Source organism: Eupransor demetentiae, from assembly GCF_963930865.1.
GTDB classification, from domain to species: domain Bacteria; phylum Bacillota; class Bacilli; order Lactobacillales; family Lactobacillaceae; genus Eupransor; species Eupransor demetentiae.
Map to the genome: position 1 here is coordinate 741,236 of NZ_CAWVOH010000001.1, position 55,989 is coordinate 797,224.

Sequence of the window (55,989 nt, forward strand, 5' to 3'; positions counted from 1 at the left end):
GTCGCTTCGCCAACGTCAAAAAGCCAGACAGCGTTACGCTCATCCAACAGTTTTAAAGCCAAAGAGGCGACATTACGAAACTTCGAGGGTTGCCCCGAACCAGTTCCTAAAAATTCAAGTTGCATTTCTTATCCTCAAATCAGAGCAGTCTTAAAATTACTGCTCTTCTTCAGTCTTAATATCATCCAGGAGATCACGTTCCTGCAGCGTTAACTGACGTCCCTGCAAGAGATCAGGACGACGCAGGTAGGTACGGCGCAAAGACTCCTTTAAGCGCCACTCAGCGATTTTAGCGTGGTTACCAGACATCAGTACTTCGGGTACCTTCATCCCGCGAAAATCAGCCGGACGCGTGTACTGGGGGTATTCCAGTAAGCCATCCTCAAAGGAATCCGTATGGGCGCTGGCTTGGTTACCCAGTACATCGGGCAAGAAGCGCACCGTGGCATCAATCATGACCATGGCGCCCAATTCACCACCCGTTAAAACATAATCCCCAAGGGATAGTTCTTCATCGACCAAGTCGCGAATTCGTTCATCGTAGCCTTCGTAGTGGCCGGCGATGAAAGTTAAATGGTCATAATCGGCCAGTTCCTGAGCGACCTCGTGGTTAAATTGACGACCGGCCGGATCCAAAAGCACGACGTGCCCGCGGTCCCCCGCTGTCTGTTCAATGTGATCCATGGCATCAAAAACCGGTTGGGCCATTAAAAGCATGCCCGCCCCGCCACCGAAGGGATAGTCATCGACGTTATTATGCTTGTTATTCGTGTACTGGCGAAAATCCGTTACCGAAAAATCCAAAGCCCCCTTTTCGATTGCCTTGCCGACAATCGATTGGTGCATGGGCGCAAACATATCGGGAAATAAACTCAAAACATCAATTCGCATTAGTCAAATAACCCTTCTAGGACCTCGATGGTAATTTTTTTATTGGCCACATCGACATTCTTAACCACGTCATCAATGACAGGAATCAAGCCCTCTTTGCCATTCGGCTGACGCATCACCCAAACGTCGTTGGCACCAGTCGGCATAACGGAGGTAATTTCGCCTAAGACCTGTTGATTTTCATCAAGGACTTCACAGCCAATAATTTCATCGTAGTAGTATTCGCCATCGGCTAAATCACTACGTTCCTGGCCATCGACATAGAGGTCATCCCCCTTAAAATGTTCAACATCATTGATGTTGTCCAATCCTTCAAACTTAACCAACCACATGCCCTTATGCTGGCGGCTGCTGGCCACCACTTCTTCCTGGTAGCCCGTTTCAGTCTTGATTTGTAGTTGGGCACCGGGGGCAAAACGTTCGGCAGCAAAATCCGTAATGGCCGCAACCTTCACTTCCCCACGAATCCCATGGGTGTTGACGATTTGACCAACTTTGTACAATGTCTCTTTATTCATAACTTTTATTATAGCAGAGGGGCGCTTTCATCGCAGATTTTAGGCAAGAAAAAAACCACCATTAGCGGTGGTTTTTAATTGCTTAGACAAGGTCGAGCAATTCAGCCTTCTTAGCTGATGAGGCGTACTTGATACCTTGGGCATCCAAGTATTCCTTGATTTCTGCAACCGTGTTCTTAGTGGTTGGCTTTGCTGATGATGCTGGCTTAGCAGCAGCCTTCTTTGGGGCTGCCTTCTTAGCTGCAGGCTTGGCTGAAGCCTTACCAGACTTTGAATCATTGTACTTAGCCATGATTCCAGCGCGGCTCAACAAGTTGCGAACCGTATCTGATGGTTGTGCACCGTTGCCCAACCATGCCAAAATCTTGTCTTCATCCAACTTAACTTCTGCAGGAACAGAGATTGGGTTGTAAGTACCAACGATTTCGATGAAACGACCATCACGTGGTGAACGTGAATCAGCAATAACAACGCGGTAGAAAGGACGCTTCTTAGCACCCATGCGCTTCAAACGAATTTTAACTGCCATGAATAATTTCCTCCGTAAATTCTTTACTTAATTATTATCACAAATTCAAAAAGGTATGTCAAGGCTAAATACTTGACATACCAATTTAAAATTCGATTTACTTTTCCAAACCTTCTTCGAGGGCTTGTGGATAGTATTCGCGAATGATTTCAGCTTCATGCTTTGATAGTTCTGGGAAGGCTGAATCAGCACCCAAGTCTTCGTGATACATACGATCACGCGGTGAAACGCCACCACGGGCGTGTTCAACGACCATCTTAACGCCATCAAATTCTTCGGCGTCAGCTGGGGCCTTTTCGGCAGCTTCAATATCCAGCTGGGAAACCATCAAGAGCAAGCGAGCATCCAAACCAAGGTCATCGATGACTTGCTTTTGGTCAGCCGTCAAGTAAAGGGTCATGGCAGCTTGCGAGTTCTTACCAATCAAGTCCTTTGAACGAGCTTCTTCCAAGCCCTTGTTGGCAGCGGAACGCAAGTTCATGAAGGCCGACCACTTGGCCATCATTTCCTTAGTGTCACCCAAGTCTTGTACTTCAGGCATTTCAGACAAGTAGGCGAAATCAACGTCTTGCTTTGGCAAGTATTCCCAAACTTCTTCAGCCGTGTGTGGCAATACTGGCAAAAGCAATTTGGTCAAAGCCAAAAGCGTTTGGTAAAAGACCGTTTGCATGGAACGACGAGCCAATGAATCCGGTGCTTCAACGTAGACAACATCCTTGGCAATATCCAAGTAGAAGGCTGACAAATCAACGTTAACGAAGTTAATCAAGCGCTTAAAGATTTCGTTGAACTGGTAGTTGTCGTAATCAGCACGAATGTCACGAACAAAGTCGTTCAAACGAAGCATGAAGTACTGATCGTGGGCCGTCAAATCCTTGAAGTCCAAAGCATTCGTCTTCGGATCAAAGTCAGACGTGTTGGCCAACAAGAAACGCAAAGTGTTACGAACCTTACGGTAACTTTCCGAAACCTGCTTCAAGATTTCTTGTGAAACCGGCATATCCTGAGAAGTATCCACCGTGATGGTCCACAAACGTAGGATTTCGATTCCCATTTGTTCAGCAACTTCATCGGGTGAAATCGTGTTACCAAGTGACTTGGACATCTTGTTGCCCTTACCGTCCAAAGTGAAGCCTTGAGATAGCAAGTTCTTGTAAGGTGCCTTGCCCATGGTAGCCACGGAAGTGATCAAGGATGAGTTGAACCAACCACGGTACTGGTCAGAACCTTCCAAGTACAAATCAGCCGGGTAGTCCAACTGCTTTCGACCACGCAAAACGCCGTTCCAAGAAGAACCGGAATCGAACCAGACATCCATGATGTCTTCTTCCTTGGTAAATTCACCGTTTGGTGAATGTTCGTTCGTGTAGCCTTCAGGCAAGATTTCCTTAGCCGTATGTTCAAACCAGTAGTTTGATCCATACTTTTCAAAGAGGCTGGCCACGTGGTCAATCAAACCTTCGTCCAAGATAGCCGTTCCATCTTCGGCATAGAAGATTGGCAATGGAACCCCCCAAACACGCTGACGGGAGATGACCCAGTCACCACGGTCACGAATCATGTTGTACAAACGCTTCTTACCCCAACCAGGATAGAAGTTAACTTCTTCCAGTTGGTCCAAGATTTGCTGACGGAACTTTTCTACTGAAGCAAACCACTGTGGTACAGCACGCCAGATGATTGGCTTCTTAGTACGCCAGTCAAATGGGTAGGAGTGGGTAATCTTTTCCTTGGCCAAGAAGAGATTGGCGGCCTGCAACTTCTTGATGACGATACCAGTCACGTCATCGTAGAACTTTCCTTCAAAATCAGGACCAGCTTCAGCCGTCATGTAACCCTTGGCATCAACGGTCACATCCGCCTTCAAGCCATACTTGACTCCCACGTTGTAATCGTCTTCACCAAAACCAGGAGCCGTGTGGACCAAACCAGTTCCAGAATCTAGGGTAACGTGATCCCCGTTCATCACTAATTCTTCTGCATTTTCATCCCATGGATGATAAGCCGTCATCTTGTCGAGCTCAGAACCCTTGTAGGTTGCAATCGTTGACCATGATTCCCAACCAAACTTAGGAGCAACCGTCTCCAACAAATCCGTGGCTACCACAAACTTGCGGTCGTCACCAGCTGGTTGAACAACGGAGTATTCAAAGTCCGGTCCGACCGTGATTCCACGCGATGCCGTAACCGTAAATGGTGTCGTCGTCCAAACAACAAAGTAAGTGTCGCCGTCCAAAAGACCGTGACCATCTTTTACGCGGTTAGCGTAGAAGAGTGAAGTTGAGTCGATGTCGTGATATTCGATTTCGGCTTCGGCCAAGGCTGATTCAGATGACCATGACCAGTAAACTGGCTTAGCACCACGATAGATGTAGCCCTTTCCGGCCATTTTTCCAAAGACACGAACCTGTGCGGCTTCGAATTCCGGCTGAAGGGTCAAGTAAGGATGATCCCAATCACCCAAGACACCTAAGCGCTTGAAATCAGCCTTTTGCTTAGCAACTTGTTCCAAAGCAAAATCCTTGGCCAAGTCACGCCACTGTGCCTTGGGCATTGACTTACGGTCGTGGCCCGCCTTAGTTAATTGTTGTTCGATTGGCAAACCGTGCGTATCCCAACCAGGAACGTAAGGGGCGTAATAACCGGTCATGTTCTTGTAGCGAACGATGATATCCTTGGTGATCTTATTCAAGGCGTGGCCCAGGTGAATGTTTCCATTGGCGTAGGGAGGGCCATCATGCAAGTTAAAGTGTGGCTTGGTTTCGTTTTGGGCCAGGCGGCGGTTATAAAGGCCCGCTTCATACCACTTGGCTTGACGTTCTGGTTCGGTTTTAGGCAAAGAACCACGCATTGGGAACGCGGTCTTACCGATGTTCAATGTTTCTTTATACTTCATGGGGAACTCCTTTTCTATACAAAAAAGCCCTAAGTAGTCTAGGACTACTTAGGACGTTTACACGTGGTACCACCTAATTTTAGTTGATTAATCAACCCTCGGCAGTGTTAACGGTCTGCACCGGTTAAGCTTACTTGGTTCAGCTTAGCAGATAAGTAATTGATCCAGCTAAAAGTAGAGAAGACCATCTCACACCAACATGGCTCGCTGCACTCGTGCTTTTAACCCTTCTGGATTACCTCTTTTAATTATTCGTTATCTGGGAAAACGACAACCGTTGGGTCGCTTTCGGAATGAAGCTTAGGCGCTTGTGATTCAGACTTGCTTTCGGCTTCAGGCAAGTCCGCATCCGCTTCGCTTTCAGGCAAATCAGCTTGATCAGCTTGTACGGCTTCCGGTGCCTTTTCAGCTGGCGCTGGGTTGGCTTGAACGGGCGCTTGTGAGTCAGCTTGATGGGCGGCATTTGCATGTTGCAAGGCAGCAGTACCATCAAGAACTGACTGGGACAATTCGCTCGTTGGCAAAAGGGAAACGGCGGCTGACAATTCTTGGTTGGCCAAGAGTTCCTTTTGCTGATCCAAAAGCTTGGTAAAGGTTGCGCGGAACTTGTCGACTTCACCGCGCAAACGGTTTTGTTCGGCAATCAAATCTTCGTTTTCCTTAGCCAAACGATTTGATTCGGCATCGGCCTTGTCACGGGCATCTGAAATAATCTTCGTCGCTGCTTCTTGAGCATGAGTCAATTGCTTCTTAACTTCCATGTCCGTTTCAGAACGCAAACGGTTGGCGGCGTCTTGAGCAATAATAATGGATTGGTTCACCTCATCACGTTGACCTTCAAGCTGCTTAATGCGGGCTTCCAAGTGCGTATGGCTGGCACTCAACTGGTCATACTTTGCAATCAAGGCGCGGTAGTCGTTGTTAACTTGATCCAAAAAGGTATCAACGTCTTTAGCAACGTAGGCACGCGCCCCCTTACGTGTGAATTCGTGATTTAAAATTTCATCAGGTGTTAATGCCATAATTAATTCCCTCTCATCTCATTAGTAAATGCTTAGCGTCGAATTATATTAAATACAACTTTTTGCTTGTCCTTCTTAGAACGACCATCAAGTGACAAAAAGCGCATACGGCCAAACCTTCTTACAGAAATAATATCATTAATTGATACGATCCGGTTATTTTTTTGACAAATTGTCCAATTTACTTGAACTAAACCGGCTGTAATCAGTTCCTGAGCCTTGCTACGCTGAATGTTAAAGCCAGCCGCAATAACCACATCTAACCGCAGGGAAGCCAGTAATAAGAAGCTTTCCTCACCCTCGTCTTGGCGAACCAAAATCCGTTGAGCGGGAATCAAATCCCATGAAACAGGATTTTTACCAATCTGAACAACTTCGCGTTCGATAAAGGGCGCCATGTTCTTTTCGGTCATGACTTGCCAAAGGCGGTGATTTTCATCCGTAACAATGTCACCGAGCACTTCACGATTAATGCCAGCATTTAAGATGGCACCAAGTAAGTCGGCCTGGCGAAAATCAACAAACTTCGCTGGGTAGTTTAGCTGCAAGGTAGCCAGTTCAAAGTCATCAGCTTGAATTTCATAATATGTAGGTGCCAGTAGCCCCCGCTTTTTCTCACTATTGAAGGATCCACCAGCGTAATCATCCTGCAACTCCGGCTCGTCATTAACCAAGCTATGCAGGATGTACTGCTGGCGGGGATTCAAAAAGTGGGTTAAAACCGGACGGTACTCGCCCTTTGCTTGTCCAATCCAATCCTGAGCCTGGGCGACAAAATCGGCCTCGTCAGGATTGAAATGTTGCATAATACCTGCTTGATTCGTCATGGTTTACAAAACTAGTGTCAAGCCAGCTAGAAAACGAATAATCAATCGAAGCACGAAGAAAGCAACAATCGGTGAAAAGTCTAGCATGCCCAGTGGCGGAATAAAAGAAAAGAGTCGCAAATAAGGAATACAAATCTTTCCCAATTCACGGCCCAACCAGGACTGATAGGCGCCTGGCAACCAGGACATCAAAACATAAACGATTAAGGCCAAGCTATACAACTGCAGCGCGTAAATTAGAATTGTAATCAGCCCGCTAATCATAATTAGTACCGACCGTTATTTTCCAAGTTATCACTCAAGCTTCCTGAAATTTCAAAGCTATCAGGCGTCACCAAGAAAATTGACTGACCAATTCGCTCGATTTCGCCGTTAACAGCGTAAGCTGCACCGCCCAAGAAATCCAAAATACGCTTAGCTTGGCTTTCGTCAATTTGCGTAAAGTTCACGATGACGGCTTCGCCACCCAAAATTTGGGAAACGATGGCACGTGAATCGGAGTAAACCTTTGGTTCAAAGAGCGCAATTTTCTTGCTCATTGAAGCCAAATCGCGGCTCGTCACGTTACGAACACTACGTGAAGGCATTGCTTGCTTAGGCTTTGGGGCCGGAGCAGCGGCAGGTGCTACTTCTTCTTCGTATTCGTCATCATAGTAATCGTCATCACTTGAGAAAAGCTTTTTAATTGAGTCAAATGCCATGGGTCTTCTCCTTAGCGCTTCTTAAAGAACGGAGGCTTGTCATCATCTTGACTGCTCAAGTCTAAGTTAGCGTTCTTGTTGTCGCCTTCAACAGGTTCAAAATCTTGCTTTTGAACACCATCAAAGCGGCTATCTTGCTTCTTGCTACTTGGCGTGTTAGTTGCCAAATCCCAATCTGCGAATGGATCACGTTCATCACCAGTCGTAGCAGCCGAGGCACTATCGGCACTCGTTGCTGGACGGTCGAAGATTGAACCTTGGTGGTTAGCCGTGCTTTCAGACTGATCACCCTTGTTAGCAAAGAGCTGGCTAGCCTTCTTCAAAGTATCCTTAGGATTTGATGACTTCTGCAAACCAGTGGCGATAACCGTAACACGAATTGAATCACCCAAGTCATCATCAATTGAAGTACCGAAGATAACGTTAACTTCGCGACCGGCTTCTTGGTTAATTACGTCCGCAGCAGATTGTGCTTCGAACAAGGACATGTCAGGACCACCCGTGATGTTCAACAAGACATCCTCGGCACCCGCCATATCAACTTCAAGCAAAGGTGATGAAATGGCAGCCTTGGTAGCGTCTGCGGCACGGGATTCCCCGTTGGCAACACCAACACCCATCAAGGCAGGACCAGCATCCTTCATAACCGTCTTAACATCGGCAAAATCAAGGTTGATAAAGCCAGGGTTAGTAATCAAGTCAGAGATACCGCGGACACCTTGCGTCACAACGTCATCAACAATCTTGAAGGCTTCTGACAAGGGCGTACGCAAATCAATACGATCCTTCAAACGTTCGTTGGTAATGACAATCAATGAGTCAACGGATGCTGAAAGTTCTTGCAAACCTTCGACAGCGTAACGACTACGCTTTGGTCCTTCCCAAGAGAATGGACGCGTTACAACGGCAACCGTCAAAGCACCTTGATCCTTAGCAATTTGAGCAACTACGGGAGCGGCACCGTTTCCAGTTCCACCACCCATACCGGCCGTGATAACGACCATGTCGGCACCCTTAAGCGCTTCAGCGATTTCTTCAGAAGATTCTTCCGCTGCCTTGGCACCACGTTCTGGGTTCGAACCAGCACCTAAACCGCCAGTTAACTTAGGTCCGATTTGAACCTTAACGTCAGCTTGGGACTTATCCAAAGCTTGGACATCAGTATTGGCTACAATAAATTCGACACCCTTGATGCCTTCGTCGATCATGTGGTTGACAGCGTTAGAGCCACCACCACCAACACCGATCACCTTAATAACTGCTCCGGTGTTGCCTTGTGTCTCGCCTGAGAAATCCATGAATTCACTCCTTAAAAAATAATGTTATTCGTCTTCGTCGTCAGAAAAAAGATTGCTAAATCGATTACGGATTCGACCAAAGAATCCTGTCGAAGCATCATCAGCATCTTCGTAGTACTGGTCACCATTTTGACTAGCCTGGCCTTCGATTACCTGACTATCATCACGAACCTGATGATATGGGGTTACCTTGTTGGCAGCGTGCTCATCAAACTGTTCCATAACGACCTGCTTAATGACCTTATCGAGTTCGCTTTGACGACTATCGAAAAGGGTGTAGGCCAATGCACGAGCATAGGCCGGGTGACGCAAACCAATTTGATCAGGAACGGTCAAATGGACGTTGTCACCAAGGGTAGCCCGAGCAAATTCTAAGGAACCTGGCAAGGCAGTGTTACCACCGGTAATGATGAAACCACCAGGCAGTTCCATGGCGCCGACGAATTCGAGGCGCTCTTTGATACGGTCATAAATCTGTGCTAAACGAGCTGCAATGATTTGTGATAGATAAGCTTCGGAAATGGACTGAGCTTCTTTTTGACCAATCACATTGACCATGAAGGTTTCATCAGCTGAAGCCATGTCTGGATCAGCATAACCATGTTCCTTTTTAATCTTATCGGCATCCGCATAAGAAATACCAAGCACGGTGGAAATATCCTTGGTAATGTTGTCGCCCCCTTCGGGGTCAACAAAAGTAAACTTCAATTTGTGATCGTGAACGACCGAGGCCGTACTCTGGCCACCCGCCAAATCAATCAAGACGGAACCAAAGTCCTGTTCGCCATCATCAAGAATTGATTCACCCATGGCAAGGGGCGCCAAAGTGAATTCGCGAATACTCAAACCTGCCTTTTGAACGGCTGTCCGAATATTTTCAATCATTTTGTTGGGTCCGAGGTAGGCCAAAGCGTGCATTTCAAGGCGAACGCCAATCATGTCGCTTGGATCCTGAATTCCATCAAAGCCATCGACAATAAATTCTTGTGGAATTAAGTCAATGACGGCCTTATCGGGCGACGAAACCCCTGAGAGAGCCTGTTCCGTAACGTTGGCAACGTCTTGGTAAGTAATTCGTTTATTTTGGTTGGCAATTGATACCAGACCATCTGCATTCAAAATTTCAATATTGTTAGCGGGCAAGCCCAAGACCACTTCATCAATTTCGAGGTTAGCCTTGTCTTCAGCCTGCTTAATAGCAGCTTTAACTGCTGCAGCAGTGGCATTAATGTCAATCACAACCCCGTGCTTAATCCCTTGTGAAGGTGCACTACCGGTTGCAATGACGTTAAAACGGTGGTTTTCAACTGAGGAAACGACAACTTTAATCATAGTTGTGCCGATGTCTAATCCAACTGTTACGCCTGATTGGTGCATGCGTATTCCCCTTTTTATATAAGAAATTTAGATACTAAACCTGTAAAATATCTTAACACAAACTTAACATTTTATATAGCGCTAGTTCTGCTTTTTTTCACTAATTGCCGATGAAGAAGAGACTTGGCTAGAAGGGCTATTGGACTGGCTCATTGCACTGCTTTCCATCGAAGAAGAATGACTACTTGATGACGCTGAGGAATCATCCAAATTAATCTTGGATTTCAAGGCCGTATCGTAAGGATACGAGAAGGAACCAAACTGCAAATCCACCACACCCGCCTTCTTCATTTGGGCTGCAATTCCAGGATAGTACTGCATGCGCTGGGCAAAGGTGCTGACCGAAACATATGCGGTGTTGCCATCGTTCATCACCATCACGAGGCGATTACGGTTATTCTTGTCGGGTGAAAAAATAATTTGACTGACATTGTGGCGAACAACGTAGGACAGTGAAGCAAAAGCCACCGCCACTTGCTTTTCAACTTTCTCGTCTTTAAAACCAGAATATACCGGTGCCGTGCCGTCTGGCTGACGGCGATGGGTCCGATTTCCTTGGGTATCCAACTCGTACCAATTTCCGTGATATAGGACAAAACCGGTGTCGATTTTTTCAGTTATACCAATGTGGACGATGTCGTCTTGCAAACTAACTTTGGCAGTCGCTACTTTCGGATTGGCCTGCTTTAATTTTTGCGCCAAAAAGTATTCTTGACCGACGACTTGATAGCGATAAATCTTTTGGTCAAAGGACAACTGCTTTTTGAGATTCTCGGCCGTCACATTGACCGATTGGACCTGCACGTCACTAATGGTTTCCCAAGGACGCCAAACGGCAATAATCACTGCAATTAGGGTAAGAAAAATAAAGACTGAGCTTTTCAGTGGTGTCCAAAAAGCGCCGATCAAAGATTGGTCGGCTGCATTCGTTTCTTCCTGATTGTAGCGATGATTAAACATTTACTTACGCTCCGCAATCGCGTCCAAAAGTAGTTGGTATAGTTGATCGCCAGCATCCGGCGTCGCAATGGCTTCTGCTTTTTGAGCCATTGTTTCGCGAAGCTGTTGATCTTGCATAATTTCATCGGCCGCTTCCAAAAGATGCTGACCGTTAAACTCAGTTTCAAGAATCATTTTGGCTGCACCAGCTTGCACTAAACTTTGTGCATTTTTACGTTGGTGATCCCCGGTGACATAAGGACTAGGCACCAAAATCGACGGAATACCCAAGGTCGTAATTTCGGCAATTGATGTTGCCCCGGCGCGCGCCACGATGGCCGCTGTCTTTGCCAAGACTGCCGGCATGTTGTCGATATAAGGCAAGATCTTAACGTTTTTGGCCGGTGTCAAATGACGTTCCTGCATAACGGTTTCAAAGGAGGCCAAACGCTTGGGACCGGCCACGACCACGATCTGATAATCCCGTTGGTTAAACTCAGGCAGGGCCTCAATGACCGCCATATTAATGGCCGGTGCGCCTTGAGAACCACCGAAAATTAACAGAGTCGGTACTTGATCACTCAAGTCGTATTGCTGCCAGGAAAAGTCGCTCTTCAAGCCGGCCACTTCCTGAGCACGTGGGTTCCCAACTAAGCGAGTCTTCCCTGCTGGAAATTGATCAGCAGCCATTTGGAAGGCCACCCCAATTTTGGTAACCTTACGGGCCAAAAAGCGATTCGTAATCCCGGGCACGGAGTTCTGTTCATGAACCACCGTTGGAATCTTCATTTTTTCAGCAGCGTAAAGAACGGCTCCGGAAACGTAACCCCCGGTTCCGACCACAACATCCGGCTTAAAATCCTTGATGATTTTCTTAGACTGACTAACGGCGCGTTCAAAAAGCCAAACCGTCTTAAAGTTATCCAAGGAAAGTGAGCGCTTAAAGCCCTGCACATTCAATTGTTTGAAAGGCAAACCGGTTTTTGGAACAATGTTACTTTCCACGCCACGATAAGAACCGACGTAAAGGAATTCGGCCTCCGGATCGTGTTGCTTAATAACTTTCGCTAAAGCGAGCGCCGGATAGATATGACCACCGGTTCCCCCACCTGATAAAATAACACGCATTAACTTACCCCTTTTGTGCTAATTCAGCTTCCAACGTATCGATGAACTCCTGTCCACGCACTTCGAAGTTATCGTATTGATCCCAACTAGCTGCGGCTGGTGAAAGCAAAACCACGTCGCCGGGTTCAGCTAATTTCAGAGCAATTGGCACAGCGCGCTTAACATCGATGGCTGTGATGACCGGCTTGTGGCAGGCACGGGCCAAGGCCACAATCTTCTGTTGGGTTTGACCAAAGGCCACAACGGCCTTAACGTGCTTCAAGTTTGGAATCAAGCGCATAACGTCATCGCCGCGGTCCAAACCACCGGCTAACCAAATGGTTGGCTGGTCAAAAGAATTCAAAGCGGCTTGCGTAGCTTCAATGTCAGTCGCCTTGGAGTCGTTGTAGTACTTTACGCCGTCCTTTTCAAAGAGGTATTGCAAACGGTGCTTAACGCCGCCAAAGGTCTTCAAAACTTCCACCATAGCCTTGGTTGAAACGCCAGCGAGCATGGCTGCTGAAGTGGCCGCCATAATGTTTTCCAAGTTTTGTGGGCCGACTAGCTTAATGGCCGACAAAGGCATGATAGCTTCATCAGAAACCCAGAGGCTCTGTTGACGGACTTGCGCGTAATTCCCCTCTTGGGTGCGGGAGAATTCACGAACCTGTGCCTTCGTTTTAGCCGCAAAGGATGGCGTATCGGCTCCATCGGCGTTCAAAACCAAGTACTGATCAGCAGTCTGGTTCTTAGTAATGCGGAACTTCGCCGCCACGTAGTTTTCACGAGTCTTGTGATAATCCAAGTGATTGGAGAAGATGTTCGTCACAACAGCGATGTCGGGTTGAATAAAGGGAATGCCAAGTAGCTGGAAAGAAGACAGCTCGAGCAAAAGGGTGTCCTCACTCGTCAAATTGCCGACAACCTCGCAAACGGGGGTTCCAATGTTACCGGCCGTCGTCACCTTAACGCCGTCAGCCTTTAACATTTCTGAAAGCAAGGAAACCGTTGTCGTTTTACCATTGGAACCCGTAACCGTAATCAAACGGCCCGTGAAGGTTGAAAGGGCAACAGCAACTTCCGTCAAAATCGGAATGTTCAAGCTTTCGGCTTTCTTAATCAAGGCGTGATCGTAGTTGATGCCAGGATTTTTTACCAAGTAATCAAAGGAATCGTCCAAGTTATCGGCAGCATCGTTTTCAATAAAAGTAACGCCGGCAGCTTGCAACTTGTCGTATTCTGCATCCTTAGGAAAAGCAGACTGGTTTACGACCGTTACCGTAGCACCTAAATCAAGAAGGCGCTGTGCGGCCGCTTTACCTGAACGGGCCCAACCAAAGACCATGACTTTTTTTGCTTGAAATTCTAACTTAGACATATGATTCCCCTTTTTAGATATGTACAGATGGCCTCCGCCACCTTTATTTTAATAGATAAAGTGAACACCAGTTAAGGCCAAGACAAGGCAAATTCCCCAGAAGAGAAAATCAATTTGCCATTCTGACCAGCCCCACTTTTCAAAGGAGTGGTGAATGGGTGCCATGGGAAAGACCCGCTTTTTAAAGAAGTGATAAGACAGGGTCTGGATGATTACGGATAAGGTTTCGATAACGAAAATCAAACCGAACCAGAGCAAGGAAATCGAAGCGTGCAAGAGAATTGATTCGATGGCCAAGCCTGCACCAAGTGCAAGTGAACCGGTGTCCCCCATGAAAATCTTTGCCTTGGGATGGTTGTAAATCATGAAGGCCAAGAGTGCGGCAATCACTGCCACGTTGAAGGTCACGATGGAAGGATTGTGCCGGATGACGGCAATCCAAGTATAGGCGCCGTATACCACGATGGCACAACCCGTCAAAAGGCCGTCCAAGCCATCGGTTAAGTTAGTAGCATTTGACCAACCCACTAACCAGAACCAAAGGAAGAAGATGTAAAAGATTCCCAGGTTGACCGAACCTAGCCAAGGCAAAGTAATGACAAAGGGCAAGTGCAAGGCCCACATCAAAACCAAAACAGCCAGTGCTGAAAGGGTTTGAGCGAGTAACTTTGGCTTAAAGGCAAAACCATCGTCGGCATGGTTGATTAGCTTCAAAGCATCATCAATACCACCGATGACGGCATAAGAACCCATGGCCAAGATCAAGGTCAAAGTCCAGGTAAAGGAAGCCCAGTTGGCATAAGAACTGGGCATCACCAAAGTTGCAATAATTGCTGCGGCGACAAAGAGGGCGCCGCCCATGCTTGGCGTTCCCGCCTTTGCTTGATGGTCGGGTCCCAACTTGCGAATGACCGCTTGTTCCTTTGACTGGCGCAAAAACTTAATCAACGGTGGCATTCCCACCAAGGTAATCAAAAAGGCAAGCACTCCTACCCATATGTTTCCATTCATCTTCTTATTCCTTCTCCTTGAGTGTCACGATAATCTTGCTGTAGTCATTGAGCTTTTCACCAGCTGCGATGCTTTGCTTAGTGACGTAACCGTTGCCCCGTGTCGTCACCTCCACGCCTAGTTCCTTGGCGTAGGCGCGCACTTCTGACAAAGACCAATCCGTCATATCCGGCATCGTTGTGCTTCCGTCAGCTCGAATAATGATGAGCTGTCCCTTAAGCGCATAAGAACCGGCGTTAACTGACTGGGTCTTCACTTTGCCTTGTGAACCAACGACAGCAACGCGGAATCCCTGCTTCTTCAAACGCTTTTGCGCATCGGAAACATTGTCGCCAGTGACTTGAGCTAATTTAACTTCATTTGTCTTTGATTTTACCGCACTATCACTGTCATTCAAAGCTTGTAACATGACGGGACGGAAAACTTTATTCAAGGTTAACTGAATGTTTTCATCTGGGAAGTTTTGTGGCTGGCGAACCGCAACATACATGATGTAGCGTGGGTTCTTTTCCGGCACGATGGTCATGACGGAGTGAATGTCATTGGTCAAACCGTCGAGGTACTGACCGTTTTCTGAAATCTGAGCCGTTCCCGTCTTAGCCGCAACTTGGTAGCCAGCATCCTTCAAGCTGTACTGGATGGCGGTTCCAGTCTTTTGGTTAACAACATCGGTCATGTAAGAGCGTACCTTCTTAGACGTTGCCGCAGAAATGGGATGGGCCACCGTCTGCGTTTCACCGGTGTAGGTGGTTTGACCAGTCTTAGCATCGGTAATTTTATCAACCAGGTAAGGTTTGATTTCCTTTCCGTTGTTAGCAATGGCTGAATAGGCCTGCAAGAGCTGGATAGGCGTGACATTGATGGCCTGACCATAGGCCGTGTTGGCCTGATCGATGGCATGGTCAAATGAAATTGAACCGGGGTCCTCGTTTGGCAAATCCGACTTGGTTGAACGCAAGAAGCGGAAACGGTCGATGTACTTGCGCCAAGTTTTGGCACCCAAGGCCTGTTCAACATGGGCAAAAGCCACGTTAGAAGAACGCCAATAACCTTCACGGTAAGTTAAGCGTCCTTCGTTTTGGCCAAAGGCATCGACAATGCGACCACCGCCAACCATATAACTTCCAGATTGATAGGTGTCGTTAGGGTGCCACTTACCCTCTTGAATGGCAGCTGCCAGGGTAAAGGTCTTCATGGTCGAACCAGGCTCGTAAGCAGACTGGTTCAAAAGGTTGGACCAGGCGTCCTTGAGGCCGTCTTGGGTATTAGGATCAAAATTCGGTCGTTGACTAGCTGCTAAAATCTTTCCGGTCTTGGCATCCATCAAGACCCCGATGGCAGACTTAGCTTTCGTGCCGGCGAACATGACATCCATCCGGTTTTCCAAAGTGTTTTGTAGTTTTTCATTGATGGTCAATGTAACGTTTTGACCGTTTTGAACGACGTTTTGCTGGTTTTGGTCGACTTGGTTACCGAGGTAACTCTTAATGCCGTCCTTCCCCTTCAATTCCTTATTCTTGGAAGCCTCAATACCGAGGACCCCGTTCAAGGTGGTTTGGCCGGCCTTGTTTTCCGTTGAATTAGTCAAACCGATAATATGAGAAGCCATGCGGTTGTTGGGATAGAAACGCGCCGCTTGGGGCGTAAACTTAACCCCGGTCAACTTCATTTTTTGAATTTTGTTGTACTTGTCAACGGAGAGATTTTTACCGGCGGAACCAAACTCCACTTGCAGTTTATTGCTGTCCAGGCGCTTTAAAATCTGGCTCTTGCTGAGGTCTAGAACCTTGCTGAGCTGTTCAGCTGTTTTTTCCTTATCCGTGACGTATTGGGGTTTATTATTTTCAACCTGTTTTTTATCCAAAACGGCGTAAATATTATAGACGGTGGAATTGTCCGCCAAAATACGACCATCATTGTCAAAAATCCGGCCACGAGTGGCCGGTACAATTTGATTCAACATGAAGGATTGCCGAGTGGCCTCGGTCAGGTTATGATGGTTGACCTGTTTTGTCCCTGCAATCTTAAAAAGACGCAATCCCAACAGTGAAATTACTAGAATTGTTGCCAATAATAGAAAAAGGCCAAATACCTTGGCGTTTTTTTTCACTCTCTTTTGGGATAGTCGTCTCATGATTACAGTCCTAAATTTTAGCGGTTGACGTTGCGCACATTGTCATCAGCTTGCTGCATGTCAGCCTTTTGCGCAAATTGATCAAGCTTTTCACGGCTCGTCTTGCTTTGAATCTGACCTTGCAAACTGTCGTTTTCTCGTTTAACTTGCGATACCTTGCTTTGTGCCTGATAGTTGGCTTGTTGAACGGAGTCAATCTGAATACTAGTATATACCGTTGCCAGCATGAGTAAAAGGACGCCGGTTGCCCAAAGGGCAACGAGTCGCTTTTCAGATTTTAGCCAAACCGCTGGTTGATAGCGGCGTCGCACCACTCGACGCGTCGTCGTTGGGCGCGGCAAAGTGCGAGCGGCATTGTCATAACGATATGCATTTTGCGCCATAATCTTCTACTCCTCTTCTTCTCCAAATTTAACTCGTTCAATTCCGCGTAGTTGCGCAGAATGAGCACGTTGATTCTGTTCCATTTCGGCCTCGTCAGGCTTAATGGGCTTACGGGTCAATAATTTATAATCGGGTTCAAATTGTCCCGGCAACACGGGCAAACCGGCTGGTAATTCCGGACCAGTTGCACGTTCACGAAACATTTGCTTTACCAAACGGTCTTCCAAAGACTGGAAAGTAATCACCGAAATCCGACCCTGAACATCCAAAAGGTCTAGCGATTGGGTCAAAGAATCCTCTAAGGCCCCTAATTCGTCGTTGACGGCAATTCTCAGGGCCTGAAAAGTTCGCTTAGCCGGGTGGCCACCATGGCGGCGTGCCGGCGCTGGAATGGCTTCCTTGATGATGTCAACTAGTTCAAAAGTCGTGTTAATCGGTGTCTGTTCGCGGTGCTGTTCAATCTTGCGGGCAATCTGCTTTGGAAAACGATCTTCACCATAACGACTCAAGATTCGAAGCAAGTCATTAAAGGACCATTCGTTCACGATTTCCTTGGCAGTCAAGCTTTGGCGTTGATCCATCCGCATGTCGAGTTCAGCGTCATAGTTATAGGAAAAACCACGCTGCCCGTCATCGAATTGAACGGAAGAAACACCCAAATCATAAACCACACCATCCACCGCCTGAATGCCATCCTGGCTCAGGCGCTTTTTCAATTGGCGGAAGTTTTCATGGACCAGAATTAACTTCCCAGCGGCAATTTCATCAGCGTATTGTTCCTGGTTGTAGTCGATGGCCGTTTGATCCTGATCAAAACTGTACAGGTGCCCAGTCGTTAAACGCTTTAGGATTTCACCAGTGTGTCCACCGCCACCTAAGGTCGCATCAACATAAATTCCGTCGGCTTTGACCGCTAGTAAATCAATCGCAGGTTTTAAGAGGACCGTTACGTGTTCAAATGTCATCGGTCATCCTCCCCTCAAAAATCAAAGTCAACCAAGCCTTCGGCAATATCATCAAAGTTTTCAGCAGTTGCTTGCGTATAGTCGTCCCAGTTCTTCTGACTCCAAATTTCAAAGGAGTCGCCCGCCCCGGTAATGACTGCCGCATTGTCCAGCTGTGCATGTTCTTTTAAGTTTGCTGGCAAAATAATGCGGCCCTGCTTATCGAATTCCGCTTCCATGGCACCCGCCATAACGAAACGCTTAAAGGCACGAGCTTCTTTTTTACCAATTGGCAGTTGATTCAACTGCTCTTCTAAGTTCTCCCACACATTGCGTGGCATGGCCCGCAAAGCATGTTCCATCCAGCGGGTCACCACAAAAGAATCCCCCAACTGGTGGCGGAATTTAGCAGGAATGATCAAGCGCCCTTTGCTATCAAGGCTATGTGAATATTCGCCCATGAACATAAAGCGTCGACCTCCTTTTCCACCGAACTAACTATGAAATAATTTACCACATTCCCCCACTTTCTACCACTTTTATCACACATTTTTGGATTAATTCACGACAAAAAAGGCCTAAAGCTTGATATACCAAGCTTTAGACCTGTGGGGAATATTATTTAAATTAGGTGGAGGGTAAGGGCCGTAATGCTAACAATGATTTCCAAGAGCAAGGCCAAAAGTCCTGACCACTGCCAGTAACGGTGCCAAAAAACGACAACCGGCCAGTTACGCCGCAGTAAAATTATTGCCAAAATCATGCCGATGACTAACCAAAGCAGCAAGATGGGGATAATAAAGCTGTAACCGAAGGCAAAACCCATCGTAAAATGCATGGCTAGCCAACTTGGCAGAGTCGCTAAGTCCCAAAATGTCACCATCCGAAATTTCGTGTAGTAACGCCGGAGCAAGTAGAGCATTATTAATAAAATTAAGAGGCCCAGGGGCCAAATATACCAAGTCATAATCTTACCTCGGCTTAACTTTACCGGACTTTCGGGCAAATTTCAATTTTATTAATTCTATGATAAGATAGAAACAATTTGACACGAGGTAAAATTATGCCAACAGAAACAAACCGCCCAGCGGTCAACAAAAAGCTAGAAGAAGAAGTCCACAAGCAATTAGCAAAGCGTCCTATGCCCAAGATGGAGCAAAAGGAAAAGACTAGGATGTCACGATGGACATTATTCATGTCCTTCCTCATGGTCTTCATCATGGTCGGCGCCGGTGTTTTGGCTGCCGTTTCAGGCCTCGGCTGGATGTAAAAATAAAAAACAGCTAACTTTTTGTTAGCTGTTTTTTTGTAAAGAAAAAGCGCCTTGGCGGGCGCTTTTTTAATTGATTTATTCAACAGAAATTAAGAATGGATAAAGTGGCTGTCCACCGTTATGAATCTCAGTTTCAAGATCATCACGATCCGCCGTTACCTTTTCAAGCAACTTTTCGGCGTCAGCCGTCTTAGCACCATCACCGTAAATAACGGTCACGATTTCTGAATCTTCATCAAGCATGCCATCGGTAATTTCTTCGGCAACGGCAAGCATCTTCTTACCCGTTGTCACAATCTTACCGTCGACCATCCCTAGCCAGTCACCGTTCTTGATTTCACGGCCATCCAAGGTCGTGTCGCGAACCGCTTGGGTAATCTGGCCAGACTTGACTTCGCTTAACATTGCTGACATTTCTTCAGCGTTATCATCGACCGAACCATCCGGGTTGTAGCCAAGCATGGCTGACAAACCTTGTTGCACCGTTCGGCTTTCAACAACCTTAACCGGCACCTTAGCCAAGTCAATCGACTGCTTAGCAGCCATAAAGATGTTACTGTTGTTTGGCAAAATCACAGCGGCCTTGGCCTTTGATTCTTCAATGGCCTTCACGATGTCGGCCGTTGAAGGATTCATGGTCTGGCCACCCGAAATGACGGTGTAAACGCCGAGGGACTTAAAGAGCTTAGCAATTCCATCTCCAGCAGCAACGGCAATTACCGCTACCTTGGGTGCCGGACGATTTTCTTTAGCAGCCAAGTTCGCAGCTTCGTCTTGACGACGCTGTTCATCAATGACGGCCTGCTGTTGATCACGCATGTTATCAACCTTGACCTTAACCAAAGAACCAAATTCAGTTCCCCAGTGAATGACATTTCCAGGATCTTCCGTGTGGACGTGAACCTTTACAATATCATCGTCATTGATGACCAAAAGTGAATCACCAATCTTAGCCAAATGGTCGTAGAACTTTTGGTAATCAAACTTCTGATCAACCGTCGTTCCCTTACCGATTTCGACCATGATTTCAGTACAGTAGCCGTACTTGATATCATCAGGGTTCAAGTCGCTGTTGGCCTGAGCGCCAGCGTGCAACTCTTCAACCATCTGGTCCAATTCGGCATTATCAGGTGCCTTGATGTTATCTTCATCAAAGGTACCGGCCAAAACCTGGTAGAAGGCATCCAAGACGAAAACCAAGCCCTGTCCACCAGAATCAACAACGCCAACTTCTTTCAAAACCGGTAGAAGATCAGGCGTTGAATCCAAGGCTTTTTGAGCAGCTTCGCTAGTGTCCTTCATCACGGCCACAACATCATCTGTCTTTTCAGCCGTCTTGTTTGCCTGACTTGCTGCTTCACGGATGACGGTCAAAATCGTTCCTTCGGTCGGCTTCATCACTGACTTGTAGGCAATCTTAGCCGCTTCCATCATGGCATCGGCCAAGTCACGAGCAGACAAAGTCTCCTTTTCAGCCATTGAATTGGAGAAACCTCGGAAAATCTGAGAAAGAATAACCCCAGAATTTCCACGGGCACCCATCAAAAGCCCCTTAGCAGTCGCCTTTGATAGTGCCCCAATATTCGTGTCCAAAGCATCGCGCTCGTACTGAGCACCCGATGCCATTGAGAGGGACATGTTCGTTCCCGTGTCACCATCAGGGACAGGGAAAACGTTCAACTTATTAATCTTTTCCGCATTGGCCGCCAACATAGCAGACGCAGCGTTAATCATCTTACCAAACTCAACGTTGGTAATCGTCGTCATTTTACTCGTCGTCATTTTCTATCCTATTCGTTGGTCCGAATCCCTTGTACAATCACATTTACTTCGGACACACGAATACCCAAATAAGCGTCCAAGTTGTAAATAACCTTCTTTTGTACTGATTCTGAAATCTGAGGCAGACGCATACCGTACTGAGCCACGATGTAAACGTCAACGCTGAGGCCGTTTTCCTTTTGATGAACCACAACACCACGACCGTAATTTTCACGGTTTAGGATTTGATTCATGCCATCACGCAAAGCAGCGCGTGAGGCCATGCCAACAACGCCGGGGTTAGCAATGGCTGCTCCACCAACGATGGTTGCGATTACATCGTTTTCAACGTCAATGTCCCCGTTTTTGGTTTTGATTTTAATTGCCATAGTCGATTCCTCAGCCAGCGTTACCGCTCGCTATCCTTCCTCGATTGCTTTTAACTTATCTACTGATTAATTGTAACACAAATGAAATATTTCTTTTAGAGGGTCTTTAAAAGAACAAAAAAAGCCACCCGAAAGTGGCTTCTGATTATACACGCTCGATTGAACCGTTCTTTAGTCCGGCCTTCAAAGTGCGTGCTGTTAAATAAACCTTCTTGGGTGCAGATCCGTTAATCTTAACGGTAACCTTCTGCAAGTTAGGCTTCCAGCTACGACGACTTGAGTTCAACGCGTGTGAACGTTGATTACCAAAGCGTGTACGCGCACCTGTAATAGCATCTTTTGCCATGTCCGACCCTCCTTTTCGAGCCACTTTTTTAAAAGCTCTTCTTACAACATTAGTATACTTTACCAGAAGAATCGTCATTTGACAAGCTATTAAGCGTATTTCTCCAAGATCTTAGCCAACTGTTCTTTGTTGTGAAAACCAGTGATACGATCAACGATTTCGCCGTCTTTTTTAACGACAAGCGTTGGAATGGCACGAATTCCAAAGTTAGCGGGCGTTTCCTTATTCTGGTCAACGTCCATCTTCAGGAAGTGCACTTGAGGCATTTCGCTTGAAAGCGCCTCTAATACTGGTGATTGCATCTTACATGGTCCACACCAAGTGGCCCAAAAATCAGTGATTGATAGGCCTTGCTTAGAAGCTTCTTCAAAGTTTGAATCAGTTACTTCTTGTACTGTCATCATAAACCTCCATCTTTACTCTGGGTTACCATAAGAATTCCGGAAGAAAAGGAAACATGTACCAATTCTCCCACAAATTCATTCGATGACCACATTTTAGGCCAGTTAACCTTTGATGTCAAGGGGTACTCCGCATCAGGAATATCCAAATTCTCAACTAGACCTAATGCCATGAAACCCAAATACTTCATGCCAGCTAGCTTACGAACCGTCTTATGTCCCGGCAGTAAGTAGCTAACCACGTTTTGACAATCGATAAAACGAATCTTTTCGGCGCTAGCTTGTAAATCAGGTTCCACCGGTAACCACAAGTTACTTAATAGGTGGTCAATTCGTCCGCCCGTCGCACCATAGACATTAATCAAGTCAACGGGCATTTCCACTGCATGTCGCAAGGCCAACTGCGTATCGGTAAAATCCTTGCGTGTCGGAACCTGTTCAATTTCAGCCGCTTGGATTTTAGACTGGACGAAGTCGAATTCTTCCGACGAAAGAGAATCAAAATCACCAACGACCAAAGCCGGGGTAATCCCCTTTTTTAACAGGTAATAAGCGCCACGGTCGGCCCCAATCCAAGGTCCTTTCTTAGAAAAAAGGCCAGCGGGCCACTGGTCCACTGGCCCACCCGCTAAGATATTCAATTCTTGAACGGTTTTTGCCAAATTATTCACTCACTACTGCTGAACTCGTCAACTTCTTCAAACGTGCGATTTTAGCGGCAGGATCCTTCTTATCATAAACGTATGAACCCGCCACAAAAACGTTCGCACCAGCTTCATAAGCCTGACGAATGGTTTGATCAGTGATACCACCATCGACTTCAATATCAAACTTCAAATCGTTCATTGAGCGGTAAGTATCCAACTGCGTAATCTTATCGACCGTTGATGGCAAGAACTTTTGGCCACCAAAGCCAGGGTTAACAGTCATAACCAAAACCTGGTCAACCATGCCCAAAACCGGTGTAATTGCTGAAACAGGCGTTCCAGGATTAATCACAACTTCGGCCTTAACGCCGCGATCCTTAATCATTTGCAAGGCACGGTAAATGTGAGGGGTTGATTCAGCGTGAATTCCAATGATGTCGGCCCCATTGTCACACAATTGATCAATAAACTTTTCCGGGTTAACCACCATCATGTGGACATCAAGCTTCAAGTTAGTCTCCGGACGCAACTGCTTAACCCAGTTAGGACCGTAAGAAATGGCCGGAACAAAGGAACCGTCCATGATATCGATGTGGAGATATTCAGCGCCAGCTTCTTCAACCAACTTCACGTCACGTTCCAAATTCGTATAATCCGCACTCAAAATTGAGGGAGCGATAATTCCTGCCATACTTTTCAACCTTCTTTACACTTTATTTGTTTTTACGATACTTCGGCTTACGTGCCTTCATCAACTCGTAAAAGAGCTTATAACTATTATACCGTGATGCTGCGATTGTGCCAAGCGAGACCGCCTCTTTTACCGCACAACCAGGCTCATTTAAATGCTGGCAGGCACGAAAACGACAGTTAACCGATGCCGCCCGCATTTCAGGGAAATACTTGACCAGGTCCTCAACCGGAAAATCAAAAACTTCATAAGATGAAAAACCAGGAGTATCCGCAATCAGGGCCGCCAAAAACGGAATTGGAATCAAGGTAACTTTACGCGTCGTGTGCTTTCCACGACTGAGGGCTTTGGAGACCTCGCCCGTTTCAAGTGCCAATTCGGGTGAAATTTGGTTTAAGAGGGTCGACTTGCCCGCTCCAGTTTGCCCCATGAAGACCAAAACTTTGTCGCGTAAATGCGGCGTCAACTCTTCCACCGCCTTCGGACCGCTCATCACAACGGGATAGCCGATTTTTTGATAGAGTTTTTGCCAGTTTTGATAATCCTCGAGTTCTTGGTCATCCAGCAAATCCGCCTTAGAAAAGTAAATTAAGGCCGGGACACCGGCTGCTTCGAGCGCGACTAACTGCCGATCCAGCAAATTAGGATTAAAGTCTGGTTCTTTCAAAGCCGTCACAATCACGGCTAAATCAATGTTGGCGATTGGCGGGCGAACTAAAGCGTTCTGGCGGGGATCAATGGCCCATAGAAAGCCATCCCCATTTTCCGAATCAAATTCAACAAAATCCCCGACAAGGGGCTTTTCCTTATTCTTACGGAACTGACCACGGGCCCGTGTCCGAAAGACCTGACCATCGGCTGTCTGAACGTCATAGTAACCACTTAATGATTGTATAATTCGACCGGTTTGCATAAGGAAATTATAGCATACGCTGACGCTTTAACTACGCTTCATAAATATGGTATAATTGAAATATAGAACATATTGGAGGAAAGAATCTTGTTAAATAGTTATAAGAAATTCTGGACGAACCTTTTTGTAATTAATGGTACGGCTAGTCGTGCAGATTATTGGTGGCCAGCAGTGATTAACTTTGTCATTGCCGGTATCTTTGGTGGCATTTTTGGTAACATCTACCAAAGCGCCAATGGTCACAGCATTACTGAAATTTTCACCTGGACGGACCTGGGCAGCAACATGATTTACAACGTGATTGTCTTGTTGCTCTTCTTAGCAGAATTAACGGTGACGATTCGTCGCTTACACGACAGTGATCACTCCGGTTGGTGGGTGCTTCTACCAATCATCCCGGTATTGGGTTACTTCGCCCTACTCATTATGATGCTCTTCCCCGGCCGCTCAAACCGCTGGTCATAATCGCAAAAGAAAAAGCCAAGCCTTAAAGGCTTGGCTTTTTTTATTGTCTAAAAGAGGTCTAAGGCGGTCCTGATGTTACTCTTCGAGCCGGAACTCGTTGAACCACCAGAACTATTATTATCACTACCGCCGTTACCAGCGCCACCCCCATTATTGGATGGACTGGAATTGCTTGACGAAGCTTCAGAACCATCAGACAGTGTGACTTCTAAGGTTTGGTCAGAAGACATCTTACTGTTGGCCTTTTGCGACTGGGAAATAACCTGGTTACGGGGCTTTTCACTCGCAATATAAGTGTAGTTGACCGTAATGTTATGGTTATTCTTCCAAGTTTCAACCACACTTTGGTCTTGACCAGTGAAGTCCGGTACCGTTACCTTAGCAGGTCCGGAAGAAACCACGAAGGTCACCGTCGTCGTGTTTGGATCAACGGCCGTACCAGCGTCAATTGACTGGGAAATAATCTTACCCGACGGTACATCGTTTGATGACTTCATCGTCTTTTTAACGGTGAAACCTTGGGCCGTCAATTGCGTTGCAGTCGTACTGTAATCGGCATCAGTATAATCACCAAAGCGGATTGTCTGACCACCGGTTGAAACAATCAACTTAACCGTGGTGCCCTTGCGAACCCGGTCACCGGCGGATGGATTAGTCCGAACAACTTGACCCTTGCTGACGGTCTTCGAAGTCGTTTGGACCACCACAGGGTCAACTTGCAGGTTAGCATTTTCCAACTTTGCAATCGCTTGACTACGACTCATGTTGCTGACGTCAGGAACGGCCAAGTAGTTCGATTGGATTTTGGCAATTCCAAAAATCAAACCGAGCAGAACTAAGAGCGCACCGATGGCAATCAACCAGCGCTTGGGATCGTGATACTTGATACCGTTGGCTTTCAGGGTCTTACGAACATACTTTGGTGTTCGGTCAACGAGCTGCGCGATTTTCTTGACGGAATAGCCCTTGCGGCCATAGTCAATAATGTCGCTGACAACAGAACTTGGCTGGTCTTCCCGATCACCTTTATCTTGCAAATCGGCCGGATTGGTCGTTGGCATAATCCGCGTTTCATCATCATGATTTGCGGCAACGAAGGGTTCTTCGTTTGCACGGCGAGGTGACAAAACCGTCTTCAAGTCGTCCGACATTTCCTCGGCAGAATCGTAACGGTCGGCCGGATCCTTCGCCGTGGCCTTCAAAACAACGTTTTCCAAAGCTTGGGGCACATCTGGATCGAAGTCCCGTACGGAAGGCATTGGCATGGTAGCGTGCTTAAGGGCAACACTGGCCGCCGTTTCGCCTTCGTAGGGAACCCGGTTGGTTAACATCTGATAGAGGATAACCCCGAGGGCATAGATATCCGATTTAACCGAGGCCCCTTCCCCGCGCGTTTGCTCGGGGGAAATGTAATGAACGGAGCCAATCACCGTGTTGGTCTGGGTCAAATCTTGGCTTTCTTTTGCCATAGCGATGCCGAAATCAGTGATTTTAACCTGGCCATGCGTGTCAATCAAGACATTTTGTGGCTTCAAATCACGGTGAATAATGCCGGCTTGATGGGCCACTTGAACGGCTTCCAAAATCTGTCGCATGATGTCGACGATTTCACGATAAGGAATTGGGAAGTTTTGGTTGATGTAATCCTTCAAATCCGTTCCATCAACGTATTCCATCACCAAGTAATTGGAGCCATCGTATTGGCCGACGTCGTAAGCTTGGACAATGTGGTCGTTAACAAGGGCCGTTGCGGCTTTGGCTTCCCGCTGGAAGCGCTCTTCAAGATCCTTACGTCCCTGCAAGTCCAAACGCATAATTTTTAAAGTGACATCGCGATCAAGGTATTGATCGTGAGCAAGATAGACGTTGGCCATACCGCCCCCACCGAGGGGGCGTACAATTTGGTATCGACCGTCAATCACAGTACCTGCTTGCATATTAACCTCAATCCTTTCTGTCACTTGCAGCCTGATCACTCATCGCAATCAAGGCAGTAATATTGTCGGAAGCATCCCGTCGGTTGGCCTCATCAATCAACTCATCCACCCGCTCTTGTAAGGGCTGGTTGGAAGAAATAATGGCGGCCATTTCGTGATCCGTCAGGGCCTTAGGCAAGCCATCCGAGGTCAGGAAAATAATGTCATTCTTTTCCAATTGATGTTGATGATATTCCAAATCGATTTGGTTATTAACGCCGACGTAACGCGTAATGCTGTTGGCTTCCGGCAGCTTGGCATCGTAATCCTTGCCATCCTGTCGCGCCAGTTCGTTGCGCAACGTGTGGTCAAAGGACAACTGCGTCAAACGCTGATCACGAACGTAGTAGGCTTTTGAATCACCAGCGTTAGCGACCAAAAGCTGATTACCGACGACGACAGCCAAAACGATAGTCGTCGCCATGTTGGCCGTTGCCTGATGATTCTGACCGACTTCAATCACCGTTTCATTGGCTTGAGCAATCGTCTTGTCGAGCCAATCCTTGATTTCGTCTAGCAAAGTTAAAGTCGTCAACTGCCAGGCTTCACCAAGAAAGTGAATGACGAGCTGACTGGCCTGCTGACTACCGGGATTGGATGCGACGCCGTCAGCAACAAGCATCAACGGAATATTATTTTGATTGTAGTAAGCCCCCACGGCGTCCTGATTATTCTGCCGTTGGGCACCCTTATCGGTACGATAAGCAATGATCATAAAATTTACTCTCTGTGCTTGAATGCGGCCAAGAAGAAGCCATCCGTCTGATAATCATCGGGATAAATGTGCAAGGCGGCTTCTGTACGGTCAGCCTTAAGATTTTTAGACGTCTGTACGGGAATTTGTTCAAAATCAGGATTGTCCGCTAAGAATTGGGCGACCACCTGGTCATTTTCCTGTGGCAAAATCGTACAAGTGCTATAGACCATGATACCATTTTGGCTCAAAACCTGACTAGCGGCGGACAAAATGCTTAATTGCAACTTCGCCAAACTTTCCACGTCTGCTAACGACTTTTCGTAGCGAATTTCCGGCTTACGACGGAGCAGCCCCAAACCAGAACAAGGTGCATCGACCAAGATGCGGTCGTATTTTTCGGTCAAAGTTTCAGGAATCTTGCGGGCATCGAGTTTCTTCACTTGAATCTGCTCTGAAAGTCCCAAACGCTCGGCATTTTGTTCAATTAATTTGAGCTTGTGGTCGTGAATATCAAGGGCCAAAACCTGGCCATCAGCTGGCAAGTTTTCAGCGATTTGCGTGGTTTTACCGCCAGGAGCGGCCGCCACGTCCAAAGCCTGCTTAACCTGCTCGTTAACTTGCAGTGCTTCAACAGGCAGCATAGCACTTTCATCCTGAATGGTAATCAAGCCCAGCTTGTAGGCCTTACTGTGCACAACTGAATTTTTTCCTTTAATCACAAGGCCTTCAGCAGCCACCGGAGAGGCTTCAACTTCGTAACCCTCTTCGGTTAATAGCTGGCGAACTTCCCTAGGGGTCGCCTTCTTTAGGTTAACGCGCACCGACTGGTGCGGTGCTTGGTTAATGGCCTGCAAGATGGCCGTGACCTTATCCAAACCCAGGCTTTCTTCAAGTTCACTAATGAGCCAAGTGGGCACCGAATATTCAACGGATAGACGTTCCACGGGGTCTTTGATTTGCTTAAAATCGGGTAAACCTTGGCGGTCAATTTGGTGCAAAATCGCCGTGACAAACTTGGTCGTCCCGCTGTGACCTAGCTTTTTGGCCACTTCAATGCTTTCGTTAAAAACGGCATGCTTGGGAACTTTATCCAACATTTGCCACTGGTACAAGGCACTATATAGCAGTTCCCGTACCCAGTTATCGAGCTTTTTACCCGCAATAAAGGGTTGCAACCAGTAGGCTAGGGTCAAACGATGTTGGATGACGCCGTAGACCAAATTAGTCAGCAAATGACGATTAGCGAGCGAAAGCTCGTTTTTCTTGATGACCTGATTAAGTTGTAGATTCGAATAAGCCCCCTCTTTAACACGGGACAGGGTCTGTACCGCTAAAATTCGGGGGTTATCACTTTGTACTTTTTTCATTATTCCTCGATGTGGTCTTGGGCCCACTGGTCACCAACGGTAAGATCACGACCTGCACCGTTTAGATAGGCCGTGATATCCATCACGCCCTTACCGGCCGGCTGCAAACGTTCGATGGCTAGAGTGGTGCCATCGGCTGCCGCCACAATTAATTGCTTTTTACTACGTTCAACAATTTGACCAGGAGCCTTTTGCGTCTTCTCGCTCAATGGCTTAACTTGAACCAGCTTGACGCGCTGGCCGTCAACTTCAACGAAGGCCGGATGAGTTGGGTAAAGACCACGAATGTGCCAGTCCAGCTGCTGAGCGCTTTCCTTGCCAAAATTCAAAAATTGTTGTTCGTGAGAAATATTTGGTGAGAATGAAACTTCAGCCTCATCTTGGGCAACAGGTTGAATGTCGCCTGTTGCAATCTTAGGCAAGGTGGCCATCATCAGGTCACGAGCAGCCAAGCCAAGCTTATCAAACATGGTGCCCACGTTATCTTTGTCGGTAATCGGCACCTTAATGACGTCAATAACATCCCCGGCATCCATCTTCTTGACCATGTACATGATGGAAACGCCGGTTTCAGCGTCGCCATTCATGATGGCATAGTGAACTGGAGCACCACCACGATACTTTGGCAAGAGAGAAGCATGGGCATTAACCGCTGCAATTTTAGCCGCAGCCAAAAGCTTGTCCGGCAGGAATTGGCCAAAGGCCGCCGTAATAATAAAATCAGGCTGCCATTCTACGATTTGGTCCATTTCAGGTGAACCAGAAATCTTTTCCGGTTGCAAAACAGTCAAACCAGCAGCCAAGGCCGCTTCCTTGATTGGACTCGGGGTCAGCTTACGCTTACGTCCCTGAGGGCGGTCCGGTTGAGTAACAACGCCCAAAATATCATATTGATCTGAAGCCACCAAAGCTTCTAAGAGGGGAACGCCGAAAGCTGGCGTGCCCATAAAGACTACCCGATAGGTCATGTTTAACTTCCTCATTTGTTTAAAAGTACTGATTAAATCAGTCCATTCCTGCTGCCAATTATACCAGAATTCCGCTTTACATAAAGGACAGCGGGTTACGAATCACGTTGAGTTGCAGGCCGTTTTTAGCCTTTTGCGCACGGTCAGCCAACTCGTGTAAAAAGCCGTCCATTTCGTGATCATCTTTTAACTTGAGCAAGATTTGGAAATAGTAGCGATTCTTTAATTTTGCAATGGGCTGGGGCGAAGGACCGAGTTGAATCACATTGTTTGGTATGCGTTTCTTAAGCCAGCGGCCAACTTGGGCTGCCTGCAAGGCGACTTGATTTTCTTCTGGCGCTGACATTTGAATCTGAACCGTATAGAAATATGGCGGGTACTGGCCGGCATGACGAATAGCCATCTCTTGGCGATAAAAGCCTTCGTAGTCATGCTTTTGGGCATAAGTAATGGCGTAGTGCTCGGGGTTAAAGGTTTGAATAACCACCTCACCCTTGGCCTCGTGGCGACCGGCGCGACCGGCAACCTGAGTGAGCAATTGAAAGGTTCTCTCCGCCGCATGAAAGTCGGGTAAGCCCAAACTCGTATCGGCATTCAACACCCCGACTAGCGTCACATCTGGAAAATCCAAACCCTTAGCAACCATCTGCGTCCCGAGCAAAATGTCGGCCTCGCCCTGCCCAAAACGCTGTAAAGCTTTGGCCAAGGAACCCTTTTTGCGGGTCGTGTCCTGGTCAATGCGAATGACCCGAGCAGATGGGAAAAGATCCATCAACTCGGCTTCCGCCTTCTGGGTGCCCGTGCCGTAATAACGGATTCGTTTAGAGCCACAGGCCGGACAAATTTGTGGAATCGGTTCTTGATAGCCGCAGTAATGGCATTTCAAGGTGTGCGTATCCATGTGCAGGGTCATGGCCAGATTACAGTTTGGATCGCGTGGCACAAAGCCACAGTCCCGACACATTACGAAACTCGAGTAACCGCGTCGATTCAACAGCAAAACCATTTGCTCTTTTCGGTCTAGACGGGCCTGAATTTTATTCCGTAAACTCGTTGAAAAATTGGTATCCGGCTGGTCGGCCATCGATTCTTTCATGTCAACGATTTCGACTTTGGGCAGTTCTGCACCGCCGGCTCGTTTCGTCAACATGAGATGCTGATAAACACCCTTTTGGGCGCGGGAACGACTTTCCAATGAAGGCGTCGCCGAACCTAAAATAACAGGAATGTCATGGTAAGCAGCCCGCCATAAGGCGACATCGCGAGCGTTATAGCGCGGATTATCCGCCTGCTGGTAGGAAGTCTCGTGTTCTTCGTCCACGATAATCAAGCCCAAGTTAGTCAAGGGAGCAAAAACTGCCGAACGAGCGCCGACCACAACCTGAACATCGCCACGTTCAGTCCGCCGCCATTCGTCGTAGCGCTCCCCCTCTGAAAGACCGGAATGCAAAACCGCCGTTTTGTTGCCAAAGCGAGCTCGCACGCGCTCTAGCATCTGTGGTGTCAGGGCAATTTCTGGAACGAGAAAAAGAACGGTCTTGCCGGACTTTAGTACTTCGGCGGCTGCTTGAAGATAGACCTCGGTTTTACCAGAGCCGGTAATCCCTTCGAGCAGGAAGGGTTGATAAGTTTGGGCATGGGCAGCGCCAATCACCGCTTCGTAGGCAGCTTCTTGTTCAGGATTTAATTGGTGCCATTGCTGACCAGATTCGATGGCAGTACCGGCTGGTCGACGCAAGAGCTCAACATCAGTGGCCTGCAACCAGCCTTTCTTAACACCAGCTTGCAAGGTGGCTGTTGAAAAATCAGCCATCTCCTGCAGTTCTTTTTTGGTAAAGGTTTGGCCTTGATTTTCGAGGATAAAGTCCAGCAAGTGCTTTTGCTGCTTGGCGTTGGCGCGTAATTGCCCGGCAGCTTCTTCCAAAAACTCGCTGTCGGCTGAAAGCTGATAAGCTCGTTGCTTTTTAATACGGCCACGGTTAGCAATAATCGGTTCGATTGAAAGCCAGCCTTCGGCTGCTAATTGCTTTAGCTGACGCCACTGCTTGGGCGTAAATTTGCTCAATTTCACGTCACGTTCTTGCTGGCCCTCCAAATACTCAACCCGGATATCATCCGACAAATCGGCTTTTTCCAGCTTCAAACGTTGCTGATAATCGGCCTTCAAAGAATTGGGTAACATACTTTGCAAAATCGTAATCCGAAAAGCAAAAATGTCTTCGGCCAACTCGGCAGAAAGCTGGACCAGTTCGGGCGAAAGCACCGGCTCCAGGTCCAAGCTGGTCGTCACCTCTTTAAGTTCCTCAGCAGCGACATCGCTCTTGTCCGTCAAGGCGACCACAAAACCCATGACCTGGCGATGACCAAAGGGCACAATTACCCGCATCCCCGGCTGAACTTGCCCCTGCAAATCGGCCGGTAAAGCATATGTATAAGGGCGGTTGGTCTGCATCGTAGGCACATCAACAATTATTTGAGCATAACGAGTAGCCATCCGCTCCTCCTTTCAAAACTTAAATGTGTTTTAGGTTAATGCCAATGCGTTCCTGAATGGCATCCAAAGCCTGCATGTAGCGGGCATAGTAGCCGCCAAAATCAGTCTTGTCGCCCTCATCATCAAGAATCACAGCCCGATCCATGAAGCCGTAATGCCCCAGGATTTCAAGCAATTTCTTGTGGAAAAGCAAGCGCTCATCAGGGTCAACATGGCTAAAGTCAGCGCCAGTGGCCTGACTAAGCGAAGTCAAAGGTGGAATAATCAAAATCAAATCAATTTCCTCTTCGGAAATCGTATTATCAAATAAGGCCTGTAACTGGGCGTTTTCTTCCATGGACAAGAACATTTGCGCGCGGGCCATGGTCATCATGGCATCGGAATCAAAAATCGTTAAACCGTTGTTGGCCGGCGAATTGATTTCAGAAGAATTGGCATCGTACTGACCTTGAATAATCCGCATGTAATCTTTAAGACCCAATTCATTATCCCGAACGTTGGATTCTTCTTGATACTGGCGGAAAAATTCAATTGAAAATGGTGAGTTCGAAGTACGGGCCAAGCGACGAACCAAGGTCGACTTACCCGTACCGGGCGCCCCCATGACGGTAATCTTTTTGGCAAAATGGCGGCGGAAAACACGGTTGATGTAGTCCCAGTTTTTAAGCGGATCCTTACGGATTTCCGTTGCCGAAACCTTCAAAATGGTACGGTCCATCAAGGATACGGAGAAGTTCCCCTGGTCCGCCAGAAGTTCTTCCAGCTTCTCTTTGTAGTCTTCCTCGCCCGTGTAAAGCGTGATATGGGCGTCGGGATCAACGATGTTACGCTTAATTGTTTTGACCAAGAGTTCGGTCCATTCATGCCAGCCATTCGGCATTTCTGGGATATTGTCCTCGTTGATGTAATCAACCTTAATCGCTGGCTCGTCGTTAAAGGCTTCGCGTAAGTAACGGAAGCGCTTTTCGACTGGTAAACCAATTTGGTCCCCACGGTCACCCGTGTAGCCAGAAGCAATCACGACTACCCCATCGTTCAGCGCCGCCGCCTTATAGATTTCAGCCTGATGTCCAATGTGCATTGGCGCCAGAGTTCCGAAAAAGACGCCGATGCGCTTCCCCTTCAAGCTTTCCTTAACCAAATTTTCCTTAACCATGAGCCGTCCTTTTCTTCTTTTTCATGAAAATTTACGTGCTTCTATTATAACAAAAAGCCAGTGAACGATTGTCCACTGACTGTCATCTTAATCCAGCTCAATATCGCCGGAATCATTGCTAATACGGAAAGGCGTCGCATTACCCGACTTTTGCTGGTAGGCCTTGGAGATATGTGTATCGCCACTGTCATTTTCTGACCAGAGTTCAGGCAAACGACTATTGGAAACATGAATGTCACCACTGTCATTATGGATGAAACCGCCTTGCGTCACGGTGACGTTCTTCAAGTTTTGGTCACCAGAATCGTTTTTAACCATCAACCTTTTGGCAGTCAGTCCACTAATTTTTTGGTCGCCGCTATCCGAGCTTAAGCTGATTTGATCCAGTTCAACATCGCTAGGAACCGTAATCACAAGTTGTTCAAATTCCGAAAAGCCCAGATGCATGGTGAAAGGATGGCCTTTCTCGGATACGGAAAGAACGCCATCTTTTAAAGTCCAGTCCAGATCCTTTTTGTCCATTCCTTTGGCATAAACAGCAAAATGATCGCCCTTTTGTACCGTGACATCACTGCTGCCCATATCCACTTTCACTTCGTGAATGTCCTGACCTTTATTGACCAGGTGCCCGCCCGTGACGTCAGTGGACTGACTATCTTTGGAATAGCTGCCGTAGTGCAAACCATTCTGCCAGCTAATGTAGGCGGGTCCCTTCACAGCCAGTGCAGTTCCGGTCATCGTAGCGCCCACAACCAGCAGTCCAATCCCCCATTTGATTGACTTATTCATGATTTACCTCCCGCTTCATCAAATCTAAAATTCTTTGCCAACCAAGTCGCAGCCAATTCCAAGTCATCACACCCAACCGCCGGACACTGGGCCAAATTAAAATCACTAAGCCGAACATCATAAAGGCGATTCCAAGGCAGTACAGGCTGCCCCAGAAGCTTTGGAAGATAATGAAAGGCAAACATACGACCATCAGAATTCCAGTTAAGACAAAGGCAAAAATAATGCAAGCAAAGGTAAAGGGCAAGACCAATAGCAGAATGGCAACCGTCATTAAAATCGGTAACCAAATCGGACTAAGCAAAACCAGCAAGGTCCAAAATACAATTTGCTCGGAAAGACTATGCGGAACTTTTTCTCGTTTCGTTTTTCCAGACTTTTGATGGCCTTGACTCGAATCTTTTCCGGTTAAATCCGCCTTTAGCTTTTCTGCTAATTGTTGCGGACTACCCAACTTTTGCCGGGCTTGCTCGTCCGTTAAATGACCATCCGCAAAATAATTTTGATAATAGTCCAAAATATCCTGGCGGTCAGAAGCCGCCAAGTCGCCCAAATGATGGGATAGTTCATCTAAATACGTCATTTTATTCTCCTAAAACTTGATTGACTGCCATTGAAAAATCGCGCCAATCTTGCTTTGCCTCCTTCAAATATTGCTCCCCATTCGCCGTTATCCGGTAGTACTTACGCACCCGCTCGGCAAAAACAACGGATTCCGTCGAAACATAATCGAGCTTTTGTAACTTACGCAACACCGGATAAGTCGTCGAATCTGAAATTGGAATATGACTTTGAATCTTTTTTGTAAGCGCATAGCCATAAAGCGGCTCTTCTTTTAAGGCTTGCAGCACCACCGCTTCTAGAACACGGTTTGGAATCTTAATTGCCATAAACCCTCCTTATTCAGCTATATTATATGTCATATAGTATTGTTTATCAAATAATAGGTATAAAAAAACCAACCTTCCGGTTGGCTTCATTTAAATTACTTGTCAAACAACTTAAGGTACTTGCCGTAGCCTTCCTTTTCCATGTCGGCCTTGGGAACAAAGCGCAAAGAAGCGGAATTAATGCAGTAACGCAAGCCACCCTTGTCAGCAGGACCATCTTCGAAAACGTGGCCCAAGTGAGAGTTAGCTTCCTTTGAGCGAACTTCCGTACGCGTCATCCCAAAGGAATGGTCGGTGTTTTCAACCAAGTCATCGTCGTCGATACCCTTGGTGAAGGCTGGCCAACCACAGCCAGAATCATACTTATCCGTTGATGAGAACAATGGTTCACCAGAAACAACATCAACGAAAATCCCGTCGTCCCACCACTGGTCGTACTTACCAGTAAATGGACGTTCGGTAGCAGCATTTTGCGTCACGTCATATTGTTCCGGTGTCAAACGTTCCTTCAATTCATCTTTTGAAAATTCAGTCATATTGCTTATCCCCCCAGTACTTCTTTTGATATTGCTTACGAGGCACCATCATCATGGCTTCACGCAAAGGATCCTTCTTGTAAAAGTCCTGATGATACTCTTCGGCCTCGTAAAATGGCTTAGCATCTTCAATCTTGGTCACAATTGGTGCATCGAAGCGGCCTGATTCTTCCAAAGCCTTCTTAGAAGCTTCGGCGATTTCACGCTGCTGCGGACTGTTCACGAAGATTACCGGACGGTATGAATCGCCACGGTCTTGGAACTGGCCCGTTGCATCAGTTGGATCAGCAACTTGCCAGTAAAGTTCAACCAATTCCTTGTAGGAAATCACATCGGGATCAAACCAAATCTTAACGGCTTCGGTGTGACCCGTTGTGTGGCTGCAGACTTCTTCATATGTTGGGTTGGCAACGTGCCCACCTGTATAACCGGAACGGACTTTAATGATTCCAGGCATGGTTTCGAAAGGTTCGACCATACACCAGAAGCAGCCGCCGGCAAAAATTGCAGTTTCTTCAGACATTCAAAACACCTCCTGGATACTATTGTACTCAGAAGGTGTAATTCGTCAATGGTATAGTTGTATTTATTCACTCAAATATGAGCTTCAATCCAGTCCCAAACAGCATCCTTACCGTACTTCGTCTGAGAAGAGAAAAAGAGAAAATCGCTGTTACTTGGGTCATATCCCAGCTTCTTCTTAATGATTGATTCCGCCTGGTTAGACTTACCCCGCGCAATCTTATCTAACTTCGTGGCCACCACCAAAATTGGTATATGGTAATAATTCAGCCATTCATACATCATGACGTCCTCTTGGCTAGGCGCATGACGAGCATCCACAAGGGAAATCACCCCTCGCAACCGCTTACGCGAGGTAATGTAAGTTTCAATCATTTGTCCGAATTCTTCGCGCTGCTTCTTGGAAACTTTGGCGTAACCGTATCCCGGAACATCGACGAAGTAGAGTTGATCTTCGACATCGTAAAAGTTCAAGGTCTGCGTCTTACCGGGTTGGGCTGAAGTGCGGGCAAAATTCTTACGATTAATTAGCGTGTTGGTCAATGAGGACTTCCCCACATTGGAGCGACCAACTAGGGCAAATTCTGGTTTTCCGTCAGTTGGATACTGACTAGGTGAAACCGCGCTCATCACCATATCTACGTTATGGACTTCCATTACTTATGCTCTTTCTTCAAAACGAGTTCAGGCTCCGACTCACCATTCACGGCCGCTGGCGTGATAATCACCTTTTCAACGTCATCACGACTAGGCACATCGTACATGACGTTTTTCATAACCTGTTCGATGATGGAACGCAGTCCACGGGCACCAGTGTGGCGATCAATGGCCAAGTTGGCCATTGCCTTAAGGGCTTCAGGTTCAAATTCAAGCTCGACATGATCCAAGCCCAAGAGCGCCTTATACTGCTTAACCAAGGCATTCTTTGGCTCCGTCAAAATATGAGTCAAATCTTCAACCGTCAATTCATCCAAAACCGTCAAAATTGGCAAACGCCCGATGAACTCCGGAATCAAACCAAACTTCGTCAAATCTTCCGGTTCAACATGCTTCAAGATATTCTTATCGTTTAGTGCGGCAGAATTGTCTTTACTGTCAGAACCAAAGCCAATCACACGCTGACCCAAGCGTTCCTTAATAATCGTATCCAAGCCGGCAAAAGCACCACCAACAATGAAAAGAATGTTGGTCGTATCGACTTGAATTAATTCCTGCTGTGGGTGCTTACGTCCTCCCTGAGGTGGAACAGAAGCGATGGTCCCTTCCAACATCTTCAAAAGGGCCTGTTGGACACCTTCACCAGAAACATCACGCGTAATCGAAACATTTTCTGACTTCTTAGCAATCTTATCGATTTCATCGACGTAGATAATACCCTGTTGCGCCTTTTCAACATCAAAGTTGGCCGCTTGCAAGAGCTTCAAAAGAATGTTTTCAACATCTTCTCCAACGTAGCCGGCTTCAGTCAAAGTCGTGGCATCCGCAATGGCAAAAGGCACGTTCAAGATTCGAGCCAAGCTTTGGGCCAAGTAGGTCTTTCCTGAACCAGTGGGTCCCAAAAGGGCGATGTTAGACTTCTGTAGCTCAACATCTGTGGTTTTTAAATTGTTTTCATTGACACGCTTGTAGTGGTTGTAAACGGCAACCGCCAACGTCTTCTTCGCATCTTCTTGCCCGATAACGTAGTCATTCAACTCGGCCACGATTTCATGTGGGGTAGGCAATTCGAGTTGCTCTTCGCCCTTATCAGCGGCAATTTCTTCTTGAATGATTTGTTCGGCTAAATCAATACATTCATTACAAATATAGAGTCCATCCGGTCCAGCCACGAGCTTTTTAACTTCACTGGCCGACTTACCGCAAAAACTGCAATGAACTTCTGGTGAAAAATCGGATGTATCTACCATGTTGACTTCCTTTTTTAATGCTTATAAGTTCCTTCTATTTTATCAGTCTTGGAGCACTAAGCAAGTCCAAATGAAAAAAGCCCTCGCGGGCTTTTTAAATTAAACTTACTTCTTAACTGGCTTTGCTGAGTCGACGATCTTCTTAACCGTCTCACGCATACCAATATCATGCTTCAAGAGGCTTTCAGAAAGCGCTGCACGAACCTTGTCTTCTTCCATCTGGTACTGTGCAGCCAAATCCTTAACTTCTTGGTTAACTTGATCTTCTGAAGGGTTGATGTTTTCCTTCTTCATGATAGCTTCCAAAACCAAACCAGTCTTAACACGCTTGTCAGCGCCTTGTTCGAACTGCTTTGCCAGGTCAGCTTGGCTTTGACCAGAAATCTTAAAGAACATTTCTGGAGAAATACCTTGTTGCTGCAACTGACCCAAGTACTGGTTAACTTGACCTTGAACGTCTTCTTGAATCATTGCTTCAGGAATGTCACCACCGACAACCTTAGCGTTATCAACAGCCTTGCTTACGGCTGCATCTTCAAAGGCATCCTTGGCTTCGCGTTCCTTAGCATCCTTCAAACGCTTTTCAATCTTCTTCTTCAAATCTGCCAAAGTGTCGACGTCATCATCAACATCCTTTGCAAATTCATCATCCAAATCAGGCAATGACTTGCGCTTGATTTCGTGGATGGTAACTTCGAACAAAGCTTCCTTACCAGCCAAGTTCTTAGCCTGGTAATCTTCAGGGAAAGTTACCTTAACGTCAACATCTTGACCAGCTTCATGGCCAATCAATTGATCTTCAAAGCCAGGAATGAATGAACCTGAGCCCAATTCAAGGGAGTAATCCTTAGCCTGACCACCGTCGAAGTGGTCGCCGTCAACAGACCCATCAAAGTCGATGATGACAGTGTCACCCTTTTCGGCCTTAGTGCCCTTGTCTTGCAAAACCAATTCAGCTTGGTTTTCGCGCATGCGGTTCAATTCTTCATCAACGGCCTTGTCATCAACAGTGTCGTCTTGTGCAGGCACTTCAAGGTTCAAGTAGTCACCCAATTCAACTTCTGGAGCAACGTCAACTTCAGCCTTCATTTGCCAATCTTCACCCTTGTTCATTGAAACTGGGGCAATGTTTGGACGGCCAACAACGTTGATTCCTGCTTCCAAAACAGCAGCTTCATAAGCGCCTGGCAAAACGATGTCCATAACATCTTGGTAAAGTGCTTCTTCACCAAACTTTTGCAAGAACAATGGGAATGGTACCTTTCCCTTACGGAAGCCAGGTACGGCCATCTTATCCTTGTTGCGATCAAAAGCTTGCTTCAAGCCCTTTTGTACATCGGCTTGAGCGATTGTAAATTCCAAAGTACCGTGGTTCTTACCATCGGATGCTGCTGTCCATTTAGACATGTAATAAATTCCTCCAAGTATTAACTTCTATACAATTTTAGACCAAAATCAACATTTTCTCAAGCCTAAGGGCCCGTTGATTTTGCCAAAAAGCGTCGACTTATGACAAAAACAATCTTTTAGAAGACTAGTTTTATCAAGCCTTCTCGGCCTTGCTTAATCTTCAAGGTTAGCCAGTGCTGAGATGGCTTCCGTGTAAATTCCCATCGACCGGACCAAATCGTCCACAAGGGCAAATTCGTCTACGCGGTGCATGGTATCAGGTGAGTCTGGGAAAAGCGCGCCAAAGGCCACGCCACGCTCCATCAAACGCCCGTAGGTTCCCCCACCAATGACTTGATCATAGGCAGGCAAACCAGTTTGGTCATGATAAATTGACAAAAGCGTCTTAACCACTGGATCAGAAGGAGCCACGTAGTGTGGTTCTTGTGAGTGACCACCGATGCTTGCTTTGGCCTGCCAGTCACCGACATGCGCCTGCAACTTGTCCAAGATTTCAACCGGGGTAATGCCCTTAGGATAACGGAAGTTAAAGTTCAAAGAGGCGCCCTTACCAGGCTGGAACTTTTGAATTCCAACGTTCATTGACAGTGGTCCCATAACGTCGTCGGTGTAGTTTACGCCAAACTTCTCACCAACTGTGTCAGCGTGTGCCGGACCACCCAAGTACTTTAAGAAGCCCTTGGCATCCCCGCCAAAGTCATAATTCATTAAGAAGTTGGCCAAGTAAGTTCCGGCGTTATAGCCATCCTCTGGCATGGCACCGTGGACTTGCTTACCGTACAGGGTAAACTTGGCGGCATTCCCATCGATTTCAACATCGCCGTGCAATTGCTTGTGCTGGTTCAAATAGTTATCAAAATCAGCGGCCAAGTTGTCGGTGTGGTGCATTTGAATAGTCGCCCGAGCAATTCCAGGTACCATGTTTGTTCGAATACCGGACTCGAACTTTTCCAAGGTCACGGTGCCACCGTTGCTTGCACCCGACTCAACGTTAACCTGAACGTTTCCCTTTTCTCCGTTGATGATGGGATACTCAGCATCGGGTGAAAAGCCAAAGACTGGGGCTGGTTCTACTTCAAAATAACGCGTCATCCCCGTCCAGTCGTTTTCCTCATCCGTTCCGAAAATCAAACGAACACGGCGCTTCAAGGGCAGGTTCAAATCACGAATGATTTTGAAGGCGTAGTAGGCTGCCATTCCTGGTCCCTTATCATCTGAGGCACCGCGGGCAATTACCTTTCCGTCTTCAATGACAGCCTTAAAAGGATCCGTTTTCCAGCCTTCTCCAGCTGGCATAACATCCAAGTGGGAAAGAATGGCGACGTATTCGTCAGCATCCTTAGGTCCAATTTCGATGTAACCGACAATGTTTTCAATGTTTTTTGTAGTAAAACCGTCACGTTGAGCCAAATCAAGCATCGTGTCCAAAGCCTGCTTAGGTCCTGGGCCCAAAGGTGCTTGATCGGTTTTAGCGGCATCATCACGTACGGATGGTACGGCCAAAATCGTCTTTAAATCCTCCAGGTAATCAGCTTCGTAGTCTTTTGCAATCTTTTGCCAATCCATTGATGCCACCCTTCTTAAAAATCCGAAATTTTTAAGCCTTTCATTTCTGCTTTGTGTTATTTTTCATTATAACCTTTGAAAGTGTAAAATGTTGAGTAAGGAGGGTTTCCATGGAAATTTTAACCGACGAAATTCTGAAGAAAGTAATTCAAAAACGCGCGAGTGCCTCTCATAAGGGCACTTATGGCCGCGTGCTCATTGTAGGTGGCTCCGCTAATTTTGGCGGGGCGGCCATCATGAATGCGCTTGGTGCCGTCCAAGCGGGTGCTGGTCTGGTTTCAGTGGCAACCGACCCAAGTAACTTTGCCGCTTTGCACGCCCAATTACCCGAAGCGATGGTTACTGATTATCAGCAAGACTTCTCTGACCTGATGGCAAAGCAAGAGGTGATTTTGATTGGTTCAGGCTTAGGCAATCAGCTTGACATCTTAAAGCGGGTCCTTGAAAGGGTTCAGAAGAATCAAATCTTGATTTTAGATGGCTCTGCTTTGACCATGCTGTCGCAAAATCCAATCAAATTACCGGACTGTCAATTGATTATGACACCTCATCAAATGGAGTGGCAACGGATTGGTGAAGTGCCAATCGCTGATCAAAGCCGCGAGGATGCCAATTGGGAAGCCTTAGTCAACTTCCAGCCTGAACCAATTCTGGTTTTGAAGAGTAACCACACCCAGGTATACGCGGAAAACTGCGTCCACCAGCTCAGCGTTGGTGGTCCTTACCAGGCAACCGGTGGCATGGGCGATACTTTGGCCGGTATCATTGCTGGTTTTGTGGCGCAATTCAAGCCCCTCAAGGATGCCGTTTTGGCGGCGACTTACATTCATTCCGCCATTGCAGAAGAACTATCGAAAAAGGCCTTTGTCACGCTGCCAACGACCATTTCCGCTCAGCTACCCTACTACATGAAGAAATACGAAGCATTGCAGCCCGAAGATATGCCGATAAAGGGCTAAGGAAGGACTCATTTTGAAATTTATCTCCTGGAACATCGACTCAATTAATGCCGCAGTAGAGCACAAGAGTGCCCGCGGTGAAATGACTTGGGACGTCCTCAATAAAATTGCGGCCGCTAAGCCAGATGCCTTGGCCATTCAAGAAACGAAACTCAAGGCCACAGGCCTCACCAAAAAGCAGGAAGAAGCACTCAAGGAACTCTTCCCAGGCTACTTTATTTACACGAACTCATCGACTGCCCGTTCAGGTTATTCCGGTACCATGTTTATCGCCAAGGAAGAACCAATCAGCGTCGACTATCCTGAAATTGGCGCGCCTGGTGACATGGATCAAGAGGGTCGCATCATCACCCTTGAATATCCAAAGTATTACCTATCGACGGTCTACACCCCCAACTCTGGTGGTGAACTCGCTCGTTTGGAAGATCGTGGCTCATGGGACGATGCCTATCGCAAATACATCGATGGTCTCAACGAAAAAAAGCCCGTCATTTTCTCTGGTGATTTAAACGTTGCCCATGAAGAGATCGATTTGAAGCATCCTAGTGCCAACCACCACTCCGCTGGTTTTACCGACCAAGAACGTGAGAAGTTTGGTAACTTGCTAGAAGCTGGTTACGTGGATACTTTGCGAGCCCTTAACCCTGGCAAGCCTGACATCTACTCCTGGTGGGCCCAGCGCTCAAAGACCAGCAAAATCAACAACTCCGGTTGGCGGATTGATTACTACTTGGTTTCCAAGAGTATCGCCGACAAAGTCGAAGCTTCCACTGTGGTGGATACGGGTGCCCGTCAAGATCACGCCCCCATCGAACTCGACATTAACTTATAATCAAAAAAACGCCCGGATGGGCGTTTTTTATTTGTTCTTAACGAAGGGTTTAAGAGCCTGTGGGCCAGATTGCTTGGCCTGGTAAATCAAAATCTGCGCACAAGCAATCGCATCAGCCAAGGCGTTGTGGTGGTTTTTTAAGTCCAGGTTCAATTGATCGGCCACCGTGTTGAGTTTGTGGTTAGGAAAGGCTGGGAAAAAGTAGCGGCTCGTTGCCACCGTGTCTAACAACTGGTAGTGCGGTTCACTGAAACCAAAATAGGCCAAAGTTCCCTTCAAAACCGAAGAGTCAAAATTGGCATTGTGAGCCACCACGAGTTGATCCTCGGTAAAAAGCGGCGCAATCGTGGGCCAAAGGGTAGCAAAATCCGGCGCCTCTGCCACATCCTCCTTGCGAATCCCATGAATCTGAGTATTCCGCTTAGAGAAATATGTTGGTGGCTTAATCAAACTATAAAATTGGTCCACGATTTTATCATCGCGCACGACCACTAAGGCCAGAGAAACGGCCGAGTGACGCTCGTGATTGGCCGTTTCAAAATCAATGGCAACAAAATTCATACTAACTCCAATCGCATTCGCCGTAGCTGACGAACTTTTCCGTTTGGCAAAGTGAAATCGCTGTCTTCCCCAGTGAATTCAAAAGAAAATTGCTGGTAAAGATGAATGGCGACTTCATTTTGAGCCTGAACATCAAGCCAGAGCCAGGGCAATCCCGTTTGCTTCGCCCAGGCGATCATGGCCGTAACGGTTCGTTTCCCCAAACCTTGTCCCTGAAACTCTTTCAAGATGGCAATCCCGACTTCCTGTTGGTCAATCGAGGCAATCCCGATTGACCGCTCCTGCTGCTGATCATTGGCCATCACTAGCCAAGTTCGATCCGGCAAAGAGGCATCACCGGGGCGAGCTTGTTGGCCGTCGCGAACGGCCCCCAAGGTAAAGGTGTCACTTTCTTCCTGCAGAAGGTCAATCAGCTGGTAGGCCTGCGGCGCATAGTCAGCGGTCAAGGTCAGCAAGGAATACTGATAAGCTTTGCTCATGATAGAGCCTGCTCAATCTTTTCGGCTCGGCCCTGACCAGTCACGGTAATTTCACGTTGATCGTCACCGTCCAAACGTTTGAAATCTAAAATCAAACGGTCGTTAGGCAGAATGTCCGCCATGTACTGGGGCCATTCCACTAAGGCAACGCCGTCGGTTCCCAAGAAATCTTCAAAACCCTGGTCCTGCGCGCCAGTATTTTCCAGACGGTAAGCATCGAAGTGGTACAAAGGCCAATTGCTTCCCTCGTACTGGCTCATGATGTTAAAGGTCGGGCTTTTCACCCGGCGCTTAACGCCGGCAGCACGGGCAAAGCCCTGCGTAAAAGTCGTTTTACCCGCGCCTAAATCACCCGTGAGCGTGATGACCAAACCCGGATAGGCCAAAGCAGCAATTGCTTTTGCCAAGGCCTGCGTATCTTCAACTTGATTGGAACGAAATTTCTTCATGGCTTCATTATAGCATGGTGAAAGGCCAGCATTAATTCCACACTTGTACTATAATCGATTGTGAAATTAGAATTTGAAAGGCAGGATTATGGCAAAGACAACTTTGTATCAAGAAGGTAGCATGCAGATGCTTCAAGAAAAGCTTTTGGAGGGTACGATTACCGTTAAAGAGCTGATGGAGCATGGTAACTATGGCATTGGAACTGGACAAGGAATCAACGGAGAATTGATTATTTTGGACGGCACTGCCTATCATATTCCTTCACAAAGTAAGCCAACCATCGCGGACCCCGAAATGACGGTCCCCTTTGCAAACGTGCACCAGGGTGATTTCCATTTCTTTGGTACTTACCAAGACATCAACGTTTCCGAACTCTTACGTGACGTAAAGCAAAAGATTCGCGGCGGCAACTACTTCTTCAGTGTCCTCATCAAGGGCCACTTCAAGGACGTGAAGACACGCTCAGCGGACGGGGCCAAGAAGCCCTATCCAAGCCTTAGCAAGATTGCGGAAGGTCAGCATGAATTTGAAAAAGAAGACGTTGATGGTCAGTTTATCGCCTATCACGCTCCTAAGGTCTTTCAAGGGGTGACGGTTGCTGGTTTCCACGGCCACTTTATCGACGATGCCCATGACATGGGCGGTCATGCCCTTAGTGCCAACATTGATAAGGCCAACGTTTACGTGCAAAAGATTGACTACTTCGAAGAGCATTTGCCACTCGACAACGATGACTTCGTTAAAGCCAACCTCGAAAAGCTGGACGACTTGAATTCAGCCATTGAAAAAGCCGAAGGTTAATCACAAAAAAAGCTCTGCCAATTGGCAGAGCTTTTTATTAACGGTAAACGAACATCGCATCCCCAAAGGAGAAGAAACGATATTTTTCAGCCACCGCGTGTTGATAAGCGTTCAAAATGTTTTCACGTCCCGTAAAGGCCGCAACCAACATGACAAGGGTTGATTTTGGCAAGTGGAAGTTGGTAATAAAGGCATCCACCACCGTCCAGTGAAAGCCAGGTTTGATGAAGATATCCGTCCAACCAGAATCGGCTTGCAAGTGTCCCTTAAACTTTGAGCCAATTGTTTCCAAGGTACGAATCGAAGTCGTTCCCGTTGCAATGACGCGGCCACCCTGGGCCTTGACCTCGTTGAGCGTATCGGCAGCCTCTTGGCTCAGTTGGTAGAACTCCGAATGCATTTTATGGTCGTCGATGTTTTCTTCTTCGACCGGCCGGAAAGTCCCCAAGCCAACGTGCAAAGTCAATTCGACCGTCTTAACTCCTTTTGCCCGGACGGCATCAAGCAGTTCAGGCGTCCAGTGCAAACCAGCCGTTGGCGCTGCAGCAGAACCATCCACCTTCGAATAGACGGTTTGATAGCGTTCTTGGTCCTGCAACTTTTCCTTGATGTAGGGCGGCAAGGGCATTTCACCCAAGCGGTCCAAAATCTCCATGAAGATGCCGTCGTACTTGAATTCGATGTAGCGACCACCGTGTTCCAATTCACCGACAACTGTACCGGTCATCAAAGGATGGTCGGGATCATCACCGAAAATAATGGTCGAACCAATTGGCGACTTTTTAGCAGGCTTAACCAAAGTTTCCCAAACGTCGCCGTGGTCTTGGCGGAGCAAAAGCACTTCGGCGTGCCCCCCAGTTTCGGGACGAATGCCGTGCAAACGAGCTGGCAAAACGCGGGAATTGTTCATCACGATGGCATCGCCAGGGTTGAGATATTCCAAAATATCGTAAAAATGACGATCCTGGTAGGCTCCCGTCGTAGCATTTAAGACCAGCAAGCGCGAATGATCTCGTTGCGCCAAAGGCGTTTGCGCAATCAATTCTTCGGGCAAGTCGTAATCAAAATCTGATAATTGGTAATGTGGTGTTTCTGCCATTATTCATCCTCTCGAAATTCTGCAGGCAAGGGACGTCCGAGGTGGCGGTATGCTGCCGGCGTAACCACGCGGCCACGCGGCGTCCTTTGTAGAAAGCCAATTTGAAGCAAGTAAGGTTCGACCATCGACTCAATCGTGTCAGCCTCTTCGCCGATGTTGGCCGCCAAGGTGTTCAAGCCGACCGGTCCACCATGGTAAAAATCAATCATGGCGTTTAGCAGTTTATGGTCAGTTTCGTCCAAGCCCATTTGGTCAACGCGGAGCTTATTCAAGGCTGTTTGAACAATTTCTGGCTCAATGGTTTGCTGCTGAGCCACCTGAGCAAAATCACGCACCCGCTTCAACAAGCGGTTGGCAATTCGCGGTGTCCCTCGAGAACGAGAAGCGATGGCATAGGCTCCCTCCGGTGTGATGGGCGCACCAAATATATCTGCTGTGCGCTGCACAATTTCTTGAAGCTCTTCTGCCTTGTAATACTGTAAAGCATTGATAATCCCAAAACGATCGCGTAAGGGCTTGGATAGCATACCGGGACGGGTCGTCGCCCCAACTAGAGTAAAGGGTGGCAGCGGAAAATGAACCGCGCGGGCCGTAGGTCCCTGGCCAACCATGATATCGACAAAATAGTCTTCCATGGCCGAGTAGAGCATTTCTTCAATGTTGGTTGGCATGCGGTGGATTTCATCAATAAAGAGGACATCCCCTGGCTCCAAGCCGTTGAGTAAAGCCACCAAATCGCCAGATTTTTCAATAGCGGGACCCGAAGTGGTCTTCAAATGCACGCCCATTTCGTTGGCAATAATCATGGCCAGCGTCGTTTTTCCTAAGCCGGGTGGTCCGAACAAAAGGACGTGATCCAGTGCTTCTTCACGCTGTTTAGCGGCCGCAATGTAAACGGCGAGCTCCTCTTTTAAAGCCGTTTGTCCGATATATTCGGAAAGCTTTTGTGGCCGTAAGGAGTATTCATTTTCCTGCTCCGCCTGGTTAGCCGCAGCATCGTGAAGCAAATCGTCGGTTTCGTTTTGCCCCTCATACCAGGAGTTAAATTGTAAATCTTGATCTGTCATACTTTTCCATTATAGCAACTTTTTCAGCTCAAAATAAAAACTAACCCTAAGCGGTTAGTTTTTATTTTTATGATAATTGATCCCGCTTGATTTCAAACTGTAATTCAGGAATCACTTCGTTCTTTCGGTTATAAAATTCAACGGTCAAAATTTGATCATCAATTGAGAGGACAGCATAGGTGCCCCCTAGGCGGTCGGCCAAAGGGCCCAATGGCAAACTAATGGAGCCGGGATTAATAAAGAGCTTGTGGTCAAACAATTCTGTTCCAACCTTGTGCGTGTGACCGAAAAGGACGAGCTGGGCGCCGACTTCATTAGCCATGGCATCCATTTCCTTTAAGTTGGCCCATTCACCCGGCACCGTCGCATCATAGAGATGACCGTGCGTTTGGAAAATCCGTAAGCCGTCAATTTCCGTTGAACGAGCGGGCACAAAATTATCATCCGTGTCCTTATTGCCGATAACCGTGGAAACCCCGTCAAAAACAGGATCATCAGCAGCTAGTTCAGAATCACCATTGTAAAAAGTGGCTTCTACCTTACCATCCCAATGGTGGCGGATTTCTTCCAAAATCGCCCGATCACCATGAATATCTGAAACAATCAAAACCTTTGTCATTTTAATCCTCCTTCAACCAAGCCGGCATAGCCTTGACTAGCGCCTGCAGCGCTCGACTGCGATGCGAAATCGCATTCTTCTGGTCAGCACTATACTGAGCCAAAGTTTCTGAACTGCCTTCCGCTTGGAAAATTGAATCATAGCCAAAGCCATTCGATCCCCGTTCCGCTGAAGCAATCGTTCCCTTTAGTTCGCCCTTGCTTACCAAAGGTTGTCGTCCTGGCCCAACTAAGGTCATGACCGTCACGAAGGCCGCATCACGCTGGCTCTGTCCAGCAAGCTTTGCTAAAACCTTAGCCCGGTTGGCCGCATCATCATGGTCACCAGCATAGCGGGCTGAATATACCCCAGGTTCCCCATTTAAAGCAGCAACGGACAAACCCGAATCATCGGCCAAAACAAAATCATCAGGATAGCACTTTTGAATTGTCTCGGCCTTCTTTAGGGCATTTTCCTCAAAAGTTTGGCCATCTTCCACAATTTCAATTTCCTGATGCAAGTCCTTTAACGAAAGAAATTGCCAACCAGGCAAAATTGTCCCCAAAATTTTTTCAATTTCGCTTACTTTACCAGCATTCTTGCTGGCAATAATTAAACGTGTCATTTGGCCTCCTCAAGGTAACCCTTGCCATGATCTTCTTTAATAACGAGGTGACGAATATCCAGCTGCTTGTCACTAGCCATCCAATCCGAAGCAATCACTCGGAAAGTATCGGGCGACCCCGTGGTGTAGTAAATATTCTCGCCAAGTTTTTTGGTGGGCTGAGCTAGATGCTGCTCCTTTAAAATCGCTTGAATATCACGGGCCGTCTGCCAGCCTGGATCAACCAAGGTCACGTTCGCTCCCATTGATTTTTGGATTAAAGGCGCCAAGAGTGGAAAATGGGTACATCCGAGAACCAAGGTATCGACATCGTCCTTAGCCAAGTTAGCCAGGTGGCGGTCAATTTCAAACTGCAAGGCCTCGTCATTGTAGCGGGCCCCTTCAACGTATTGTACGAAGTCGGGTTGTGCTTCTGCAAAAATTTCTAAATCAGGATCCCCCGCTTTCAAATCACCTTGATAAGAACCCGAGCTAATGGTTCCTTCCGTTGCAATCACGCCAACTCGCTTGTTTTTCGTCGCCGCAATCGCTGCCCGAGCACCCGCATCAATTACACCCACGATTGGAATATCAAGTTCGGCTTGCAGGGCCGGTAAGGCGCAGGCCGTCGCCGTATTACAGGCAATCGCCAGCAGTTTAATTTGATAGTGGTCAACCAAGAAATGGGCGATTTCCAAGCTGAACTCGACGACTTCTTCGCTCGAACGTGGTCCATAGGGCATTCGAGCTGTATCACCAACGTAAATATAACGCTCATTAGGTAAGAGCTTTTGTGTGGCTTTTAAGACGGTCAGGCCACCCACGCCTGAATCCATCATGCCAATTGGTCGCATATTTTTTTCCATAAATTTATTATGAACGCTCCGATTTAGAATGCAAGCCTTTGAATTTCGGGCTAAGTTTTTTGCTATAATAAACACTTGAAAGGATTTCAACCATGAACAACAACAGCTACCGCGACATGCTCAATAGTCCTGAAGAAGTGAACAGCTTCGCCCTGCACCTTTTGCGTGATCAGTTACTGCCCAACCTACTTCAACAAGATTATAGCAACATCGCCTACTGGGCTGGTAAGGAACTTGCCCGTCAATTCCCCCTCGATACGATTGAAGACATCACACTTTTCTTCCGCACCGCTGGTTTCGGTGACCTTGCCCTTTCATCTCAAAATAAAGACCAGCAAACCTGGCGTTTGCGCGGTAGCATCACTCGCGAGCGAATTGATCAAAATCCGCGCGCTGATTTCGGCCTTGAAACTGGTTTTTTGGCGCAACAACTCGAAAGTCAAACCGGAGCAGTAGCCGAAGGATCTTACCGAATTGTTGGTAAGCATCGCGGTGTTGTGATTCCAATTTTGACTGATTTAACGCAAAACATTAAGCAGCAGTCCCCTTCTCAAGAAGTTGCCATGCGCAACACTTTCCTAGAAGATGCTACGCGTTTGACCGAAAGTGACCAGCTAGACGATACGGATTTCGATGAAGAAGTTCGATACGAGCGCCAAGCAGTGCCAAATCCTGATAGAACACAAGTTGAAGTCGAGGCCGCTACTGCTGAAGAAGTGGTACCGGAAAGTACTAGTGCTAGTCAGACCTTTAATTACGATCAATCAGTTACGGACTCCCTACTTGCTTTTCACTTTAATCGGCAATCAGAAAATCATTCAGAATCATAAAAAAGCACCCATACGGGTGCTTTTTTTATTAGCTGTGATTAGCTTTATTTTGACGGCGCTCGGCGCGCATTGTTTGACGCTGTTCAATTCGTCGTTCCATTTGGCGCTTACGCTTAATGGTGTTCTTAATTCGGCGCTTATAGCCCGGCTTAACCACTTTCTTCTTCTTTTTGACCATTCCAACCAATTCAGGCTCAAGCTTATTGGTCGTGGCCACACGCTGATGACGAGCATGACGATCTTTGACGTCTTGAATTTCACCGTTGCGAATCTGCTTGTTCTTGAAGTGAACCCCCATGTTTTCAACACGAGCAACCGCATCCTCTTCTTCAGGACGGTATAGCGTAATCGCCGTTCCGGACATGCCGTTTCGACCAGTCCGGCCCACACGATGCACAAAGAATTCTAGTTCGTTAGGAATTCCGTCATTAATAACGTGGGAAACACCTGGAATATCAATTCCACGAGCAGCCAAATCCGTCGCCACAACGTATTGATAATCGAGGTTCTGAATACTTTTCATCACGCGACGGCGTTCACGTGGCGCAATATCCCCGTGAATTTCAGCCACCTTGTAACCTTCTTGGCGCAAAGTACGGGCTAATTCCTTGGCCCGTTCCTTGGTGTTAGCAAAAATCAAAGCCAGGTAAGGTTGCAAGATACCGAGTAACTGTTCAATTACCTGATCCTTGTCCTTTGACTTGGTCGAAATGAGCCAATTATCAATCGTATCCGCAATAACGGTTTCGCTTGGAATTTCTTCAAAACGTGGTTCATCCAAATACTTCTTCAAGAAAGGCTTAAGCTTAGCCGGCATTGTTGCTGAGAAAACCAAGGTCTGCAAGTCATCTGGCATGGCGCCTGCAATATAGTCAACTTCTTGCAAGAAGCCCATGTCTAGCGTCATATCAGCTTCGTCAACGACCATCGTTTTGACAGTATTAACCTTCAATACACCAGTTTCCACCAAGTCCTTAATACGGCCCGGTGTTCCGATAACAATTTGAGCCTGGTGCTTTTCAAGCTGGCGAACCTGCCGTTGCTTGTCGGTTCCACCAACGTATTCGGCAATCGTGACCTTCTCGTTGCCCATTGCATCAGAAAATTGGCGGGCAGCTTTGGTAATCTGCGCAGCCAATTCACGTGATGGCGTAGTGATGACGACCTGCGTTTCATGATCATCAACAGCCAATTGATTGAAAATCGGCACCAAAAAAGTGTGCGTTTTCCCAGAGCCAGTCTGTGACTGCCCGACCACGTCTTTGCCCTTTAAAATATCAGGAATCAAGCGCCCCTGAACTTTAGTTGGCTTAGTAAAACCAATCTTGGTCAAAGCCTCAATTACAGCCGGCTTTAAATTAAATTGTCGAAAGTGATTCGTCACTTCAGGCATCGTTATCTTCCTTTACTTTTTGACTAGCTTCTTCTTTTTCAAGCGCTTGGTCAACTGTCTTAATAATCTGATCAATTTCAGCTTGGTCCTGGGCCCAAGCACCAGAGGCCATTGGATGACCGCCACCGCCAAAGCGCTGGGCAATTTGGTTAATTGAAACTGAACGAGAGCGCATCCGCACGCGGTAGTTCCCCTCATCTTGCTCTTCAAAGATTGCCCAAGCCTTCACTCGGTCAACTCGCGCCGGCAAAGGCACGATAAATGAAGTGCCAGCATCGCCCAAATCGAACTGATGAATCAACGTTCGCGTCAAAACAACGTAGGCAAAACCCGAAGGCATAATATTCAAATGCTGCAAAACGTAGCCCGAGAACTTGGCCGCATTTTCAGAGATGGTCGTTGTGTGGTGGTAAATGGCTTGATAGTCAAAGTCATACTTAAAGAGCTCCGACACAACGCGGAATAAATTGGCATCCAAGCCATAAAGGAAGCGGCCAGTATCACCGATGATTCCAATATAGAGGTAACGAGCCGCCTTGGCGTTCATCACCACCCCTTGCTCCTTGAGGGCTTCATACCACTCGTAAATCATCACGGCTGTGGCAGGCTTTTCATCCTGAACCCACTGCCAATCGCCGTAAGGTTCAACGTTAGGATGATGATCAATCTTAACGATTTCTAAGCCATTGCGCCAGCGCTGGTCATCGATTCGAGGGTCATTAGCCGTATCACAGACAATGACTAAGGCCTTTTTATAGGCAGAATCGGGCACATCATCCATGAAATCGCCATCTTCACCAATCCAGGCTAAACCAGGAATAGCTTTTCCAACCGCGTAAATCTTTTTCTCCGGGAAAGTAGCCCGCAGGATTTCCCGCAAGCCTAATTGAGAGCCATAGGCGTCAGGATCAGGCCGTTGGTGACGGTGAATAATAATCGTATCGTAACGTTTAATTTGTTCTAATATATCTTCTTGAATAGTTGTCATAACTTTATCTTTCACTTTAAATTCTTAACTGTCCCCTACGAGTCCATTATACACCCGCGACGAGTTATCAAACACTAGTTGGGTAAATCAAACAAGGACACAGGATCAAAACTTTTACTTTCAATATTACTAAAAGAAATTCCGAGCAAGCGTATTGAAAAAGGTTCGTCCACATTTTCTTCAAAAATGTTTTCAGCCGCTTGCACCATCGCACCAACTTCCAAGGGCCAAACAGCCGATTGGGTGATGGAACGGGTAATCGTCTGATAATTATCTAGACGAATCTTAACATTCAGAGTACGAGCAGCAAAATTCTTACTTTGCATCTTGGCGCTAACCTGTTCGGCTAAACGACGAAAATGCGTATTCACAGCGGTCATATCATGCAAAGGCTGGTCAAAAGTCGCTTCTTTTCCAACCGATTGACGCTGGCGCTGCCAGGCGACTTGGCCAAAGTGCACGCCGCGTGCTTGCCAGTAGAGGACATCCCCTAACTTGCCAAAGAGTGCCCGCAGTTCATCCAGCGTTAGAGCACGCAACTGCCGCCCCGTCTCTACACCCAGTTTAGCAAACTTTTCCTGGCCCCGTCGACCCACTCCACGAAATGAAGCAATCGGCAAAGCGTCCATGAAAGCCTGCGCTTGCTGTGGGTCAATGACCGTCACACCATTGGGCTTGTTATAGCCCGACCCCAGCTTGGCTAATAACTTATTGTACGAAACCCCGACGGAACTGGTTAATTTTGTTTCTTTTAAAATTCGGTGTCGAATTTCAGCGGCAACTGCCGCGCCACTGTGGGGATTATCCGTAATATCCAGGTAGGCCTCATCCAGTGCGACTGGTTCAATTTTGGGCGTAAACTCATGAAAAATAGTGTGAATTTGGTTCGAAATGCGGCGGTATTTATCGAAATCTGGTCGGACAAAAACTGCATCCGGTGCCAAACGCTTCGCTTCCATGGCCGACATGGCCGAATGAATGCCAAACTGTCGGGCCTGATAATTAGCCGTCGCCACGACCCCATGGCCATGCGATTCGAGCGGGTCACGAGCAATAACCACTGCTTTACCCTTCAAATTTGGATTGTCCCGCATTTCAATTTGGGCATAGAAGGCATCAAGATCGACATGCAAGATCTTTCGGTCATCAACTGCCTTTAAAAATTCTGCCATCACCATTCTCCAAAAATAAAAAAACCCTCCCTGAAAAGGAGGATTTTTAGTATCAGATGTCTTGACGACGTTCCTTGATACGAGCAGCCTTACCTTGCAATGAGCGAAGGTAGTAAAGCTTTGCACGACGAACGCGTCCCAAACGAGTAACTTCAATCTTAGCAACTCGTGGTGAGTGCAATGGGAAAGTACGTTCCACACCAACACCAGAAGAAACCTTACGAACAGTGTAAGTAGTCTGGATACCAGTACCCTTACGCTTGATCACAACTCCTTCAAACAACTGAACACGTTCACGTTCACCTTCGACGATCATGGCGTGAACTCGAACAGAGTCCCCTGCACGAAAGTCAGGAACATCAGAACGGATCTGAGTTGAAGTAACTTTTTCTAAAATACTATTTTGACGCATGTCATTCTCCTAATCGACAATCGTACACTTGCCCGCAGACTTAATCGCACAGAGGATTATCGTTAATTAATGGCTGTATCAGCCGGTTACTATGATAACAAATTCAGCTCTTGCTGTCCATCAGTTTTTAATGGCCTGGTCAAATTCAGCCTGAATCTGCTTCAATTGATGATCGGCAGCTTCAGCCGAATCAGAAACAACCCCGACATAGAGCTTGAGCTTTGGCTCCGTACCAGATGGACGCAAGGCCACCCAAGAACCGTCGGCTAGCCAATACTTCAAGACATTGGCTTGAGGCTGGCTCAAAGGCTTTTCTTCACCATTCCGGTCAAACTCTAAACCTTGTTGGAAATCTTGCACGGCGATAACCGGCTGACCAACAATGGTAGTCAAACGTTCCTTGCGCATCTTCGTCATGATATCAGCCATTTCTTGATGACCATTCATGCCAGGGAATTCAAAACTCGTCGTCTTTTCTTCAAAGTAACCATACTTTTCGAAAAGTTCGTCCAAGCCATCGGCGAAAGTCTGGCCAATCGACTTGTAGTAAGCAGCCAATTCAGCAAAGAGCACCAAGGCTTGAATGGCATCCTTATCATGGGCAAAAGGCTTAATCAAGTAGCCATAACTCTCTTCAAAACCAAAGAGGAATTGGTAATCCCCGGTTGCTTCGAAGCGGTCAATCATGGCTGCAATGTACTTAAAGCCAGTCAAGACATCAAAAGTTGCCACGCCATAACTCTTAGCAATTTGTTGGGCAAAAGTTGACGAGACAATTGAAGTAACAATGGCGCCGTTTTCAGGTAAAGTCTTGGTCCGCTTCTTAGCGCTCAAGAGGTAGTGAACCATTAAGGCAGCGATTTGGTTTCCCGTCAAAAGCTTGTAAGAACCGTCGGACAAACGCACCGCAGCGCCCATTCGGTCAGCATCAGGGTCGGTTGCCACCACCATGTCAGCACCTTCGCGCTTGGCATATTCAATCCCGAGTGCCATGGCACCAGGATCTTCAGGATTAGGCTTTTTAACCGTTGGAAAATCACCATCCAAAACCGCTTGTTCCTTAACAATGGTGTAATTCGTGAAGCCAGCTTGCTTCAAAGCCTTTTCACCAATGTATTGGCCGGTTCCGTGCAGGGGTGAATAGACAAACTTCACTTGCTTGCTTTCCTTAGCCACCAAGTCATGGTCAACCGTAACGGTCTTCACTTCAGCCAAGTAGGCATTATCCAACTCGTCGTCAACCATCGTCACGTGGCGGCGGGTCTTGTCGAGTTGAATGTGGAATGGATCCGTAATTTTTGCTCGTTCATCCAAAACTGCCTGAACGGCTGATGGAATCATCTGTCCACCATCTTCGCCATATACCTTGTAGCCATTGTCCTGCTTAGGATTGTGCGAAGCCGTAATCATAATTCCGGCAAAAGCCTTCTTGTAACGAACTGAGAAGGAAAGCTCAGGTGTTGGTCGCAAAGAAGTAAACAAGAAGACTTGAATACCATGCGCTGACAAAACTTCGGCAGCATTTTCAGCGAATTCCTGCGAGTGATGACGGGAATCAAAGGAAATCACCACACCCCGCTTTTTAGCTGTTTCGCCTTGCTGATCAATATAATTTGCCAATGCCTCAGTCACTTGACAAACAGTAAAAATATTCATCCGGTTGGTACCGGGTCCCATTTGACCACGCATTCCAGCCGTCCCAAAGGATAAGTTCTGGTAAAAGGCATCTTCGAGCTCAGCCGGCGTCGCCTGACTCAT

General features: G+C 47.2%; 61 protein-coding genes (2 of these 61 only partly in view). 6 read left to right on the top strand and 55 right to left on the bottom strand.

Annotation, left to right across the window (positions count from 1 at the left end):
* From rnz to ABSY64_RS03835, 20 genes are all read right to left on the bottom strand, one after another.
* Positions 1-125, bottom strand: partial view of a ribonuclease Z gene (gene rnz, locus ABSY64_RS03740; protein ID WP_349641728.1) — the 5' end (the start) only. 832 nt of this gene lie to the left of the window's left edge; the window shows 125 of its 957 coding nt (coding positions 1-125); its start codon is at positions 123-125; its stop codon lies beyond the left edge, outside the window.
* Between the two features lie 31 nt (positions 126-156).
* Positions 157-891, bottom strand: a complete 735-nt coding sequence (gene trmD, locus ABSY64_RS03745) for a tRNA (guanosine(37)-N1)-methyltransferase TrmD (protein ID WP_349641729.1) — start codon at positions 889-891, stop codon at positions 157-159.
* Positions 891-1,409, bottom strand: a complete 519-nt coding sequence (gene rimM, locus ABSY64_RS03750; protein ID WP_349641730.1) for a ribosome maturation factor RimM — start codon at positions 1,407-1,409, stop codon at positions 891-893. The genes trmD and rimM overlap by 1 nt, the downstream gene beginning before the upstream one ends.
* Positions 1,410-1,491: 82 nt before the next feature.
* Complete coding sequence (gene rpsP / locus ABSY64_RS03755) at positions 1,492-1,938, bottom strand: 30S ribosomal protein S16 (RefSeq protein ID WP_349641731.1); 447 nt, start codon at positions 1,936-1,938, stop codon at positions 1,492-1,494.
* 97 nt (positions 1,939-2,035) lie between these two features.
* A complete protein-coding gene (ileS, locus tag ABSY64_RS03760; protein WP_349641732.1) occupies positions 2,036-4,834 on the bottom strand; it encodes an isoleucine--tRNA ligase in 2,799 nt (932 codons plus the stop codon).
* Between the two features lie 248 nt (positions 4,835-5,082).
* The gene (locus ABSY64_RS03765) at positions 5,083-5,856 is read right to left on the bottom strand and encodes a DivIVA domain-containing protein (protein WP_349641733.1); all 774 of its coding nucleotides are present in this window, start codon (positions 5,854-5,856) and stop codon (positions 5,083-5,085) included.
* 32 nt (positions 5,857-5,888) lie between these two features.
* Positions 5,889-6,662 carry a YlmH family RNA-binding protein gene (locus ABSY64_RS03770; RefSeq protein WP_349641734.1) on the bottom strand — a complete coding sequence of 258 codons (774 nt, stop codon included), beginning with the start codon at positions 6,660-6,662 and terminating at the stop codon, positions 5,889-5,891.
* 24 nt (positions 6,663-6,686) lie between these two features.
* Positions 6,687-6,947, bottom strand: a complete 261-nt coding sequence (locus ABSY64_RS03775; protein WP_349641735.1) for a YggT family protein — start codon at positions 6,945-6,947, stop codon at positions 6,687-6,689.
* A 2-nt stretch (positions 6,948-6,949) separates the two neighbouring features.
* A complete protein-coding gene (locus tag ABSY64_RS03780; RefSeq protein ID WP_349641736.1) occupies positions 6,950-7,384 on the bottom strand; it encodes a cell division protein SepF in 435 nt (144 codons plus the stop codon).
* An 11-nt stretch (positions 7,385-7,395) separates the two neighbouring features.
* The gene (gene ftsZ / locus ABSY64_RS03785) at positions 7,396-8,682 is read right to left on the bottom strand and encodes a cell division protein FtsZ (protein WP_349641737.1); all 1,287 of its coding nucleotides are present in this window, start codon (positions 8,680-8,682) and stop codon (positions 7,396-7,398) included.
* 24 nt (positions 8,683-8,706) lie between these two features.
* Positions 8,707-10,059 (bottom strand): cell division protein FtsA, encoded by a 1,353-nt coding sequence (gene ftsA / locus ABSY64_RS03790; protein ID WP_349641738.1) that lies wholly within the window; start codon positions 10,057-10,059, stop codon positions 8,707-8,709.
* Positions 10,060-10,140: 81 nt separating this feature from the next.
* The gene (locus ABSY64_RS03795) at positions 10,141-11,019 is read right to left on the bottom strand and encodes a cell division protein FtsQ/DivIB (protein ID WP_349641739.1); all 879 of its coding nucleotides are present in this window, start codon (positions 11,017-11,019) and stop codon (positions 10,141-10,143) included.
* Complete coding sequence (gene murG / locus ABSY64_RS03800) at positions 11,020-12,126, bottom strand: undecaprenyldiphospho-muramoylpentapeptide beta-N-acetylglucosaminyltransferase (protein ID WP_349641740.1); 1,107 nt, start codon at positions 12,124-12,126, stop codon at positions 11,020-11,022.
* Positions 12,127-12,130: 4 nt separating this feature from the next.
* Positions 12,131-13,483 carry a UDP-N-acetylmuramoyl-L-alanine--D-glutamate ligase gene (gene murD / locus ABSY64_RS03805; RefSeq protein WP_349641741.1) on the bottom strand — a complete coding sequence of 451 codons (1,353 nt, stop codon included), beginning with the start codon at positions 13,481-13,483 and terminating at the stop codon, positions 12,131-12,133.
* A 48-nt stretch (positions 13,484-13,531) separates the two neighbouring features.
* A complete protein-coding gene (gene mraY / locus ABSY64_RS03810; protein ID WP_349641742.1) occupies positions 13,532-14,494 on the bottom strand; it encodes a phospho-N-acetylmuramoyl-pentapeptide-transferase in 963 nt (320 codons plus the stop codon).
* A gap of 4 nt (positions 14,495-14,498) precedes the next feature.
* The gene (locus tag ABSY64_RS03815) at positions 14,499-16,628 is read right to left on the bottom strand and encodes a penicillin-binding transpeptidase domain-containing protein (protein WP_349641743.1); all 2,130 of its coding nucleotides are present in this window, start codon (positions 16,626-16,628) and stop codon (positions 14,499-14,501) included.
* Between the two features lie 17 nt (positions 16,629-16,645).
* The gene (locus tag ABSY64_RS03820) at positions 16,646-17,011 is read right to left on the bottom strand and encodes a cell division protein FtsL (RefSeq protein ID WP_349641744.1); all 366 of its coding nucleotides are present in this window, start codon (positions 17,009-17,011) and stop codon (positions 16,646-16,648) included.
* Between the two features lie 6 nt (positions 17,012-17,017).
* Entirely contained in the window at positions 17,018-17,977 is a 960-nt protein-coding gene (gene rsmH / locus ABSY64_RS03825) for a 16S rRNA (cytosine(1402)-N(4))-methyltransferase RsmH (protein ID WP_349641745.1), read from the bottom strand.
* Between the two features lie 14 nt (positions 17,978-17,991).
* Complete coding sequence (mraZ, locus tag ABSY64_RS03830; protein WP_349641746.1) at positions 17,992-18,423, bottom strand: division/cell wall cluster transcriptional repressor MraZ; 432 nt, start codon at positions 18,421-18,423, stop codon at positions 17,992-17,994.
* Positions 18,424-18,578: 155 nt separating this feature from the next.
* On the bottom strand, positions 18,579-18,923 hold the full coding sequence (locus tag ABSY64_RS03835) for a DUF3397 domain-containing protein (RefSeq protein ID WP_349641747.1): 345 nt from the start codon (positions 18,921-18,923) through the stop codon (positions 18,579-18,581).
* 96 nt (positions 18,924-19,019) lie between these two features.
* Here ABSY64_RS03835 and ABSY64_RS03840 point away from each other — a divergent pair, with 96 nt between their 5' ends.
* Positions 19,020-19,226, top strand: a complete 207-nt coding sequence (locus tag ABSY64_RS03840; RefSeq protein ID WP_349641748.1) for a DUF4044 domain-containing protein — start codon at positions 19,020-19,022, stop codon at positions 19,224-19,226.
* Between the two features lie 78 nt (positions 19,227-19,304).
* Here ABSY64_RS03840 and ABSY64_RS03845 read toward each other — a convergent pair whose 3' ends face one another.
* The 7 genes from ABSY64_RS03845 to rsgA all read right to left on the bottom strand — a co-directional run bounded on the left by ABSY64_RS03845 (position 19,305) and on the right by rsgA (position 24,377).
* Positions 19,305-21,011 carry a DAK2 domain-containing protein gene (locus ABSY64_RS03845; protein WP_349641749.1) on the bottom strand — a complete coding sequence of 569 codons (1,707 nt, stop codon included), beginning with the start codon at positions 21,009-21,011 and terminating at the stop codon, positions 19,305-19,307.
* A gap of 8 nt (positions 21,012-21,019) precedes the next feature.
* Entirely contained in the window at positions 21,020-21,379 is a 360-nt protein-coding gene (locus ABSY64_RS03850; RefSeq protein ID WP_349641750.1) for an Asp23/Gls24 family envelope stress response protein, read from the bottom strand.
* Positions 21,380-21,524: 145 nt separating this feature from the next.
* Entirely contained in the window at positions 21,525-21,725 is a 201-nt protein-coding gene (gene rpmB, locus ABSY64_RS03855) for a 50S ribosomal protein L28 (RefSeq protein WP_047974341.1), read from the bottom strand.
* A gap of 89 nt (positions 21,726-21,814) precedes the next feature.
* Positions 21,815-22,126 (bottom strand): thioredoxin, encoded by a 312-nt coding sequence (trxA, locus tag ABSY64_RS03860; protein ID WP_349641751.1) that lies wholly within the window; start codon positions 22,124-22,126, stop codon positions 21,815-21,817.
* Positions 22,126-22,797, bottom strand: coding sequence for a thiamine diphosphokinase (locus ABSY64_RS03865; protein WP_349641752.1), 672 nt, complete (start codon positions 22,795-22,797; stop codon positions 22,126-22,128). Before ABSY64_RS03865 ends, trxA begins: the two co-directional genes overlap by 1 nt.
* The gene (rpe, locus tag ABSY64_RS03870) at positions 22,790-23,464 is read right to left on the bottom strand and encodes a ribulose-phosphate 3-epimerase (RefSeq protein WP_349641753.1); all 675 of its coding nucleotides are present in this window, start codon (positions 23,462-23,464) and stop codon (positions 22,790-22,792) included. The genes ABSY64_RS03865 and rpe overlap by 8 nt, the downstream gene beginning before the upstream one ends.
* 22 nt (positions 23,465-23,486) lie before the next feature.
* Positions 23,487-24,377 (bottom strand): ribosome small subunit-dependent GTPase A, encoded by an 891-nt coding sequence (rsgA, locus tag ABSY64_RS03875; RefSeq protein ID WP_349641754.1) that lies wholly within the window; start codon positions 24,375-24,377, stop codon positions 23,487-23,489.
* 87 nt (positions 24,378-24,464) lie between these two features.
* Here rsgA and ABSY64_RS03880 point away from each other — a divergent pair, with 87 nt between their 5' ends.
* Complete coding sequence (locus tag ABSY64_RS03880) at positions 24,465-24,842, top strand: DUF805 domain-containing protein (RefSeq protein WP_349641755.1); 378 nt, start codon at positions 24,465-24,467, stop codon at positions 24,840-24,842.
* A 47-nt stretch (positions 24,843-24,889) separates the two neighbouring features.
* Here ABSY64_RS03880 and pknB read toward each other — a convergent pair whose 3' ends face one another.
* The 15 genes from pknB to pepV all read right to left on the bottom strand — a co-directional run bounded on the left by pknB (position 24,890) and on the right by pepV (position 41,120).
* Complete coding sequence (gene pknB, locus ABSY64_RS03885; RefSeq protein ID WP_349641756.1) at positions 24,890-26,779, bottom strand: Stk1 family PASTA domain-containing Ser/Thr kinase; 1,890 nt, start codon at positions 26,777-26,779, stop codon at positions 24,890-24,892.
* A 7-nt stretch (positions 26,780-26,786) separates the two neighbouring features.
* Positions 26,787-27,533, bottom strand: coding sequence for a PP2C family protein-serine/threonine phosphatase (locus tag ABSY64_RS03890; protein WP_349641757.1), 747 nt, complete (start codon positions 27,531-27,533; stop codon positions 26,787-26,789).
* Positions 27,534-27,538: 5 nt separating this feature from the next.
* Entirely contained in the window at positions 27,539-28,882 is a 1,344-nt protein-coding gene (rsmB, locus tag ABSY64_RS03895) for a 16S rRNA (cytosine(967)-C(5))-methyltransferase RsmB (RefSeq protein ID WP_349641758.1), read from the bottom strand.
* On the bottom strand, positions 28,882-29,850 hold the full coding sequence (fmt, locus tag ABSY64_RS03900) for a methionyl-tRNA formyltransferase (RefSeq protein WP_349641759.1): 969 nt from the start codon (positions 29,848-29,850) through the stop codon (positions 28,882-28,884). Before fmt ends, rsmB begins: the two co-directional genes overlap by 1 nt.
* 76 nt (positions 29,851-29,926) lie before the next feature.
* On the bottom strand, positions 29,927-32,344 hold the full coding sequence (gene priA, locus ABSY64_RS03905; protein WP_349641760.1) for a primosomal protein N': 2,418 nt from the start codon (positions 32,342-32,344) through the stop codon (positions 29,927-29,929).
* Between the two features lie 19 nt (positions 32,345-32,363).
* Positions 32,364-33,500, bottom strand: coding sequence for an AAA family ATPase (locus ABSY64_RS03910; protein WP_349641761.1), 1,137 nt, complete (start codon positions 33,498-33,500; stop codon positions 32,364-32,366).
* An 87-nt stretch (positions 33,501-33,587) separates the two neighbouring features.
* Positions 33,588-34,289: a DUF4097 family beta strand repeat-containing protein gene (locus ABSY64_RS03915; RefSeq protein ID WP_349641762.1), complete on the bottom strand. Its 702-nt coding sequence runs from the start codon at positions 34,287-34,289 to the stop codon at positions 33,588-33,590.
* Positions 34,282-34,872: a DUF1700 domain-containing protein gene (locus ABSY64_RS03920; RefSeq protein WP_349641763.1), complete on the bottom strand. Its 591-nt coding sequence runs from the start codon at positions 34,870-34,872 to the stop codon at positions 34,282-34,284. The genes ABSY64_RS03915 and ABSY64_RS03920 overlap by 8 nt, the downstream gene beginning before the upstream one ends.
* Position 34,873: 1 nt before the next feature.
* Entirely contained in the window at positions 34,874-35,179 is a 306-nt protein-coding gene (locus ABSY64_RS03925) for a PadR family transcriptional regulator (RefSeq protein ID WP_349641764.1), read from the bottom strand.
* A 95-nt stretch (positions 35,180-35,274) separates the two neighbouring features.
* The gene (msrB, locus tag ABSY64_RS03930; RefSeq protein ID WP_349641765.1) at positions 35,275-35,715 is read right to left on the bottom strand and encodes a peptide-methionine (R)-S-oxide reductase MsrB; all 441 of its coding nucleotides are present in this window, start codon (positions 35,713-35,715) and stop codon (positions 35,275-35,277) included.
* Entirely contained in the window at positions 35,708-36,238 is a 531-nt protein-coding gene (msrA, locus tag ABSY64_RS03935) for a peptide-methionine (S)-S-oxide reductase MsrA (protein ID WP_349641766.1), read from the bottom strand. Before msrA ends, msrB begins: the two co-directional genes overlap by 8 nt.
* A 71-nt stretch (positions 36,239-36,309) precedes the next feature.
* Positions 36,310-36,894 (bottom strand): ribosome biogenesis GTP-binding protein YihA/YsxC, encoded by a 585-nt coding sequence (yihA, locus tag ABSY64_RS03940; protein WP_349641767.1) that lies wholly within the window; start codon positions 36,892-36,894, stop codon positions 36,310-36,312.
* Entirely contained in the window at positions 36,894-38,144 is a 1,251-nt protein-coding gene (gene clpX / locus ABSY64_RS03945; protein ID WP_349641768.1) for an ATP-dependent Clp protease ATP-binding subunit ClpX, read from the bottom strand. Before clpX ends, yihA begins: the two co-directional genes overlap by 1 nt.
* A 105-nt stretch (positions 38,145-38,249) precedes the next feature.
* The gene (tig, locus tag ABSY64_RS03950; protein ID WP_349641769.1) at positions 38,250-39,551 is read right to left on the bottom strand and encodes a trigger factor; all 1,302 of its coding nucleotides are present in this window, start codon (positions 39,549-39,551) and stop codon (positions 38,250-38,252) included.
* Between the two features lie 156 nt (positions 39,552-39,707).
* Positions 39,708-41,120 carry a dipeptidase PepV gene (gene pepV / locus ABSY64_RS03955; RefSeq protein ID WP_349641770.1) on the bottom strand — a complete coding sequence of 471 codons (1,413 nt, stop codon included), beginning with the start codon at positions 41,118-41,120 and terminating at the stop codon, positions 39,708-39,710.
* Between the two features lie 110 nt (positions 41,121-41,230).
* On the opposite strand from pepV, the gene ABSY64_RS03960 reads away from it, so the two are divergent.
* Together ABSY64_RS03960 and ABSY64_RS03965 are read left to right on the top strand one after the other, a co-directional pair.
* On the top strand, positions 41,231-42,079 hold the full coding sequence (locus ABSY64_RS03960) for an NAD(P)H-hydrate dehydratase (protein WP_349641771.1): 849 nt from the start codon (positions 41,231-41,233) through the stop codon (positions 42,077-42,079).
* A 13-nt stretch (positions 42,080-42,092) separates the two neighbouring features.
* Positions 42,093-42,911, top strand: coding sequence for an exodeoxyribonuclease III (locus ABSY64_RS03965; RefSeq protein WP_349641772.1), 819 nt, complete (start codon positions 42,093-42,095; stop codon positions 42,909-42,911).
* A gap of 27 nt (positions 42,912-42,938) precedes the next feature.
* Here the strand turns inward: ABSY64_RS03965 and ABSY64_RS03970 are convergent, their stop codons facing one another.
* The 3 genes from ABSY64_RS03970 to tsaE are packed head-to-tail and all read right to left on the bottom strand — an operon-like array spanning position 42,939 to position 44,400.
* On the bottom strand, positions 42,939-43,472 hold the full coding sequence (locus ABSY64_RS03970) for a 3'-5' exonuclease (RefSeq protein ID WP_349641773.1): 534 nt from the start codon (positions 43,470-43,472) through the stop codon (positions 42,939-42,941).
* Positions 43,469-43,951 (bottom strand): GNAT family N-acetyltransferase, encoded by a 483-nt coding sequence (locus tag ABSY64_RS03975; RefSeq protein ID WP_349641774.1) that lies wholly within the window; start codon positions 43,949-43,951, stop codon positions 43,469-43,471. Before ABSY64_RS03975 ends, ABSY64_RS03970 begins: the two co-directional genes overlap by 4 nt.
* A complete protein-coding gene (gene tsaE, locus ABSY64_RS03980) occupies positions 43,948-44,400 on the bottom strand; it encodes a tRNA (adenosine(37)-N6)-threonylcarbamoyltransferase complex ATPase subunit type 1 TsaE (protein WP_349641775.1) in 453 nt (150 codons plus the stop codon). The genes ABSY64_RS03975 and tsaE overlap by 4 nt, the downstream gene beginning before the upstream one ends.
* Before the next feature lie 88 nt (positions 44,401-44,488).
* Here tsaE and budA point away from each other — a divergent pair, with 88 nt between their 5' ends.
* Positions 44,489-45,202, top strand: coding sequence for an acetolactate decarboxylase (gene budA / locus ABSY64_RS03985; protein ID WP_349641776.1), 714 nt, complete (start codon positions 44,489-44,491; stop codon positions 45,200-45,202).
* Positions 45,203-45,239: 37 nt separating this feature from the next.
* On the opposite strand, the gene queA is transcribed toward budA, so the two are convergent.
* From queA to murI, 5 genes are all read right to left on the bottom strand, one after another.
* Positions 45,240-46,301 carry a tRNA preQ1(34) S-adenosylmethionine ribosyltransferase-isomerase QueA gene (gene queA / locus ABSY64_RS03990; RefSeq protein ID WP_349641777.1) on the bottom strand — a complete coding sequence of 354 codons (1,062 nt, stop codon included), beginning with the start codon at positions 46,299-46,301 and terminating at the stop codon, positions 45,240-45,242.
* Complete coding sequence (gene ruvB / locus ABSY64_RS03995; protein WP_349641779.1) at positions 46,301-47,368, bottom strand: Holliday junction branch migration DNA helicase RuvB; 1,068 nt, start codon at positions 47,366-47,368, stop codon at positions 46,301-46,303. Before ruvB ends, queA begins: the two co-directional genes overlap by 1 nt.
* A gap of 67 nt (positions 47,369-47,435) precedes the next feature.
* Positions 47,436-47,987 carry a YfcE family phosphodiesterase gene (locus ABSY64_RS04000; protein WP_349641780.1) on the bottom strand — a complete coding sequence of 184 codons (552 nt, stop codon included), beginning with the start codon at positions 47,985-47,987 and terminating at the stop codon, positions 47,436-47,438.
* Position 47,988: 1 nt separating this feature from the next.
* A complete protein-coding gene (gene rdgB / locus ABSY64_RS04005; RefSeq protein ID WP_349641781.1) occupies positions 47,989-48,591 on the bottom strand; it encodes an RdgB/HAM1 family non-canonical purine NTP pyrophosphatase in 603 nt (200 codons plus the stop codon).
* Entirely contained in the window at positions 48,588-49,424 is an 837-nt protein-coding gene (gene murI, locus ABSY64_RS04010; protein WP_349641782.1) for a glutamate racemase, read from the bottom strand. The genes rdgB and murI overlap by 4 nt, the downstream gene beginning before the upstream one ends.
* Before the next feature lie 104 nt (positions 49,425-49,528).
* Between murI and ABSY64_RS04015 the strand changes: the two genes are divergently transcribed.
* Positions 49,529-50,266 carry a YslB family protein gene (locus ABSY64_RS04015; RefSeq protein ID WP_349641783.1) on the top strand — a complete coding sequence of 246 codons (738 nt, stop codon included), beginning with the start codon at positions 49,529-49,531 and terminating at the stop codon, positions 50,264-50,266.
* 28 nt (positions 50,267-50,294) lie between these two features.
* On the opposite strand, the gene ABSY64_RS04020 is transcribed toward ABSY64_RS04015, so the two are convergent.
* From ABSY64_RS04020 to ABSY64_RS04040, 5 genes are all read right to left on the bottom strand, one after another.
* Positions 50,295-51,659 (bottom strand): DEAD/DEAH box helicase, encoded by a 1,365-nt coding sequence (locus tag ABSY64_RS04020; RefSeq protein WP_349641784.1) that lies wholly within the window; start codon positions 51,657-51,659, stop codon positions 50,295-50,297.
* Positions 51,652-52,647, bottom strand: a complete 996-nt coding sequence (locus ABSY64_RS04025; RefSeq protein WP_349641785.1) for a DHH family phosphoesterase — start codon at positions 52,645-52,647, stop codon at positions 51,652-51,654. The genes ABSY64_RS04020 and ABSY64_RS04025 overlap by 8 nt, the downstream gene beginning before the upstream one ends.
* A gap of 74 nt (positions 52,648-52,721) precedes the next feature.
* A complete protein-coding gene (gene dinB / locus ABSY64_RS04030) occupies positions 52,722-53,819 on the bottom strand; it encodes a DNA polymerase IV (RefSeq protein WP_349641786.1) in 1,098 nt (365 codons plus the stop codon).
* Positions 53,820-53,871: 52 nt separating this feature from the next.
* Positions 53,872-54,231: a 50S ribosomal protein L19 gene (rplS, locus tag ABSY64_RS04035; protein ID WP_349641787.1), complete on the bottom strand. Its 360-nt coding sequence runs from the start codon at positions 54,229-54,231 to the stop codon at positions 53,872-53,874.
* Between the two features lie 120 nt (positions 54,232-54,351).
* A protein-coding gene (locus ABSY64_RS04040) for a phospho-sugar mutase (protein WP_349641788.1) crosses the window boundary here: on the bottom strand, positions 54,352-55,989 show its 3' portion. It continues 66 nt past the right edge of the window; the window shows 1,638 of its 1,704 coding nt (coding positions 67-1,704); its start codon lies off the right edge, out of view; its stop codon occupies positions 54,352-54,354.

What these genes read in the sequence shown, in the direction of transcription:
- trmD (WP_349641729.1), bottom strand. Translation starts at nt 891, where the DNA reads ATGCGAATTGATGTTTTGAGTTTATTTCCCGATATGTTTGCGCCCATG.
- rimM (WP_349641730.1), bottom strand. Translation starts at nt 1,409, where the DNA reads ATGAATAAAGAGACATTGTACAAAGTTGGTCAAATCGTCAACACCCAT.
- rpsP (WP_349641731.1), bottom strand. Translation starts at nt 1,938, where the DNA reads ATGGCAGTTAAAATTCGTTTGAAGCGCATGGGTGCTAAGAAGCGTCCT.
- ileS (WP_349641732.1), bottom strand. Translation starts at nt 4,834, where the DNA reads ATGAAGTATAAAGAAACATTGAACATCGGTAAGACCGCGTTCCCAATG.
- ABSY64_RS03765 (WP_349641733.1), bottom strand. Translation starts at nt 5,856, where the DNA reads ATGGCATTAACACCTGATGAAATTTTAAATCACGAATTCACACGTAAG.
- ABSY64_RS03770 (WP_349641734.1), bottom strand. Translation starts at nt 6,662, where the DNA reads ATGCAACATTTCAATCCTGACGAGGCCGATTTTGTCGCCCAGGCTCAG.
- ABSY64_RS03775 (WP_349641735.1), bottom strand. Translation starts at nt 6,947, where the DNA reads ATGATTAGCGGGCTGATTACAATTCTAATTTACGCGCTGCAGTTGTAT.
- ABSY64_RS03780 (WP_349641736.1), bottom strand. Translation starts at nt 7,384, where the DNA reads ATGGCATTTGACTCAATTAAAAAGCTTTTCTCAAGTGATGACGATTAC.
- ftsZ (WP_349641737.1), bottom strand. Translation starts at nt 8,682, where the DNA reads ATGGATTTCTCAGGCGAGACACAAGGCAACACCGGAGCAGTTATTAAG.
- ftsA (WP_349641738.1), bottom strand. Translation starts at nt 10,059, where the DNA reads ATGCACCAATCAGGCGTAACAGTTGGATTAGACATCGGCACAACTATG.
- ABSY64_RS03795 (WP_349641739.1), bottom strand. Translation starts at nt 11,019, where the DNA reads ATGTTTAATCATCGCTACAATCAGGAAGAAACGAATGCAGCCGACCAA.
- murG (WP_349641740.1), bottom strand. Translation starts at nt 12,126, where the DNA reads ATGCGTGTTATTTTATCAGGTGGGGGAACCGGTGGTCATATCTATCCG.
- murD (WP_349641741.1), bottom strand. Translation starts at nt 13,483, where the DNA reads ATGTCTAAGTTAGAATTTCAAGCAAAAAAAGTCATGGTCTTTGGTTGG.
- mraY (WP_349641742.1), bottom strand. Translation starts at nt 14,494, where the DNA reads ATGAATGGAAACATATGGGTAGGAGTGCTTGCCTTTTTGATTACCTTG.
- ABSY64_RS03815 (WP_349641743.1), bottom strand. Translation starts at nt 16,628, where the DNA reads ATGAGACGACTATCCCAAAAGAGAGTGAAAAAAAACGCCAAGGTATTT.
- ABSY64_RS03820 (WP_349641744.1), bottom strand. Translation starts at nt 17,011, where the DNA reads ATGGCGCAAAATGCATATCGTTATGACAATGCCGCTCGCACTTTGCCG.
- rsmH (WP_349641745.1), bottom strand. Translation starts at nt 17,977, where the DNA reads ATGACATTTGAACACGTAACGGTCCTCTTAAAACCTGCGATTGATTTA.
- mraZ (WP_349641746.1), bottom strand. Translation starts at nt 18,423, where the DNA reads ATGTTCATGGGCGAATATTCACATAGCCTTGATAGCAAAGGGCGCTTG.
- ABSY64_RS03835 (WP_349641747.1), bottom strand. Translation starts at nt 18,923, where the DNA reads ATGACTTGGTATATTTGGCCCCTGGGCCTCTTAATTTTATTAATAATG.
- ABSY64_RS03840 (WP_349641748.1), top strand. Translation starts at nt 19,020, where the DNA reads ATGCCAACAGAAACAAACCGCCCAGCGGTCAACAAAAAGCTAGAAGAA.
- ABSY64_RS03845 (WP_349641749.1), bottom strand. Translation starts at nt 21,011, where the DNA reads ATGACGACGAGTAAAATGACGACGATTACCAACGTTGAGTTTGGTAAG.
- ABSY64_RS03850 (WP_349641750.1), bottom strand. Translation starts at nt 21,379, where the DNA reads ATGGCAATTAAAATCAAAACCAAAAACGGGGACATTGACGTTGAAAAC.
- rpmB (WP_047974341.1), bottom strand. Translation starts at nt 21,725, where the DNA reads ATGGCAAAAGATGCTATTACAGGTGCGCGTACACGCTTTGGTAATCAA.
- trxA (WP_349641751.1), bottom strand. Translation starts at nt 22,126, where the DNA reads ATGACAGTACAAGAAGTAACTGATTCAAACTTTGAAGAAGCTTCTAAG.
- rpe (WP_349641753.1), bottom strand. Translation starts at nt 23,464, where the DNA reads ATGGCAGGAATTATCGCTCCCTCAATTTTGAGTGCGGATTATACGAAT.
- rsgA (WP_349641754.1), bottom strand. Translation starts at nt 24,377, where the DNA reads ATGCAAACCGGTCGAATTATACAATCATTAAGTGGTTACTATGACGTT.
- pknB (WP_349641756.1), bottom strand. Translation starts at nt 26,779, where the DNA reads ATGCAAGCAGGTACTGTGATTGACGGTCGATACCAAATTGTACGCCCC.
- ABSY64_RS03890 (WP_349641757.1), bottom strand. Translation starts at nt 27,533, where the DNA reads ATGATCATTGCTTATCGTACCGATAAGGGTGCCCAACGGCAGAATAAT.
- rsmB (WP_349641758.1), bottom strand. Translation starts at nt 28,882, where the DNA reads ATGAAAAAAGTACAAAGTGATAACCCCCGAATTTTAGCGGTACAGACC.
- fmt (WP_349641759.1), bottom strand. Translation starts at nt 29,850, where the DNA reads ATGACCTATCGGGTAGTCTTTATGGGCACGCCAGCTTTCGGCGTTCCC.
- priA (WP_349641760.1), bottom strand. Translation starts at nt 32,344, where the DNA reads ATGGCTACTCGTTATGCTCAAATAATTGTTGATGTGCCTACGATGCAG.
- ABSY64_RS03910 (WP_349641761.1), bottom strand. Translation starts at nt 33,500, where the DNA reads ATGGTTAAGGAAAATTTGGTTAAGGAAAGCTTGAAGGGGAAGCGCATC.
- ABSY64_RS03915 (WP_349641762.1), bottom strand. Translation starts at nt 34,289, where the DNA reads ATGAATAAGTCAATCAAATGGGGGATTGGACTGCTGGTTGTGGGCGCT.
- ABSY64_RS03920 (WP_349641763.1), bottom strand. Translation starts at nt 34,872, where the DNA reads ATGACGTATTTAGATGAACTATCCCATCATTTGGGCGACTTGGCGGCT.
- ABSY64_RS03925 (WP_349641764.1), bottom strand. Translation starts at nt 35,179, where the DNA reads ATGGCAATTAAGATTCCAAACCGTGTTCTAGAAGCGGTGGTGCTGCAA.
- msrB (WP_349641765.1), bottom strand. Translation starts at nt 35,715, where the DNA reads ATGACTGAATTTTCAAAAGATGAATTGAAGGAACGTTTGACACCGGAA.
- msrA (WP_349641766.1), bottom strand. Translation starts at nt 36,238, where the DNA reads ATGTCTGAAGAAACTGCAATTTTTGCCGGCGGCTGCTTCTGGTGTATG.
- yihA (WP_349641767.1), bottom strand. Translation starts at nt 36,894, where the DNA reads ATGGAAGTCCATAACGTAGATATGGTGATGAGCGCGGTTTCACCTAGT.
- clpX (WP_349641768.1), bottom strand. Translation starts at nt 38,144, where the DNA reads ATGGTAGATACATCCGATTTTTCACCAGAAGTTCATTGCAGTTTTTGC.
- tig (WP_349641769.1), bottom strand. Translation starts at nt 39,551, where the DNA reads ATGTCTAAATGGACAGCAGCATCCGATGGTAAGAACCACGGTACTTTG.
- pepV (WP_349641770.1), bottom strand. Translation starts at nt 41,120, where the DNA reads ATGGATTGGCAAAAGATTGCAAAAGACTACGAAGCTGATTACCTGGAG.
- ABSY64_RS03960 (WP_349641771.1), top strand. Translation starts at nt 41,231, where the DNA reads ATGGAAATTTTAACCGACGAAATTCTGAAGAAAGTAATTCAAAAACGC.
- ABSY64_RS03970 (WP_349641773.1), bottom strand. Translation starts at nt 43,472, where the DNA reads ATGAATTTTGTTGCCATTGATTTTGAAACGGCCAATCACGAGCGTCAC.
- ABSY64_RS03975 (WP_349641774.1), bottom strand. Translation starts at nt 43,951, where the DNA reads ATGAGCAAAGCTTATCAGTATTCCTTGCTGACCTTGACCGCTGACTAT.
- tsaE (WP_349641775.1), bottom strand. Translation starts at nt 44,400, where the DNA reads ATGAAGAAATTTCGTTCCAATCAAGTTGAAGATACGCAGGCCTTGGCA.
- budA (WP_349641776.1), top strand. Translation starts at nt 44,489, where the DNA reads ATGGCAAAGACAACTTTGTATCAAGAAGGTAGCATGCAGATGCTTCAA.
- queA (WP_349641777.1), bottom strand. Translation starts at nt 46,301, where the DNA reads ATGGCAGAAACACCACATTACCAATTATCAGATTTTGATTACGACTTG.
- ruvB (WP_349641779.1), bottom strand. Translation starts at nt 47,368, where the DNA reads ATGACAGATCAAGATTTACAATTTAACTCCTGGTATGAGGGGCAAAAC.
- ABSY64_RS04000 (WP_349641780.1), bottom strand. Translation starts at nt 47,987, where the DNA reads ATGACAAAGGTTTTGATTGTTTCAGATATTCATGGTGATCGGGCGATT.
- rdgB (WP_349641781.1), bottom strand. Translation starts at nt 48,591, where the DNA reads ATGACACGTTTAATTATTGCCAGCAAGAATGCTGGTAAAGTAAGCGAA.
- murI (WP_349641782.1), bottom strand. Translation starts at nt 49,424, where the DNA reads ATGCGACCAATTGGCATGATGGATTCAGGCGTGGGTGGCCTGACCGTC.
- ABSY64_RS04015 (WP_349641783.1), top strand. Translation starts at nt 49,529, where the DNA reads ATGAACAACAACAGCTACCGCGACATGCTCAATAGTCCTGAAGAAGTG.
- ABSY64_RS04020 (WP_349641784.1), bottom strand. Translation starts at nt 51,659, where the DNA reads ATGCCTGAAGTGACGAATCACTTTCGACAATTTAATTTAAAGCCGGCT.
- ABSY64_RS04025 (WP_349641785.1), bottom strand. Translation starts at nt 52,647, where the DNA reads ATGACAACTATTCAAGAAGATATATTAGAACAAATTAAACGTTACGAT.
- dinB (WP_349641786.1), bottom strand. Translation starts at nt 53,819, where the DNA reads ATGGCAGAATTTTTAAAGGCAGTTGATGACCGAAAGATCTTGCATGTC.
- rplS (WP_349641787.1), bottom strand. Translation starts at nt 54,231, where the DNA reads ATGCGTCAAAATAGTATTTTAGAAAAAGTTACTTCAACTCAGATCCGT.